The sequence below is a fragment of the Defluviicoccus vanus genome, assembly GCF_014672695.1.
Taxonomy (GTDB): Bacteria; Pseudomonadota; Alphaproteobacteria; order Rhodospirillales; family Defluviicoccaceae; genus Defluviicoccus; species Defluviicoccus vanus.
Map to the genome: position 1 here is coordinate 338,120 of NZ_CP053923.1, position 57,671 is coordinate 395,790.

The 57,671-nt window shown below is 62.4% G+C and carries 42 protein-coding genes, 1 tRNA gene and 2 pseudogenes (2 of these 45 running past the window's edge); 13 read left to right on the top strand and 32 right to left on the bottom strand.

All coding sequences use genetic code 11. The features are described from left to right. The 3 genes from HQ394_RS01580 to HQ394_RS19375 form a co-directional block, all read right to left on the bottom strand. On the bottom strand, positions 1-3,942 hold the 5' portion of the coding sequence (locus HQ394_RS01580; protein WP_190261738.1) for a beta strand repeat-containing protein. 1,179 nt of this gene lie to the left of the window's left edge; 3,942 of the gene's 5,121 nt are visible here — the first part of the coding sequence; the start codon lies at positions 3,940-3,942; its stop codon lies off the left edge, out of view. A gap of 130 nt (positions 3,943-4,072) precedes the next feature. Next, a complete protein-coding gene (locus tag HQ394_RS01585) occupies positions 4,073-4,816 on the bottom strand; it encodes an endo-1,3-alpha-glucanase family glycosylhydrolase (RefSeq protein WP_223292003.1) in 744 nt (247 codons plus the stop codon). Further along, positions 4,798-5,625 (bottom strand): glycoside hydrolase family 71/99 protein, encoded by an 828-nt coding sequence (locus HQ394_RS19375; RefSeq protein WP_223291774.1) that lies wholly within the window; start codon positions 5,623-5,625, stop codon positions 4,798-4,800. The genes HQ394_RS01585 and HQ394_RS19375 overlap by 19 nt, the downstream gene beginning before the upstream one ends. A gap of 655 nt (positions 5,626-6,280) precedes the next feature. On the opposite strand from HQ394_RS19375, the gene tnpA reads away from it, so the two are divergent. From tnpA to tnpC, 3 genes are all read left to right on the top strand, one after another. Then, positions 6,281-6,664: an IS66-like element accessory protein TnpA gene (tnpA, locus tag HQ394_RS01590; RefSeq protein ID WP_190260387.1), complete on the top strand. Its 384-nt coding sequence runs from the start codon at positions 6,281-6,283 to the stop codon at positions 6,662-6,664. Then, the gene (gene tnpB, locus HQ394_RS01595) at positions 6,661-7,014 is read left to right on the top strand and encodes an IS66 family insertion sequence element accessory protein TnpB (protein WP_190260124.1); all 354 of its coding nucleotides are present in this window, start codon (positions 6,661-6,663) and stop codon (positions 7,012-7,014) included. The genes tnpA and tnpB overlap by 4 nt, the downstream gene beginning before the upstream one ends. A gap of 72 nt (positions 7,015-7,086) precedes the next feature. Next, complete coding sequence (gene tnpC / locus HQ394_RS01600; protein WP_190261740.1) at positions 7,087-8,697, top strand: IS66 family transposase; 1,611 nt, start codon at positions 7,087-7,089, stop codon at positions 8,695-8,697. Between the two features lie 386 nt (positions 8,698-9,083). Here tnpC and HQ394_RS01605 read toward each other — a convergent pair whose 3' ends face one another. The 3 genes from HQ394_RS01605 to HQ394_RS01615 form a co-directional block, all read right to left on the bottom strand. Further along, the gene (locus HQ394_RS01605; protein WP_456151472.1) at positions 9,084-9,593 is read right to left on the bottom strand and encodes an RT0821/Lpp0805 family surface protein; all 510 of its coding nucleotides are present in this window, start codon (positions 9,591-9,593) and stop codon (positions 9,084-9,086) included. A 475-nt stretch (positions 9,594-10,068) separates the two neighbouring features. Beyond that, on the bottom strand, positions 10,069-11,124 hold the full coding sequence (locus HQ394_RS01610; protein WP_190261742.1) for a MaoC family dehydratase: 1,056 nt from the start codon (positions 11,122-11,124) through the stop codon (positions 10,069-10,071). A gap of 49 nt (positions 11,125-11,173) precedes the next feature. After that, entirely contained in the window at positions 11,174-12,169 is a 996-nt protein-coding gene (locus tag HQ394_RS01615; protein WP_456151515.1) for an HpcH/HpaI aldolase/citrate lyase family protein, read from the bottom strand. A 386-nt stretch (positions 12,170-12,555) separates the two neighbouring features. Here HQ394_RS01615 and HQ394_RS01620 point away from each other — a divergent pair, with 386 nt between their 5' ends. After that, a complete protein-coding gene (locus HQ394_RS01620) occupies positions 12,556-13,278 on the top strand; it encodes a DUF2270 domain-containing protein (protein WP_190261744.1) in 723 nt (240 codons plus the stop codon). Between the two features lie 91 nt (positions 13,279-13,369). Continuing rightward, positions 13,370-13,750 carry a hypothetical protein gene (locus HQ394_RS01625; RefSeq protein ID WP_190261745.1) on the top strand — a complete coding sequence of 127 codons (381 nt, stop codon included), beginning with the start codon at positions 13,370-13,372 and terminating at the stop codon, positions 13,748-13,750. A gap of 6 nt (positions 13,751-13,756) precedes the next feature. Here the strand turns inward: HQ394_RS01625 and HQ394_RS01630 are convergent, their stop codons facing one another. Beyond that, the gene (locus tag HQ394_RS01630) at positions 13,757-15,076 is read right to left on the bottom strand and encodes an MFS transporter (protein ID WP_190261746.1); all 1,320 of its coding nucleotides are present in this window, start codon (positions 15,074-15,076) and stop codon (positions 13,757-13,759) included. A 70-nt stretch (positions 15,077-15,146) separates the two neighbouring features. Then, positions 15,147-19,970 (bottom strand): NAD-glutamate dehydrogenase, encoded by a 4,824-nt coding sequence (locus HQ394_RS01635; RefSeq protein WP_223291776.1) that lies wholly within the window; start codon positions 19,968-19,970, stop codon positions 15,147-15,149. Positions 19,971-20,147: 177 nt separating this feature from the next. Here HQ394_RS01635 and HQ394_RS01640 point away from each other — a divergent pair, with 177 nt between their 5' ends. From HQ394_RS01640 to HQ394_RS01650, 3 genes are all read left to right on the top strand, one after another. Continuing rightward, positions 20,148-20,693 (top strand): D-glycero-alpha-D-manno-heptose-1,7-bisphosphate 7-phosphatase, encoded by a 546-nt coding sequence (locus HQ394_RS01640; RefSeq protein ID WP_190263430.1) that lies wholly within the window; start codon positions 20,148-20,150, stop codon positions 20,691-20,693. A gap of 162 nt (positions 20,694-20,855) precedes the next feature. Further along, positions 20,856-20,931 (top strand) — tRNA-Glu (locus tag HQ394_RS01645). A 201-nt stretch (positions 20,932-21,132) separates the two neighbouring features. Beyond that, entirely contained in the window at positions 21,133-21,408 is a 276-nt protein-coding gene (locus HQ394_RS01650; protein WP_190261747.1) for a hypothetical protein, read from the top strand. Between the two features lie 25 nt (positions 21,409-21,433). On the opposite strand, the gene HQ394_RS01655 is transcribed toward HQ394_RS01650, so the two are convergent. Beyond that, positions 21,434-22,264: a hypothetical protein gene (locus HQ394_RS01655; protein WP_223291777.1), complete on the bottom strand. Its 831-nt coding sequence runs from the start codon at positions 22,262-22,264 to the stop codon at positions 21,434-21,436. 887 nt (positions 22,265-23,151) lie between these two features. After that, positions 23,152-24,597 (bottom strand): DUF1254 domain-containing protein, encoded by a 1,446-nt coding sequence (locus tag HQ394_RS01660; protein ID WP_223291778.1) that lies wholly within the window; start codon positions 24,595-24,597, stop codon positions 23,152-23,154. A gap of 706 nt (positions 24,598-25,303) precedes the next feature. Here HQ394_RS01660 and ypfJ point away from each other — a divergent pair. Next, on the top strand, positions 25,304-26,224 hold the full coding sequence (gene ypfJ / locus HQ394_RS01665) for a KPN_02809 family neutral zinc metallopeptidase (RefSeq protein WP_190261749.1): 921 nt from the start codon (positions 25,304-25,306) through the stop codon (positions 26,222-26,224). Positions 26,225-26,232: 8 nt separating this feature from the next. Here ypfJ and hisD read toward each other — a convergent pair whose 3' ends face one another. The 8 genes and pseudogenes from hisD to HQ394_RS01700 all read right to left on the bottom strand — a co-directional run bounded on the left by hisD (position 26,233) and on the right by HQ394_RS01700 (position 31,772). Then, positions 26,233-27,528: a histidinol dehydrogenase gene (hisD, locus tag HQ394_RS01670; protein WP_223292004.1), complete on the bottom strand. Its 1,296-nt coding sequence runs from the start codon at positions 27,526-27,528 to the stop codon at positions 26,233-26,235. Beyond that, positions 27,512-28,122, bottom strand: a pseudogene (gene hisG, locus HQ394_RS19380) (ATP phosphoribosyltransferase). Before hisG ends, hisD begins: the two are co-directional and overlap by 17 nt. A 155-nt stretch (positions 28,123-28,277) precedes the next feature. Beyond that, positions 28,278-29,558, bottom strand: coding sequence for a UDP-N-acetylglucosamine 1-carboxyvinyltransferase (gene murA, locus HQ394_RS01675; protein ID WP_190261751.1), 1,281 nt, complete (start codon positions 29,556-29,558; stop codon positions 28,278-28,280). A gap of 150 nt (positions 29,559-29,708) precedes the next feature. Then, positions 29,709-29,915, bottom strand: a complete 207-nt coding sequence (locus HQ394_RS01680; RefSeq protein WP_223291779.1) for a hypothetical protein — start codon at positions 29,913-29,915, stop codon at positions 29,709-29,711. Positions 29,916-30,040: 125 nt separating this feature from the next. Continuing rightward, positions 30,041-30,361, bottom strand: a complete 321-nt coding sequence (locus HQ394_RS01685; RefSeq protein WP_190261752.1) for a hypothetical protein — start codon at positions 30,359-30,361, stop codon at positions 30,041-30,043. A 46-nt stretch (positions 30,362-30,407) separates the two neighbouring features. Beyond that, positions 30,408-30,977, bottom strand: coding sequence for a hypothetical protein (locus HQ394_RS01690; RefSeq protein ID WP_190261753.1), 570 nt, complete (start codon positions 30,975-30,977; stop codon positions 30,408-30,410). Continuing rightward, a complete protein-coding gene (locus tag HQ394_RS01695; RefSeq protein ID WP_190261754.1) occupies positions 30,974-31,360 on the bottom strand; it encodes a hypothetical protein in 387 nt (128 codons plus the stop codon). Before HQ394_RS01695 ends, HQ394_RS01690 begins: the two co-directional genes overlap by 4 nt. A 19-nt stretch (positions 31,361-31,379) precedes the next feature. Continuing rightward, entirely contained in the window at positions 31,380-31,772 is a 393-nt protein-coding gene (locus HQ394_RS01700; protein ID WP_223291780.1) for a hypothetical protein, read from the bottom strand. A 586-nt stretch (positions 31,773-32,358) separates the two neighbouring features. Between HQ394_RS01700 and HQ394_RS01705 the strand changes: the two are divergent. Further along, a pseudogene (locus HQ394_RS01705) lies at positions 32,359-33,774 on the top strand (alanine/glycine:cation symporter family protein). A 35-nt stretch (positions 33,775-33,809) separates the two neighbouring features. Here the strand turns inward: HQ394_RS01705 and HQ394_RS01710 are convergent. The 9 genes from HQ394_RS01710 to HQ394_RS01750 form a co-directional block, all read right to left on the bottom strand. After that, positions 33,810-35,006, bottom strand: a complete 1,197-nt coding sequence (locus HQ394_RS01710; RefSeq protein WP_456151516.1) for a glycosyltransferase — start codon at positions 35,004-35,006, stop codon at positions 33,810-33,812. 591 nt (positions 35,007-35,597) lie between these two features. After that, on the bottom strand, positions 35,598-35,825 hold the full coding sequence (locus HQ394_RS01715; protein WP_190261757.1) for a hypothetical protein: 228 nt from the start codon (positions 35,823-35,825) through the stop codon (positions 35,598-35,600). A gap of 89 nt (positions 35,826-35,914) precedes the next feature. Further along, on the bottom strand, positions 35,915-36,550 hold the full coding sequence (locus tag HQ394_RS01720) for a tetratricopeptide repeat protein (RefSeq protein ID WP_190261758.1): 636 nt from the start codon (positions 36,548-36,550) through the stop codon (positions 35,915-35,917). A 6-nt stretch (positions 36,551-36,556) separates the two neighbouring features. Further along, positions 36,557-37,228, bottom strand: coding sequence for a 3'-5' exonuclease (locus HQ394_RS01725; protein WP_190261759.1), 672 nt, complete (start codon positions 37,226-37,228; stop codon positions 36,557-36,559). A gap of 33 nt (positions 37,229-37,261) precedes the next feature. Further along, on the bottom strand, positions 37,262-38,620 hold the full coding sequence (locus tag HQ394_RS01730) for a PAS domain-containing protein (RefSeq protein ID WP_456151517.1): 1,359 nt from the start codon (positions 38,618-38,620) through the stop codon (positions 37,262-37,264). 189 nt (positions 38,621-38,809) lie between these two features. Continuing rightward, a complete protein-coding gene (locus HQ394_RS01735) occupies positions 38,810-40,675 on the bottom strand; it encodes a putative nucleotidyltransferase substrate binding domain-containing protein (protein WP_190261761.1) in 1,866 nt (621 codons plus the stop codon). Positions 40,676-40,930: 255 nt separating this feature from the next. Then, entirely contained in the window at positions 40,931-42,649 is a 1,719-nt protein-coding gene (locus HQ394_RS01740) for a sodium:solute symporter family transporter (protein ID WP_190261762.1), read from the bottom strand. Between the two features lie 2 nt (positions 42,650-42,651). Next, complete coding sequence (locus tag HQ394_RS01745; RefSeq protein ID WP_190261763.1) at positions 42,652-42,933, bottom strand: DUF485 domain-containing protein; 282 nt, start codon at positions 42,931-42,933, stop codon at positions 42,652-42,654. A gap of 350 nt (positions 42,934-43,283) precedes the next feature. Continuing rightward, positions 43,284-45,173, bottom strand: coding sequence for a sodium:solute symporter family protein (locus HQ394_RS01750; protein WP_456151518.1), 1,890 nt, complete (start codon positions 45,171-45,173; stop codon positions 43,284-43,286). Between the two features lie 689 nt (positions 45,174-45,862). On the opposite strand from HQ394_RS01750, the gene HQ394_RS01755 reads away from it, so the two are divergent. Beyond that, positions 45,863-47,356, top strand: a complete 1,494-nt coding sequence (locus HQ394_RS01755) for a putative nucleotidyltransferase substrate binding domain-containing protein (RefSeq protein WP_190261765.1) — start codon at positions 45,863-45,865, stop codon at positions 47,354-47,356. Between the two features lie 71 nt (positions 47,357-47,427). Here HQ394_RS01755 and HQ394_RS01760 read toward each other — a convergent pair whose 3' ends face one another. From HQ394_RS01760 to HQ394_RS20970, 3 genes are all read right to left on the bottom strand, one after another. Further along, positions 47,428-49,029, bottom strand: coding sequence for a DHA2 family efflux MFS transporter permease subunit (locus HQ394_RS01760; protein ID WP_190261766.1), 1,602 nt, complete (start codon positions 49,027-49,029; stop codon positions 47,428-47,430). Next, positions 49,026-49,586 (bottom strand): HlyD family secretion protein, encoded by a 561-nt coding sequence (locus HQ394_RS19385; protein ID WP_456151473.1) that lies wholly within the window; start codon positions 49,584-49,586, stop codon positions 49,026-49,028. The genes HQ394_RS01760 and HQ394_RS19385 overlap by 4 nt, the downstream gene beginning before the upstream one ends. A 159-nt stretch (positions 49,587-49,745) precedes the next feature. Next, a complete protein-coding gene (locus HQ394_RS20970) occupies positions 49,746-50,021 on the bottom strand; it encodes a biotin/lipoyl-binding protein (RefSeq protein ID WP_223292005.1) in 276 nt (91 codons plus the stop codon). Here HQ394_RS20970 and HQ394_RS19395 point away from each other — a divergent pair. Together HQ394_RS19395 and HQ394_RS01775 are read left to right on the top strand one after the other, a co-directional pair. Continuing rightward, positions 49,905-50,159, top strand: a complete 255-nt coding sequence (locus HQ394_RS19395; RefSeq protein WP_223292148.1) for a hypothetical protein — start codon at positions 49,905-49,907, stop codon at positions 50,157-50,159. The two genes, HQ394_RS20970 and HQ394_RS19395, sit on opposite strands and share 117 nt — an antisense overlap. Before the next feature lie 459 nt (positions 50,160-50,618). Then, positions 50,619-51,290, top strand: a complete 672-nt coding sequence (locus HQ394_RS01775) for a TetR/AcrR family transcriptional regulator (protein WP_190261768.1) — start codon at positions 50,619-50,621, stop codon at positions 51,288-51,290. Here HQ394_RS01775 and HQ394_RS01785 read toward each other — a convergent pair. Next, positions 51,287-56,071 carry an efflux RND transporter permease subunit gene (locus tag HQ394_RS01785; RefSeq protein ID WP_456151519.1) on the bottom strand — a complete coding sequence of 1,595 codons (4,785 nt, stop codon included), beginning with the start codon at positions 56,069-56,071 and terminating at the stop codon, positions 51,287-51,289. The two genes, HQ394_RS01775 and HQ394_RS01785, sit on opposite strands and share 4 nt — an antisense overlap. 56 nt (positions 56,072-56,127) lie before the next feature. Beyond that, positions 56,128-57,671, bottom strand: partial view of a multidrug efflux RND transporter permease subunit gene (locus HQ394_RS01790; RefSeq protein ID WP_456151520.1) — the 3' portion only. The gene runs 1,504 nt beyond the window's last position; only the last 1,544 of its 3,048 coding nucleotides appear in the window; the start codon falls outside the window, past its right edge; it ends in the stop codon at positions 56,128-56,130.

Consider the following 57,671-nt stretch of genomic DNA (forward strand, 5'->3'; position numbering starts at 1 on the left):
CTGCGCCAGCGACACGGTTACGCCGGCGGCCACACCGGCAAAGCTGAGCCGATCGTTGCCGCTGCCGCCGTCGAGGGTGTCGTTGCCGCCGGCGCCGTTGATGACGTCGTCGCCGTCGCCGCCCTGCAACAGGTTGGCGCCGTTACTGCCGGTCAGGGTGTCGGCAAAGGCGGAGCCCAGCAGATTCTCCACGTTGCTCAGCACATCGGTGCCGGCCCCCAGCGTGTTCTGCGCCCCACTCAGCAGCAGCGAGACGCGCACGGCCGCCCCCGCCGTGGCGTAGGAGACGATATCGTTGCCGCTGCCGCCATCAAGGGTGTCGCTACCCGTGCCGGCGATCAACGTATCGTTGCCGGCGCCGCCATCGATGCTGTTGGCGCCACTGCCGCCATCGATCACATTGGCGTTGGCGTCGCCCGTCAGCGTATCGGCGAAGCTCGAGCCGACGAGGTTGCGGAAGTTGGTCAGCGTGTCGGTGCCGGCCCCCAGCGTGTTCTGCGCCCCGCTCAGCAGCAGCGAGACGGCAACCCCCGCCGTTGCACTGGCGAAGCTTGCGGTATTGATACCGCTGCCGCCATCAAGGCTGTCGTTGCCGCCGCCGCCATCGAGAACATCATTGCCGCTGCCACCGACGAGGCTGTTGTCGCCCGCATCACCGCTCAGCGTGTCGTTAAACGCTGAGCCGATCAGGTTCTCGATGTTGAGCAGCGTGTCGATGCCGGTGCCGACGTTCTGGCCGCCGCTCACCGCCAGTGAGACGGCAACGCCGTTCGCCGCGCTGGCGAAGGTGACGGCATCAATGCCATCACCGCCGTCGATGGTGTCGTTGCCGAGACCGCCGTCGAGACTGTCGTTGCCGCCGCCAGCCTCAAGCCGGTTGCCGTTGTCGTCGCCGATCAGGGTGTCGGCATAGGCGGAGCCGATAAGGTTCTCGATGTTGAGCAGGGTGTCGATGCCCGCCCCTTGCGTGTTCTGAGACCCGGCAAGGGCGAGCGAGACGCGCACCGCGAGGTTGATATTGGCGTAGGAGGCGGTATCGACGCCGCTCCCACCGTCGAGGCTGTCGTTGCCTTTGCCACCGAGCAGCGTATCGTTGCCGCCAAGGCCAAACACCGTGTCGTCGCCCGAACTGGCGTCGAGCACGTTGGCCGCGGCGTTGCCGGTGATCACGTTGGCACTGGTGTTGCCGGTGCCGTCGACCGCCGCACTGCCGGTCAGGGTGAGGTTCTCCAGGTAGGTGGCGAGCGTCCAGCTGCGCGCCGTCAGCACCGTATCGGTGCCGGCATTGGCAACCTCGATCGTCAAGTCACCGGCGTCGTCGATCACGTAGGTGTCGTCGCCGGCGCCACCAACCATCCGGTCCGCGCCAGCGCCGCCATCCAGGCTGTCGTTACCGTCGCCGCCGTCCAGCGTGTCCGCCCCAGCGCCGCCAAGCAGGCTGTCGTCACCGGCAAGGCCGGTGATGATGTTGGCCTGCGTGTCACCACTGAGCGTGTCGCCGTAGTTCGATCCCGAAAGATTCTGGAAGTTGACCAGCGTATCGATGCCGGCGGCGCCGGTGTTCTGACCACCGGTTAGGGCCAGGGAGACTTGCACGCCAGCGGAGCCGCTGACGTAGCTTGCTACGTCAGCGGCTCCGCCACCGCCATCGAGACTGTCGTCGCCACCGCCACCATCGATCGTGTCGTTGCCGTTGCCGCCGAGCAGCGTATCCTGGCCGTATTTCCCGTCGAGAGAATCGTTGCCCCCGCTCCCATCCAACACGTTGTCGCCGGAACTCCCCGCGAAGGTGTCGCCGAAGCTGGAGCCGGTCAACGATTTGATCCCCGACAACAGGTCGATGCCTGCAGCACCGGTGTTCTGTCCTGTCGTAATCGCCAGAGAGACTGTGACGCCTGCTGTCGCGGTGGCATAGCTGACCAGATCGTTGCCGGCATCGCCAACGAGCGTGTCGTCGCCAGCGCCACCGATCAGCGTGTCGTCGCCGGCGCCGCCGGCCAGGCGATCGTTGCCGGTGCCGCCATCAAGGACATTATTTGTTGCGTCGCCGATAAGTGTGTCAGCGTACTGCGAGCCGACAAGATTCTCGATGTTGAGCAGTTGTTCGGTCCCCGCGCCACCGGTCACCTGATCGCCCGTCGTGGCCAACGAGACCTTCACCGCCGCGGCAGCCAAGGCGTAGTTCGCGGTATCTGTGCCGTCACCGCCGTCAAGCGTGTCGTCACCGCCACCACCGTCGAGCGTATCGTTACCGTCGCCACCGCCGAGGACATTGGCATTGCCATCACCGGTCAGTCGGTCGGCGAAATCCGAGCCGGACAGGTTCTCGATGCTCACCAGGGTGTCGACGCCGGCACCTTGCGTATTTTGCGAGGTGCTCAGTGCGAGCGAAACGACGACCGCGCTGCCGGCAGTGGCGTAGCTCGCTGTATCGTTGCCGCTGCCGCCGTCGAGGGTGTCGTTGCCGCCGGCGCCGTTGATGACGTCGTCGCCGTCGCCGCCCTGCAACAAGTTGGCGCCGTTACTGCCGGTCAGGGTGTCGGCATAGGCGGAGCCCAGCAGATTCTCCACGTTGCTCAGCACATCGGTGCCGGCCCCCAGCGTGTTCTGCGCCCCACTCAGCAGCAGCGAGACGCGCACTGCCGCCCCCGCCGTGGCGTAGGAGACGATATCGTTGCCGCTGCCGCCATCAAGGGTGTCGCTACCCGTGCCAGCGATCAGCGTATCGTTGCCGGCCCCGCCATCGATGCTGTCGGCACCGCTGCCGCTATCGATCACATTGGCATTGGCGTCACCCGTCAGCGTATCGGCGAAGCTCGAGCCGACGAGGTTGCGGAAGTTGGTCAGCGTGTCGGTGCCGGCCCCCAGCGTGTTCTGCGCCCCGCTCAGCAGCAACGAGACGGCAACCCCCGCCGTTGCACTGGCGAAGCTTGCGGTATCGATGCCGCTGCCGCCATCAAGACTGTCGTTGCCGCCGCCGCCATCGAGCACATCATTGCCGCTGCCGCCGACGAGGCTGTTGTCGCCCGCATCACCGCTCAACGTGTCGTTAAACGCTGAGCCGATCAGGTTCTCGATATTGAGCAGCGTGTCGATGCCGGTGCCGACGTTCTGGCCGCCGCTTACCGCCAGTGAGACGGCAACGCCGTTCGCCGCGCTGGCGAAGGTGACGGCATCAATGCCATCACCGCCGTCGATGGTGTCGTTGCCGAGACCGCCGTCGAGACTGTCGTTGCCGCCGCCAGCCTCAAGCCGGTTGCCGTTGGCGTCGCCGATCAGGGTGTCGGCATAGGCGGAGCCGATGAGGTTTTCAATGTTGAGCAGGACGTCGGAGCCCGCCCCTTGCGTGTTCTGTGACCCGGCAAGGGCGAGCGAGACGCGCACCGCGAGGTTGATATTGGCGTAGGAGGCGGTATCGACGCCGCTACCACCGTCGAGGCTGTCGTTGCCTTTGCCACCGAGAAGCGTATCGTTGCCGCCAAGGCCAAACACCGTGTCGTCGCCCGAACTGGCGTCGAGCACGTTGGCCGCGGCGTTGCCGGTGATCACGTTGGCACTGGTGTTGCCGGTGCCATCGACCGCCGCACTGCCGGTCAGGGTGAGGTTCTCCAGATAGGTGGCGAGCGTCCAACTGCGCGCCGTCAGCACCGTATCGGTGCCGGCATTTGCCACCTCAATCGTCAGGTCACCGGCGTCGTCGATCACGTAGGTGTCGTCGCCGGCGCCACCAACCATCCGGTCCACGCCAGCACCGCCATCCAGGCTGTCGTTGCCGTCGCCGCCGTCCAGCGTGTCCGCCCCAGCACCGCCAAGCAGGCTGTCGTCACCGGCAAGGCCACTGAGGCTGTCGTTGCCGTCACCCCCATCCAGGATATTGTCATTAGACGTGCCAATGAGTGTGTCGCTACCGTCGCTCAGAGCCACGAGAACGTTGCCGGCCATAGGACTACTCCCTCACTGCTATGGGCTGTGCGGTCCGCCCTTCGGGCGGGGCGTCAGGCGGTGTATGCTTGGGGCCTTATCGGCGGCTGCGCACCTCGCGCCGGATGCGCAGGGTGCCATCGGCTATCGGCTAAGGAACGACAACCGGCGGGTTTGCCACCATGTCGACGACCGGGCGGGTCGAACTGCCGCCGCGATAGAGTAAATCCTGCCAGTCAATCTGATCCCGGACTTTAAAGGCACTCGTCAGCTTGACGCGGGTGCTGCCGCTACGGATCAACGCGAACTTGGGATAGCCACTGGCGAGGTCGACGCTGAACGATGTCACGCCAGCCGGCGCGTTGCTCCGCGACGTGTTGGCGCTGGTAACGATCTGCAGCGTTCCGGGAGAACGCAGGAACGCGAGCAATTCGATCTGGTCCTGCGCCGGCGACTGCGAGGCAGAGCGCAATTCGAACGGAACCGGCTGTTTGGTTGGATCAGGCTGGCTTGTCGTCCACTCGATGCGGTGGAAATAATACAGCACATCCCGGCTTATCGTTGGTGCCTGCCCCGTCTTGTACCAGGTCAGGTAGTAGGCAGAGAGGTCATAGACTGCCCACTGAATGCCTGTTGACGGGCGAAACTCGGTTCCTTCTTCGCCATCATTCCAGGTGCAGAGGAAGAGCCATTCGGCGTTGCCATCAATCGCATTCTTGAATGACGCTCGCAGCGTGCCGCTGTTAGCTGCCTCGTAATAGGCAGAATTTCGCGGGCGATGATCCTGCATCCGTACCGGCGCCACATACTTCTTGCCAAGCTGCGCAAGACTGCTGACCCGGGACGCCGTTTGTTGCTCGCTAGCACTGGGCGTCGCTATTCCCCAACTGCCAATCGCCTCGGCGACAGGGGCGTAAGTGGCAACGCTCTGTTCATACGCGCGAGCACGATCAGCGTCAGATAGATATCGACACCGCGGTTCTGGAGTTCCTGCCGTAGCGATTGCCACCAGGCGGGAGTCTGCCCTTCTGGCAGGGTCGCAAAGAGGACGAGCCGACCATCGGGCATGCGCATCAACGCCGGCGCCGTGGCGAGTGAGGCGATAGCAGCGGCAATCTGCGCCGGCGTATAGCCGCCGCTTTTCAAGGATGTCACATCGAGCGTCGGGATGATCTTGAAGTCCGGGTCGATATTGTTTGCGGCTTCAAGCATATCCTCTACTTCACCCCAGCAACTGCCCTCGGTAAGGGTGCAGATACTGACCATCATCCCGTCGAGACCAATCTCGATGGCGCGCCTGAGTTCATCCTCCATGTCGCGCACTTGCCACGTGCCGGCGGGTTCACTGCGGATCGGCCGCGGCAGCGGTCGCTGCCGCATGCGCCCACCGACAGCATAGTACGCCCCGTTATTGCCGAGCGGCGCGAGTTCGTTACGTTGGTACCAGTCAACTGTGGGGTCGAGGTTATCGACCGAAACCGGCCACACATGCCAATAAGCAAATGCCTTTCGTGATGAGACGCGAAGATCACTGATCGGTGGCCGATTGAAAGGAAGAACCTGCTGGATTGGTGTATCTGCCTCCGCATCGACTGCGAAACTAATAAGCAGAGCGATCGATAAGATCAGTAGACTAGCACCCGCGCGGAATGTATTTAGGCCACAAACGCGTTTCCAGCACGTTTCATTGTTGGCACTAATCATCGCACCCACCATAAAAGAGATTATAGGGTCCTTAGCGGCTTTATGAATAGCGCATACCCTGTTTGTTTGCGCCATTTGCAAAATGTATATTACATAATCCCAACACATTTTGGAGTGAATTTTTCATGCCAACACAATTTTATGTAAATTCCATTAGCAACGATGCATGTTGTCTGGGGTTAAAATGTGTATACAGTAGCCTCTACACTCTCGAAATTACGACGTACACACACGTATCTGCCGCTGCTTCACAAAATGTGTTCATTAAGTGTACGTAAATTGATACATATTCTTCGCCATCCGGAATATACTTACATGTTTACTGAAAAGCCGTACATTTAATAGTGTTTTTTATGGCCCTTTTGGGGCATTTATTGCTTGGCGTGCGTTGACGGCCAGGGGTCAGGCAGGCAACCGCACGCGACCACCCTCTTTCCTCGCCCCATTCCCATCACCGGCATCGGCCGGCGGCGCGGCACGTCAACTCGCCGCCGCCTCAAGCGCAGGAGACGACGTCAACGTACAGTTCGCGGGAAACGGGCACCTTTTTGTAAAGGGTAAGCGGAGCTCTGACCCCACGTTGCGGCCGGTGATTGCTCGCGGATGATGGCGGCTCCCAGGACGGAGGCGCCGCGTGGATCGTTTGCCAAGTAAGGTGCCAATTAATTGGCAAAGCGCCCGTCAGGGCGAGGTACTGCCGTGGGGTGAGCGGCGGCGGCGGTGGAGCTGGGAGGAGAAGGCGCGGATCGTCGCCGAAAGTTTCGCCCCCGACGCCGTGGCGAGCGCGGTCGCCCGCCGGCACGGGCTGCACCGCAACCAGCTGTATGCCTGGCGGAAGGAGTTGCGCCAGGCGGCGGACGCGGCGACGGCGGACGCGGTACCGCTCGACTTCGTGCCGGTAGTGGTGAGCGAGGGGCGTTGTCCAGCCGGCAGTCCGGCGATCGAGATCGAGCTTGCCGGTGCTCGGGTGCGGGTGTCGCCGGGCGCCGATCCGGTGCTCCTGGCGGACGTGCTCCGGACGCTGAAGGCGCTCGGATGATCGTCCCGCCTTCAGGCGTCCGGGTGCTGGTGGCGACGCGGCCGGTCGACTTCCGCTGCGGCGCCGACCGACTCGCTTCGATCGTGCAGACGGCGCTGGGGCACGACCCCTTCTCCGGGACAATTTACGTCTTCCGTTGCAAACGATCGGACAGGCTGAAACTGCTCGTCTGGGACGGCAGCGGCTTGGTGATGGTGTGGAAACGGCTGGAGGCAGGCGTCTTTCGCTGGCCGCCGGTGACCGGGGGCGTGATGCGGCTGTCGGCGGCGCAGCTGGCGGCGCTGTTGGATGGCCTCGACTGGTCGCGGATGCACGCGCCGCGTCTCGGTCGACCGAAGAAGGCACAATAGGCTGTGCCGGCCTGCCGGGGAAGCCACAAGAACTCTGGTAAGCGTCTGGCATCGTGCTTAGAATCGCCGCTCATGACCGACCTCGACGCGATCCCCGACGATCCTTCCGCGCTGCGCGCCGCGCTGCTGGCGATGCGGGCCGAGCTCGCCGCCGAGCGGGCCCTGCGCCGCGGGCTGGAGGACCGGAACGAGCGGCTGCAGCACTTCATCCGCCAGCTGCAGCGGATGCAGTTCGGAAGGCGGTCGGAGGCGCTCGACCCCGACCAGCTGAACCTGGCGCTTGAAGACCTCGAGCAGGCGGTGGCGGAAGCCGACGCCGAGGCGGAGAAGGCCGATCCGCCGCGACGCGAGGCCCGCGCCCGCGAGCGGCGGCAGAACCGCGGCACCCTGCCCGGACATCTGCCGCGGATCGAGGTGGTGATCGAGCCGCCGACGACCATCTGCCCGTGCTGCTCCGGTGCGATGCACATCATCGGCGAGGACCGCTCCGAACGCCTCGACGTGATCCCGATGCGCTGGCAGGTGATCGTCACCCGCCGGCCGAAGTACGGCTGCCGCGCCTGCGGGAGTGCTGTGGTGCAGGCGCCGGCGCCGCCGCGGCTGATCGAGGGCGGCCTGCCCACCGAACGGCTGGTGGCGCACGTGCTGGTGGCGAAATATGCCGACCATGCGCCGCTCTACCGCCAGGCACAGATGCTCGCCCGGCAGGGTATCGCCCTCGACCGCTCGACGCTGGCCTCCTGGGTCGGCACCGCGGCGGCCGAGTTGAAGCCGCTGTGGCGGCTGCTGCGCGACGATCTGCTCGGCTCGGCGAAGCTGTTCGTCGACGAGACGCCGGCACCGGTGCTCGATCCCGGCCGCGGCCGGACGAAGACCAGCTGGTTCTGGGCGATCGCCCGCGACGACCGGCCGTGGGGCGGCGCCGATCCGCCGGCGGTGGTGTTCACCTACGCACCCGGCCGCGGCCACGCGCACGCGGCCACGCTGCTGAAGGACTTCCGCGGCATCCTGCAGACCGACGCCTATGCCGCCTACAAGGCGGTGGCCGGGGCTGCGGGCGACGAAGCGGCTGCCGGCTCCGCCGACGGCGGCGTCCTCCTCGCCCACTGCTGGGCACACTGCCGCCGGCGATTCTACGAGGTCGCACAGAAGCGGCCGGCGCCGATCGCCCATGAGGCGCTGCGGCGGATCGCCGCGCTGTACGAGATCGAGGCGGAGATTCGCGGCAGGCCCGCCTGCGAACGGCGAGCCGTCCGGCAGGCGCGGACGAAGCCGCTGCTGGACGCGATGCGGCCATGGCTCGAGCAATGCCGGGCGCAGCTGTCGAAGAAGTCGCCGCTGGGCGAGGCGATCGGCTACCCGCTGAACCAGTGGGAGGGGCTGACCCTCTTCCTCGACGACGGCCGGATCGAGATCGACTCGAACGTCATCGAGCGCTCAATGAGGCCGATTGCTCTCAATCGCAAGAACGCACTCTTCGCCGGCCATGACCTGGGAGCGGAAAACTGGGCGGTGCTGGCGTCATTGATCGAGACCTGCAAGTGGCACGCGGTCAACCCGGAAGCCTGGCTCGCCGACGTGCTCGCCCGCCTCGTCTCCGGCTGGCCGAACCGCCGCCTCGCCGAGCTCACCCCCTGGGCATGGAAGGCCGAGCAGGACGCCCTCCACCGCGCCGCCGCGTGACCCATTCCGCTGCGGCCGAGGTCAAGACCGAGCACTCTGGCAAGCGAAAAGCAGGTGCGGCCGGAGCTTCGCTTACTGTAAAGGGAGCGGACTGCAGACAGGTCGCGACGGACGTGGAAGACGAAGGAAGCTTCGCAATGGTGCAACTGGCCGCCCGCGGATCGAACTTTTGATACAAGCGTCGGTCGCGCGCGAACGCACCCCCGCGGGTAACGATTGCGGCCAGCCGGGCCGGCGGCCTTGGCCCTACCGGGGTATGAGCACGGACAGGAAGGGCGTTACGCCTGCGGCAAACGCTGACGCGCTGGCCACAGGCGCAACCACACCGCTGAACGAGACTCACTTAATGTATGTGACGTCAATTCGTGCTGGCCGTTGGCCGAAGCTTAGCCAACCACCCGCCAGGTTCCGTCCGGCTGACGGCATGCGGTGCCGAAGCCACGCTGACGCTCGCCGCCCACCGTCACCGTCTGCTCGAACTCGCGGCAATATCCACCCGAGGCGGCATCCTGATAGGTCCTGACCGGTGTCACCGTCCCGGAATTGCCGCTGTCCGGATTGTTCCAGGTGCTCGTCTGCCCCGTCGGTGCCGTTTCGAGCGCCCGCTCGGTGGTGAAGGAGGCGGTGCGCCGGTCCTGGTCGTCGAGGACACTGCCGATGGCGCCGCCGGCAAGCCCACCCAGCAGCACGCCCCCGGCGATTGCGGTTGCNNCTTGCCACCTGCCGCCGCGGCAATCNNAACCCTCCCCCGCCGCCCCCAATGCCGCGCCCGCGCCGGTCTTCGGTCCGAATTGCGGGCTGCTGAGTCCCTGTTGGCAACCACCCAGGACCAGCGCTGTCCACGCCACCACGGTTACCAGCAACCCAGCCTTCTGTATCGTCATCTGGCTCCTCATTGCCTGCAGGCGCCGCCGAGATCGGTCAGCGCGCTGTGTCAGCAAGAGGATTGGCAGCGACTATGGCCGCTCTGTGGAGGGAACTATGGCAGCAATGCCACATCTGAGTCGAAGCATTGCTCCGATCGCAGCAACGGCGTCCACAGCCATGTTGCAACGCAAAGAGTGTCACACACATCTGCTATGCGGGTGAACGTAGCTTACTCACCGGTCGCCTCGCTTTGGCGGCAACAGAACCGAAGGAGATGCGTGATGCAGCCTGAATTCGCCGCCCCGCAGAAGCAGATCCATGACCGTGCCGTGCGAATGGCAAGTGGCTGGCTGCTGACTTGGCTCGTCATTCTGGTGGCGTTGAGCTTCATCTGATGATCGCGATGCCGCCTGCAGCAACATTGCTGAAGAGCGACGCCGCGGCTGCGCCTTCACCGCGACCGGCGACGAAGGCGCACTCGCAACAAGGGATCGTCAGGCCGCGTTAGCGGCGCGGCATCAGCACGGTGTAATCGAAGTCGAGGGCAACAGACGGATCGTAATTGCCCTCGGCATCCTTGAAGGGGAAATCGGCACAAGCCTTGTCCTTGGTCGCCACCGTCCGCAGGCGAAGCGCGCCAACGTCGCTGCGGCCCGGGATCTCCATCTTGCCCAGCACCTCTGACCAGGCATAGATCGTGTGCCCGGCGAAGGTCGGCGACACGTGCCGACCGCCGTTGATCGCCACCACCTTGAAGGCGTTGGCCAGCCCGTTGAAGGACAGCGATCGGGCAAGGCTGATGATGTGGCCGCCGTAGATCAGGCGTCGGCCGAAGCGGCTCGCCTTCTGCATCATCGCGTCGAAGTGAACCTTCGCCGTGTTCTGATAGAGGCGGGTGGCGATCATGTGCTCCGCCTCTTCGATCGTCATCGCGTCCACATGGTCGATCTTCTCGCCAACCACGTAGTCGTCCCACAGGTACGGGCTGCCGGCGAGGGCCGTGTTGTAGCCGGCAACGTGAAGAGTATCGGGCACCTGCAGGTCACCTGCCGCCACCACACCCGGCAGGGTCGGCGTCACCGGCTCGGGGGCGGCTGCCGCCTCGTTCTGCTTGCGCACCATCACCCAGCGGCAATAGTCGAGCACCATCGCTCCCGTCTGGTTAACCCCGATAGAGCGCACGTAGACGACACCCGACTTGCCATCCTTGTTCTGCCGCAGGCCGATCACCGTCGATGTGGTCGAAACGGTATCGCCCGGATAGATCGGCACGCCGAAGCGGCCCTGGGCGTAGCCCAGGTTGGCGACCGCGTTCAGCGAAATGTCGGGCACCGTCTTGCCGAAAACGAAGTGAAAAGCCAGGAAGTCATCGAGCGGCGCCTCCGGCAGACCCATGCCACGAGCGAACTCCGCCGATGAGTTGATGGCAAAACGAACACCGAATAGGCCGGTGTAGAGAGCCACATCACCTGCCGTCACCGTGCGTGGCGTCGCATGAATCAGTTCCTGACCCATGCGGAAGTCTTCGAAGAAATTGCCGGGGTTGGTCTTAATCGTCATTATTCCCACCCTCACGCCCAATCGTTTCTTATGCTGACGCCCGTGCTGCCTAGAATTCGTAGGCGGCGGCCATCTCCGGATCCTTCTGCGCCACCAGGCGGGCGAGATCGACAATCACCTTCGCCTGCTTCCAGGTGGCGTCGTCCTGCATTTTGCCGTCGATCATGGCGACGCCGGAACCGTCGGGCATCGCCGCCAGGATCTTCTTGGCGAACAGCACTTCGCTCACTTCGGGGCTGAACACCCGCTTGGCGATGGCAATCTGGTTCGGCGCCAGCGACCAAGCCCCGGTGCAACCCATCAGGAAGGCGTTGCGGAACTGCGCCTCGCAGGCAGCTTCATCGCGGATATCGCCGAAGGGGCCGTAGAAGGCACGCAGCCCGTTGGACAGGCAGGCATCCACCATCTTGGCGACGGTGTAGTGCCAGAGGTCCTGCTGCGAAAAGGCGCGGGTCTCGATGCCCTCCACCGGATCGGCGAGTACGCCGTAGAAGGGATGGCCGCCGCCGACGCNGGTGGTCTTCATCCCGCGCGAGGCGGCGAGGTCTGCCGGCCCCAAGCTCATCCCGTGCATGCGCGGGCTGGCCGAGGCGATCTCCTCGACGTTCTTCACCCCTTGCGCCGTCTCAAGGATGGCGTGCAGCAGGATCGGCTTGGTGACGCCATATTTCGCTTCCAGCAGCGCCAGGTACTGATCGACAAAATGGATGTCCCAGGCACCTTCCACCTTCGGGATCATGATCACGTCGATCTTGTTGCCCACCTCGCGGACGATCTCCACCATGTCCTCGAGGAACCACGGGCTGTTCAGCGCATTCACCCGCGTCCACAGCGCCGTATCACCGAAGTCGGTCGCCTTCGCCACCTCGATGAAGCCGGCGCGCGCCGCCTCCTTGGCGTCGGCGGGAATGGCGTCCTCAAGGTTGCCGAGGAACACGTCCACCTGCTTCGCCATCTCCGACGCGCGGGCGCGGAGCTTTTCAATGTGCGGCGGAAAGAAATGGATCATCCGTTCCGGCCGCACCGGCAGTTCACGCAGCGGCATCGGCGCACCAGCGGCGAGCGGCTTGTAGAATTGGCTCGGCAGTTTCACCTTCGTTATCCTCCCCTCAGCGTTCGCATATGCACAATTTCGCGTATTCGAACTGCGTAGCACCGATGCGCGGCGCGGTCAAACGCGAGGGTGGAGATGGGTGCGAGAGAAGGGTCGGAGCCCCCGGGCGCGAGGTGAATGCCACGCACTTCGAATACATCGATGTCTTCTACAACCGGTAACGCCGCCATTCGGGCGTCGGATACCGAACACCAGCGCAGGCAAGGATCGACATGACCACGCCTAACGCCACATAAATTAGAGAACCGACCAGTCCGCCAATGCTCGGAGAATCCGTACATCGACAACCAAAAAAACAATCGACAGGGAGAAGACAGATGGCTGAGTTGCCGCAGGAAGTAGAAACGGCGATAAACTATAGCACAGCAGAAATAGGCGCACTAGCACATCTTTATCGTGGAGAAATGTATCAAAGCAAGATATGGCGGAACAGGCTAGATACAACAACCAACTGGGCTATAGTTATTACTGGCATTGCATTATCCGTTTCATTCAGCCATGAGGAAGCCTCACCGATACCCATACTGCTGGTTACACTTGTCACTGTTATTTTCCTCTACTTTGAGTCGCGACGATATCTCTACTATGATCTGTTTCGCGTGCGTGTTCGGGTGATGGAGATAAATTTTNNATATGGCCCAATGTTGCGCGGCCGTAGCATCGACACCCGCAACCGCTGGAACGAGCTCCTAGCAAGCGATTATGACGACCTGCGATTTCATATCTCGCTCATGGAGGCCCTGGGACGACGGATTCGCCGTACGTATGGCTGGATCTTTGGCGCGCTACTCGTCTGCTACGTTGCCAAGGTATTTGTTCACCCCACCCCACTGACGACGCTGGATCAATTGTGGGAGCGTGCCGCCATCGGGCCTATTCCGGGCCCGGTGGCGCTGGCCTGTGGTGTCGCATTTCACTGCACCTGGATTGCCATCGCTGTGGTAACACTGAAATCGCAGAAAGCGGTCGGTTTGCCCCAGTCGCGAACCGGGCCTGATGCGCTGATCGAGGTTGCCGGTGGCCGTATGGTGCAGCATTAATGCGGCAATGTTGCCGCAGACAACGCAACAGCCGTGATGCTACGCCATCCATCGACCCGATGCTGGTCTATACAGGTTTCGAATTCAGGCCATGACAATCGCTGCTTGTTTCCGGCGCGCCCTGCTCCCGCCGCTCGTCGTGCTCTCCATCCTCGCCGGCTGCGCGTCACCGGCGTCGCAGACACGAGAAGCGAAAGAGCCACCACTATCACCGCTGTCGCAATTTACCTGCCGCCGCACGGTTCAGGCGTTCCTGGCACCGGCGGGCTTGACCCTGGAGCAACTGCAGGACACGACCGTGCATAATGAAATGCTCGCCGGTGGTGATCAGGTCGCCTATTACCGGGTCACGACGCGTCCGCAAGGATGCAGCAGCGGCGCATTGAAGCTGGTGATTTTGGCCGACTGCTCGATCGACAGTTGGCAGACGACGCCACCCTGCCGATTGCCGGCGCTCGAATTGCCCCGCTGAACCTGCTCAGGGCAAATTTGCTGCACTGGCCTGACGGGGTTCCTTGACCACGAGGAGGATGAGACCACCTGCGGCAATAAATGCGAGGATGGTACTCATCCCCCAGCGTGGACTTCCCGTGGCACCGGTCACTGCACCATAGAGGGCCGGACCAATGAACGCCGTTGCCTTGCCAGACAGCGCAAACAGGCCGAAAAATTCCGCTACCAGGTGTTTCGGCGCGAGGCGGGCCATCAACGAGCGGCTGGCCGCCTGCGCCGGACCGAAGAAAAGACCAAGCGGGATCGCCAGCGACCACAGCATCGTTCGGGATTCTGCCAACACCAACCCCAGGCCGATCACGAACATCGATGCAAGCGCGATCAAGATGGTCCGCTTCGGGCCTATCCAATCGTCCACCCAGCCAAAGACGAAGGCTCCCGCCGCGGCAGCGACATTCATGCAGATGGCAAAGATCAGAATTTCGTCGAAGCCCATATTGAAAGTGACGGCGAGATAGAGCCCGCCCAGCGAAAACAGCGTGTTAAGCCCGTCGGTGTAGATCATGTGCGCGAAAAGATAGACTGCCACCTGGCGATAGCGACGCACCTGTCTCACCGTCGACCACAACGCCGTCAGCCCCTTGCGAATGGCGGCGAACGGCGCAACGCCAGTCGCCCTGGCATCCGGGACCCAGAGGAAGAACGGCAACGAAAACACGGCGAACCAGCCGGCGACCAGCACGGCGGTCGCCCGCACCGGTTCGTATACCGCCGGATCGAGCCCGAAAGGCGGCGGCGTTGGCATCACCAATACCAAGGCCAGCCCCAGGCAGGCGAGCCCGCCAAGGTAACCAACGCCCCACCCCCAGCCAGACAGGCGGCCGAGAAGGTGCGGCGGTGCCAGGCTCGGCAACATGGCATTGTAGTAGACGATCCCCATCTCAAAGGCGAAGTTGGCAATGGCGACCGTCGCCAGGGCAAATAGCTCCCGTCGCAGCCCCGGGACCACCCACCACAAGGCTGCCGATCCAACAACGCAAAGGACGGTAAACACACCGATCCAGGGTTTGCGCCGCCCGGTCTGATCGGCGATCGCGCCCAGTAACGGGCTCGCCAGCGCGATCGCCAACCCCGAGANGAGACTGAGCGCATAAGCCCACAATTCGGTCCCCGCGACCTCGTTCGCCGCCACCTTCTTGGCAAAGTAAGCGGAGAAGACGTAGGTAACGATGACCGTGGGAAAGCCGGAATTGGCCCAATCATAGAGGCACCAGGACCAAAGTGCCCGACGCTCCGCGCCACTGCCAGCCACCCCAGCATCACCTCTTGGCTCGGATTGGGCCATTCGCTTCCCTTATCGTTTTTCACTGCACCAATCAGGCCGCTGCGCACGCGTGCCGCCGATCCCTTGCGGCTCAGGATTGCGTCAGCGTCCGCAACTGGCGGATGGCGACGGAGATCATCGACAAATCAACCCCGCTTGCCGTCTGCATCTCACCGATCAGGACGCGCGCGCGGTCCGTCGCGTTGCGATGCAGATCGCACCACTGGTCGATCGCTACCGTATCGGTGCGGCCGGTCTGCACCATGATCCGCTCCACCAGTGCACGCTGATGCTGGGTCAGTTCTTCGACCGCAGCAGCGATTGCCAGGCGCTGCCAATAACCGCTGGCAACGATCCGCTCCGCCTCTTCCCGGAGCCAGCCGAAGCCGAAGGTTTCGCCAACGGCGAAATAGAGCACGACCACTGCCTCCAGGGATTCACCGCGCGCCGCCGCGAGACGGACCACATCGCCTGCCGCCGACATCACGGATAGCACTGCCAAGCGCCGCGCCAGTTGCGGCGGCACGCCCTGGGCAACGCGCTCGCTTGCCTGCACCTCGATTCCCTGGCGCAGGCTCTCCGGCAACGCCTGATCGAGGGCCACCGCAAGCGCCGGGATCGCCGTGTTGAATGCAGCGATATTGACTGAAATATCGAGTGGCACGCCGCCGTTGCGGAGGATCCACAGCGTCGCCCGCTCGATCAGCCGTTGCAGGTCGCGATGCATCGCCATCTGGACTGCAGCCGACACCCGGCCGTCGAGCGCCTCGATTTCCTCCCAGAGTCCGCGTAAGGCAAAGACGTCGCGGACGATGATATAGGCCCTAGCAAGATCAGCCGGCGTTGCCCCGGTCTTTTCGGCCATATCGATGAGGAAGGTGCCGCCAACGCGATTGATCAAGCTGTTGGTAATCGTCGTTGCGATCAACTCACTCCGCAACCGATGACGACCAATACGCGAAGCAAAGCGGGCCTCCAGCGCAGGCGGGAAGTACCGAGTCAGGTCTTCCGCCAAGTGCGGATCGTCCGGCAGGTTGCTGCGCAACAGCTCGTCATTCAGCCAGATCTTGCAATAGGAAAAGAGAATGGCGATTTCCGGTCGCGTCAATCCTTGCCGCGCCACCGCCCGCTCGGCCAGCACATCATCGTTAGGGAGGAACTCGACGGCGCGATTGAGCCGCGCATGGCGTTCAAGAAAACGGATCAACCGTATCTGATTTTCCAACGCCGCCGCCCCCTCCGCCTCGATGAGCGAGATGGCCTGTGTTTGCAGATAGTTATCCCGGAGTACGTGCGCACCGACGTCATCGGTCATTTCGGATAGCAGGGCGTTCCGCTGCTTGATCGTCAGGTCACCGTCGGCGACGACGGCGTCGGTCAGAATCTTGATGTTGACTTCATGATCGGAGCAATCGACGCCGGCGGAGTTGTCGATGAAGTCGGTGTTGATCCGTCCACCGCGGGCGGCAAAGGCGATCCGGGCGCGCTGAGTGATACCGAGGTTGGCCCCCTCGCCCACCACCTTGCAGCGCAACTTGTCGGCATCGACGCGCACGGCGTCATTGGCTCGGTCGCCCACTTGCGCATGCGACTCGTCGGCAGCCTTGATAAAGGTACCGATACCACCGAACCACAACAGGTCGACCTCTGCCCGCAAGAGCCAGTTGACCAACTCCGCCGGGGTCAACCGGTCGCGAGTAAGCCCGAACCGGGCGCGAATTTCCGGGGTCAGGGTGATTGTTTTCGCCTTGCGATCAAACACCCGTCCACCAGGCGACAGCAGGCTAGCATCGTAGTCGGCCCACGAGGACCTGGGCAACGCAAACAGTCGCGCCCGCTCGGTAAAGCTGGTCGCCGGGTCAGGTTCGGGATCGACAAACACGTGCCGGTGATCGAAGGCGGCGACAAGGCGGATCATCGGCGACAGCAGCATCCCATTGCCGAAGACGTCACCCGACATGTCACCCACGCCCACCACCGTGAAGGGCTCGGTTTGGACATCCCTGCCCAGTTCACGGAAGTGGCGCTTGACCCCCTCCCAGGCACCACGCGCGGTGATCCCCATCTTCTTGTGGTCGTAACCCTGGCTGCCTCCCGAGGCAAACGCATCGCCGAGCCAAAAGCCGTACTCGGCGGAAATGCCGTTGGCGATGTCGGAGAAGGTCGCGGTGCCCTTGTCGGCAGCGACCACCAGATAGGGATCGTCGCTGTCACGCCGCACCACGTTTTCCGGCGCACGGATACCCTGCTCCACCAGATTGTCGGTTAGATCGAGCAGACCGGCGATGAGCGTGCGATAGGCGGCGATGCCCGCGGCCAGCGTGGCCTCACGGTCGGCGGGGTCGGGCGCCTGCTTGACGACGAAACCACCTTTGGCCCCCACCGGCACGATGACCGCGTTCTTTACCATCTGCGCCTTCATCAGTCCGAGGACCTCGCTGCGGAAATCCTCGCGGCGATCCGACCAGCGGATGCCACCTCGCGCCACGCGACCACCGCGCAGGTGTATCCCCTCCATCCGCGGCGAATAGACGAAAATTTCGACCATCGGTCGTGGCAACGGCAAGTCTTCGACCTTGGCGCTGTCGAGCTTGATGGCCAGATAGGGCTTCACGTCGCCGCCTTCGGCGGGTTGGAAATAATTGGTCCGCAGTGTCGCCTCGACGAGATTGAGAAACCGGCGGAGGATGCGGTCGTCGTCGGCGCTCACAACCTGGTCGAGGAGGAGGCCGATGCGTGTTCGCTTTGCCTCGGCCTGGGAGTCGCGATCAGACCGTGCAGGATCGAACAGGGTCCGAAACAGCTCGACAATCAGACCGGCGAGTCCGGCATTACTGACGACGGCGTGCTCGATATAACGCTGCGAGAAGGGCATGCCGGCTTGGCGCAGGTATCTGGCATAGGTACGCAGGACCACGGCGTCGCGCCACGAGAGATCCGCATCGAGGATCAGTGCATTCAGCCGGTCGCTTTCCGCCAAGCCATACCAGACCGCAGCAAACGCCTCGATGAAGCGGCTGCGGAACACTTCCAGGTTGATCGTGCGGCCGCTTTCGCTTTCTACGCCGAAATCGTGGATGATCACATTTGGCGATCCGTCAGCGTGGAGCATCACCCGGTGCGGCACCTCGTCGATCACCTTCAGGCCCAGGTTTTCCAGCACCGGGAGCACTTGGGACAAGGGGATCGGCTCTTCCGGATGGAACAGCTTGAAGCGCATCTGGTGATCGTCGGCCGTCAACGGCCGGTAGAGGGTGATCCGCAGCCGGCCGCCGGCCAGGACGCCTTCGATTTCGCTGATGTCAGCAACCGCATGGCCAGCGGTGAATCGCTCGCGATAGCTGGGCGGAAATGCATCGGCGTAGCGCCCGAGCAACCGTCGCCCCTCCTCCTCACCGCGACCGACGGTCAGCGCCTGCAGCAACTGATCGGCCCAGGAGCGACAGGCGGCAACGATCTCCGCTTCCACATCGCCGATGTCGTGTTCGGGCACATCATCCGGGCTGGTGCGCAGGTAAACCTGCAACCGGGCGAGCGGCGCATCGGTGACTTGGTTGAAGTGCGCCGTGACCGTCCCGGCAAATGCGCGTTCAAGGATCGCCTGGATGGTCAGCCGCAATTCGGTGGTGAAACGATCGCGCGGTACGTAGACAAGGCATGAGACGAAGCGATCGAAGTCATCGCGGCGAACGAACAGCGCCACCCGTGGCCGCTGCTGCAAGTGCAGCACCCCAAGTGCCACCCGCAACAGGTAGTCTTCGGTCACTTGAAACAACTCGTCGCGCGGAAACGTCTCGAGAATATTGATCAGCGCTCTGGCATCGTGGCTACGCGGGGCGAAGCCGGCCAAGTCCAGGACGTGCTCGATCTTGCGCCGCAGGAGCGGAACCTCCCGCGCGCTGACCGTATAGGCCGCCGAGCCAAACAGGCCGACGATCAGGTGCACACCGGTGACCTTGCCGCCGTCCAAGCGCTTGATGACGATGGTGTCCATGTGCGTCGGCCGGTGCACGGTCGAGTGACGGCTGGCTTTGCTGACAGCGAGCAGTTCCGGCCGCTCGAGGAAAACACGTGCCGCGGGCGGCACCGGCTGTCCTGGTCGAATATCGTCGAACACGACCGTGGCCGGATCGCGTAAAACGCCCAAGCCGGAGCCAGGCTCAACCACGACCATATCGACGTCGCCCTGCCGCTCGACGACGTAGACGGTGTAGCCGAGGAAGGTGAAATGCGTCTTGTACAGCCAGGTCAGGAAGGCATGCACCTCCGCGACATCGTCAGCCGACTGCCCCGGCAAGGACGTCGGCAGCGTATCGATGATCGCCTGCAGGCGCTGGCGGGCCGGCTGCAGATCGGTAACCGCATCCTTGACGTCGGCGAGGACCGTCGCGACGCCATCGGCAATCGCTGCCAGCCTTGTCGTGGCCTGGCGGCCCACTTCCACATGGATGAATGATTCGGCAATTGCCTGGGCGTCATTCTCGCCTGCCAACTCGAGAAGATCGCCCGCTTCGGTTCGGCGAACGCGCACCACCGGGTGGATCACCAGCAGGACGTCCAGGCCTTGCCGGCGAAGTTCGGCGGTCACCGACGCGAGGAGAAACGGCATGTCATCGGTGACCACCTCGACGACGGTATGCTCGCTCGTCCATCCGTCAACCTCAAGGCTCGGGTTGTAGACCCTGATCCGCGCCAAGCCGGAGGGACGCTGCTGCGCCAGACGCCAATGAGCAAGAGCGGCGGCAACAAGGGTGTCGGACGCGCTACCCCTTAGCTCATCCAGCGGGACGTGAGCATAAAAGGTGGCGAAGAATGGTACCAGGGAACGTGCGGCGTCCTCGCCCAGCCGCCGAGCCGCGGTCTCGGCTATATGATCGAGCAATTCGTCGCGTTGGAAATCGGCGATACGGTTCACTTTTTTGCCCTCTGCGATAGATCGCGCACATTGTCGTATCGGTGCGCACGAGAATGCGCCGACACGAATGCGTCCCTTTTCCCGAGGCGTCCCCGCCAGCTCTGCGCCAGCCTGGATTACGTCGGTCGTCCGTCTTATACGCCAATTGGAGCTAAGCGGAGAGGAGGCAAGAGCGTGGTGAGTGTGGATACCTCCGGAGCACAACAACGGGCCGTAAGCATCCGCCGCCCTGCAGCCTTCTTCGACCGCGATGGTGTGCTCAACGTCGATACCGGCTACACCCATCGCTGCGATGATCTGCAGCTGCAAGATGGCGCGGCAGCAGCGATCCGTCTGTTCAATGACGCCGGTTGGCGGGTTTTCGTCGTCACCAACCAGTCGGGGGTTGCCCGTGGCTACTACGATGAAGCGGCGGTGGACGCCTTCAACGCGGCACTCCGGGAAGCGCTCGCACACGAAGGTGCCCACATCGATGCGTTCTACTATTGCCCGCACCATCCCGAGGGGACAGTTGCCGCCTACGCCCGCGTGTGCGATTGCCGCAAGCCACAGCCGGGGATGATCCGACGGGCGATCGCTCAGTGGCCCACGGATTTGGCCCACAGTATCCTGATCGGCGATCGTTCATCGGACATGCAAGCCGCCGCCGCGGCTGGTTTGCGCGGCCTGCTCTTCCAGGGCGGCAACCTTGCCGCGTTCTGCCAACGAATGCGGGTGCCGTAGGCTTGATGCCGTGCCGCCGCGCCATACCGCGAAAACGCTGATGCGAGGTAAGCCGTCGCCACGAGCGGCGGCGATCCGACGCAATAGGCTTCGTTGATGCGGAAGCGCACTTGATCCGGCCCCTGCGTTTCCTATACATATGCCACGCGCCGAAGCGAGAACGTCCCCTTCGTCTAGAGGCCTAGGACACCGCCCTCTCACGGCGGCAACAGGGGTTCGAATCCCCTAGGGGACGCCAGCCGCTGGCTAAACGCTTGAAGCGGCACAATCCTTTGAATTCGCAACGCTTTCTTCACCCTTCGGTGATACCAGAGGGTGATACAAGTGGCGGCGATGAGCAACCTCCAGACGCATCCGCAATCCGGCGTCCATCGCTTCCGCAGGACAATTCCGCCCGACCTGCGTGCCGTGTTCGGCAAAACGGAGCAGTTGCAGGACGATGCCCGCGGCGCGTCTGGCGATGCCGGTCTTCACCGGCACCGTCACCGCCAGCATCGAATTGTTCAATCGTCAGGCGGCGCTGGAACACCGCGTGCGCGAGATGAAGATAGCCCAGGATCGGCGCGATTACCGTTCGGTCGAACCGATCGCCTCGTCGCTGCTTGCGGGCATCGATCGACGTCGTTCAAGCGCAGATCAACCGGATGATGGGCAACTGGGCGGAAACGAAACCGACATCGGCGGCACCGACTCGCCTTCGAAGGCCGGTGGCTAGTCAGTCGCCAGAGGCCACGCCGATGCTATTTCGGGAACAGGAAGGTCAGCTGCAGGCGCAATGACGACTGCGGGGCGTAATCCGGCCGGACCGCGTTGTAGAACCCCTGGACCTGGGTGTTGATGGCTTGGCCGCCAACGGCGAAGACTCGGCCCACGCCGCCACCGACGGGGACGAACGCCGCGTTGCCTCGGCTGGCCTGCCAGTTGACGGTGATGATCGGCGCCGTCACCAAGTACCAGCCGTCTGGCAGGTTATAGTTGATGAACGGTTGCACGAGGGTTTGGTTGACGTCCTCGCGGTTGTTGTCGCCGGCGAACGACCAAAGCTGGCGCACGAGGGTGCCGGCAACCCAGGGTTTCGCCGTCACCAGCGCCACCACCGTCGGCCCGGCGCTCCACTTCTGCGTGCCGAGACGGCCGCTGGTCGCGGTCCGCATGGCGAGTGACGGGCCGATGCCCCAGGTGAAGATGCCTTTCGAGGCAGGCGATAAGAAGGCCGACATGTTGATATCGCCGAGACCGAAATCGTCGCCTCGGCCAGCGGCGTTCGGGGTTTCGGGCAGCGAGTTGGTCAGCGTCGGCATGTAGATAAGTGGGACGATCGTCCGGGTGATGACGTTCCAGTCCTCGCCAAGGCTGAAGGGAATGACCGGCTGGATGTTGAGCACATTGACTGTGTCGTTGTCGGGACCGGTGCGGAAGAAGGTGTTGTTCTGTAACGGCAGGCTGATCATGGCGGCGATGGGGTTCTGCGCCGCCTCCGCCAGAGTGCCCTGCGCTTCGCTACTGTCTGACCCCGTAGTGTCTCCTGCCAGGGCATGACCTGGGCAATTGACGAGGACAGCAATTGCCACGGCCGCCGCTGACGCAGCAATGCATTTTCGGCGCGGATTACTAAGAAAAAAGCGCATAATCATGTTTTATTATGGATTTTCTATCAAGTGTCAACTTATACCAGCGAACGGATCAACTGATGAAGTGGAGCCCTTTGGTGGGACCACTGGAGCATCGTTGCTGATTGGAAGGCTGGCCGGCCCGACCCTCCTTGATCACGCCACTCGAGGGGTCTGCTGCTGCTGTTGTCGCGGTGGGCATGTGGGCGACGCGGCAGGGGCAGGCTGCCATCGGTCTGCGGCTGGCTGGATCGCGATTGTTCGGGCTTCGTTTCTTCGCCGCCGGTGTGTGCATACTTGGTACATGCTCCGCCGTGGCGGAGTGCGACATGCGGCGGATCACGATCCGCCCTATGCGCGCTGATGAAGTGGACCCCTTTGGTGGGACCACTGGAGCATCGCTTCTGATTGGAAGGCTGGCCGGCTCCGACCTCCTTGATCACACCACTCGAGGGGTCTGCTGCTGTTGTTGTCGCGGTGGGCATGTGGGCGACGCGGCAGGGGCAGGCTGCCATCGGTCTGCGGCTGGCTGGATCGCGATTGTTCGGGCTTCGTTTCTTCGCCGCCGGTGTGTGCATACTTGGTACATGCTCCGCCGTGGCGGAGTGCGACATGCGGCGGATCACGATCCGCCCTATGCGCGCTGCATTGTAAAAGCGGATCCCGGCGGCGGCCAGCCCGCCTGAGCGTGGTCGCTATACATTCAAGAGCGTCGAGGGCGAGGAAATCGTTAACCCGACGCGAATTAGCCGATAGCGGGCACATATCATCCGCCACAAGACGCGCCCCCCGGGGTATTGCCGGGGGTTTCGTTGCGCTGTCAGCACACCAAGGCCTTCAACAGAGAATTACTGGACCTTTTCGACGTCCGGCAGCCTCCAGGACTTGTCGAACAGCGGCTTCTCCGGTCCATAAAGGCGGAAGATCAGGAAGAAAGGTTTGCCCGCCGTGGACACCCAGTTCTTCTCGAAGCCGGAGGGTGCCTTCGGGCCGAAATACACGTCGACCGAACCATCGCTGTTCAGCTTCATCGCCTGTTTGTCGAGAGAGGAGACACCGACCACAAAATTGTCTGCAGTGTCACACGGTCCGACGCAGGCGAATGCCTTGGTCTCCGCGCTGTAGACGATGGCCGACCAAAATTGCTTGGCAGGCACATTTGCAGGGACGCGCAGCCTGTAGGTCGAACTGCCTTCGAACAACTGGCCGCCCGAGTCACGAAGGCCCATCAGGTAGAAACTGCCGCCACCCAGCTTCTTCGGTGCGAATGTCGCCCAATAAAAGAGTCCGCCGGCGCGGGCATCAAGCCAGAGTGCGTCATCGGTTTCGAACGTGAAGCCGTTGGCGATGTGCATCACCGCTGGCGAGAAGGCCGTCCATTGGCTGTCCGGCCACCACGGGGTGAGTGCGCGACCAGGCGTTTGGAAGTACTGCTCCATCATCCGGCGCGCGTCGACAAGAGCCGCGTCGAGTGCCTTCTGCAGTTTGGCATCAGGCTCGAACGTCTTGCCGCGCTCGATGCCGATCGAGGTCAGCATCCCCATCATCACCTTGTCGCGTTCGCGGACGGGCTCATCGTTCACCATCGCCGCCAGTTCACCGAACCAGCTCGCGTCATAAACGGGCAAGGAGTGGTAGGGCTTTGCGTATCCGTCGACAAATCGATTTGGTTTCGGCGCCGCTGCATCCTTGAGCGGATAGACTTTCATCTGCTGCGCGTAGGCATGAGCCTCTTCGGCAGTGCCACCGTCTGCAGGCACTGGACGCAATCCACCGGCGACCGCATAGCCTTGCATCCTCACGACGAGATAGCCGTCGGGGATCGGGTCGGTATAGCCGGGCGGCACAAAGAGGTATTTGCCCCCACGTCCCTGGTCTTCACCTTCCGGGCCGACGTCGACAATCGGCGCCTGCCAGTTGTCCACAAAGCTTCCGAACAACAACGCCTTGGCGCCGGCTGGCGGTATTTCTACAACCACCGGGCCCTGCCGCAGGTTGAGAAATGTCAACATGTACGGCACCTGATTGTTCGCCGTCAGCAGCTCCTGCCGGGGCGTCGCCGGCTTGCTGAACAACACGATGTCGTTCCAGGTGATCCCGTAATCCTTGAACGCAGACTGTTGAAATTCCCGGATGCTGATCGCCGGCATGGACCATATCACCGCCTCGATCCCTCGCTGATAGGCGAGTTGATAGTCCAGATCGCTCTGCGTCTGCGCGCGTGCGTCCGAACCCGATCCAATGTTCAGCGCGACACAGACGCTCACCATCCCAACGTACCGGCAAAACGACATGGTTTCCTCCCCGTGTTGGCATCTGCGGCAACGGTTGGACCACAAATCCGTGTCACGTGCTATGCAAATCAGCGGTTACAGATGAGCAGGCTGCAAAGACCATCCATGCCGATCATATGACCGTTTTGGGTTAGTAGCGGCGATTAAAGGCCGCACCGCCCACAACCGCTCTCGCCTTCAACAGCGGCCAAAACTGCGATCAACCTCAATTGAAGTGGACCCCGGGGTGAGGAGCAGTTGAAAGTCGTTGTTGATAGGCAGGCTGGCCGGCTCCGACATCCTTGCTCACGCCCACGCAAGTGGTCTGCGGTGGTTGTGGTTGTTGTCGCTGTGGGCAACGCGGCAGCGTCGTCTAAGCGAAGCGTCATGCCCACGGCGTTACCGGCCAGCGCGCCGATGACGCCGTCGCGGCACACCGCCATGGGTGTCCGGTCGCCCAGCGCCTGGCGCGGCCGTCCTGCGTTGCAAAAGCGGATCCCGGCGGCGGGTAGCCGACCGCCGACAGCCAAGCTTGAAACTCCTTCCGTTCCACCACGCAAATCCTCCAACACGTCCGCGGCCCGGGTCGCCCTTTGACCACCGGCGGCACTGGAAACCTTTCGCTACCATAGCTCGTTAGCATCGAGCCGCGTATAATCCGCCATCGTGAGGCGTGCGCGCGGGTGAGCGAGGCCGCGGGGACATACGACAGGGAAGGCGATATGGGATGCGATGGCGCGGCGAACGACAAAGCGACAATATTGACGATCAGCGTGGCGCGGGCGGCTTTTCGGCGGCGGCTCTCCCGGGCGGATGGGAATGGGCATCAAGGCCGGTGGCGTCNGGCGGCTTCGGGCTGATCATCCTTGTTATTCTTGCCATCGTCTTCGGCGTCGACCCGACGACGCTGCTGCAGATGGCCCCGAGTGGTCAAGGGCCATCCGGTGGCCAAGCGCCATCCGGCTACAGCGATGGCGGCCCCTCCTCCGCCCCCGCACCGCACAACGATGAAATGAAGCAGTTCGTCGCCGCCGTGCTGGGGAATACGGAGGATGTCTGGAACAACATGTTCCAGAAGATGGGCGCCACCTACGAAGAGCCGCAACTGGTGATGTTCAGCGGCTTGGTTCGCTCCGCCTGCGGCATGGCGCAAAGTGCCTCCGGGCCCTTCTACTGTCCGCTCGACCATAAGCTTTATCTCGATACCAGCTTCTTCGACGAGTTGGACCGCCGCTTCGGTGCCCCGGGAGACTTCGCCCAGGCGTATGTTATCGCCCACGAAGTGGGTCACCATGTGCAGAACCTGCTCGGCATCCTGCCCAAGGTGGAACAGCTGAAACAGCAGGTGGGCCGGTCCGAGGCCAACGCGCTGTCGGTGCGGGTGGAGTTGCAGGCCGATTGCTTTGCCGGCGTCTGGGCCAATCAGGCGCAGCAGCTGCGCCAGATCCTCGAAGCCGGTGACATCGAGGAAGGTATTCGTGCCGCCGGTGCCGTCGGCGACGACCGCATCCAGAAGCAGACCCAAGGCTACGTGGTGCCCGATGGCTTCACCCACGGATCATCGGCGCAGCGCGCCGCATGGTTCCGCAAGGGGTTGCAAAGTGGCGATCTGCGTGCCTGCGACACGTTCAATACGGCGCAGTTATAAACGCCGCGTCAGCGATTGAGGCGGATGGTGATCGAGCGGGCGTGCGCGCCCAATCCCTCGGCGTCGGCGAAGGCGGCAGCGATCGGTCCGAGGACGCCAAGCGCCTCGGCATCGCAGCCGAGAAAGGTCGAACGCTTCATGAAATCGCTGACCCCGAGGCCGGAGGAGAAGCGCGCACTGCGTCCGGTGGGCAGAACATGGTTCGGGCCGGCAACATAGTCGCCCAACGCTTCGGGGGTGTACCGGCCAAGGAAGATCGACCCGGCATTGCGGACGCCACGCAGCATGGCGTCGGTGTCGTCGATCGCCAACTGCAGGTGTTCCGGAGCAACACGATCGATCAGCGGAACCGCAGCGCTGAACGCATCGACGATGATGATCGCGCCATGGCGGTTCCAGCTTTGCCGGGCGATATCCTGGCGCGGCAGCATCATCAGCTGCACCTCAACCGAGGCTGCTACGGCGTCGGCAAAATCCAGATGGTCGGTAATCAGGATCGATTGCGCCGCCGCATCGTGTTCTGCCTGGGCGAGCAGATCGGCGGCAATCCACGACGGATCGTTGGCCGCATCGGCAACGATGAGCACCTCCGACGGTCCGGCGATCATGTCGATGCCGACCTGACCGAACACCCGGCGTTTTGCCGCCGCCACGTAGGCATTACCGGGACCGACGATCTTGTCCACCGCCGGGATGGTCGACGTTCCATAGGCCAGCGCCGCCACCGCCTGGGCACCGCCGATGCGGTAAATCTCATCAACGCCAGCCAGGTTCGCCGCCGCCAGGACCAAGGGGTTGATNNCTCCCCGTGGTGCCGGGACGACCATCGCCAACCGTTCAACCCCGGCCACCTTGGCCGGAATGGCGTTCATCAACACCGACGACGGATAGGCGGCGGTCCCGCCCGGCACGTAGAGTCCGACGGCACCGATCGGCGTCCAGCGGTAGCCGAGGCGGACGCCATTGGCGTCAACGTAATCGAGATCGTCCGGCTTTTGCCGTTGGTGGAACAGGGCGATGCGTTCGGCAGCAAAGGCAAGCGCGGTCAGGATATCCGTATCGCACAGCCCTTCGGCCGTGACGATCTCGTCGGCACCAACCCGAAGCCCCGCTGGGTCATCCGGTGCCTCACCGTCGAAACGGCGGGTGTAATCGAGGACTGCGGCATCGCCGCGCTCGCGCACGTCGTCGATGATCTGGGCGACGGTTGCATCCACATCGGCCGCACTCTCGCGCTTGGTCGCCAACAGGGCGGCAAACGCGTCGGCAAAATCCTCCGATCGGGCATCAAGCCGCAACGGCATCGACGACCTNNCGCGAAAGCGATCGATCCAGCGCCCGATCTCGTCGGGACGAGTTTTCAACGCCGTGCGATTGACCGCAAGGCGCGACGTCACGTCGGCAATCCGCTCCACCTCAGCCAAGCCGTTGGCACGTAACGTCGCTCCCGAAGAGACCAGATCGACGATGCGCTGACACAGTCCCAGCGCCGGCGCCAGTTCCATCGCGCCGTTCAAATGCACACACTCGGCATGCACCCCGCGCGCGGCAAAGTGCCGGGTGGTGATATTCGGATACTTGGTGGCAATGCGGATGTGGCTCCAACTCCGCGGATCATCGGCCTCCGACAACCCCTTCGGTTCACAGACGGATATGCGGCAGGGACCGATACCGAGATCGAGCGGTGCATAGATCTCGCCGTAGTCGAATTCCATCAGCACGTCGTTGCCGGCAATACCCAACTGCGCCGCGCCGAAGGCGACGAAGGTCGCCACGTCGAAGGAGCGGACGCGGATCATGTCAATTTCCGGCCGATTGGTGGCAAAGCGCAACTGTCGGGAGTCCTCGTCGGCAAAGGCCGGCTCCGGCTCGATGCCGACGGCGCGAATCAACGGCATGGCCTCTTTGAGAATGCGCCCCTTTGGCACCGCCAGGATCAGCTTTTCAGTTGCCACCGGACCGCCTTTCGCCCTTTGCACCGGGATCGCTTAAGGCCATCGGGCACCAGAGTAAAGCGCGATCGCACCTGCAGGCGCGGCCAGCCGACGCCGCGTCATCGCACGTTGACCCGCTCCACTTCCGCACCGCAAGCGGCCAGCTTCGCTTCCAGCCGCTCATAGCCGCGATCCAGATGATAAACGCGATTGATCTCCGTTTCGCCCTCGGCGGCGAGGCCGGCAAGCACGAGGGAGACGGACGCGCGAAGGTCCGTCGCCATCACCGGAGCGCCGGAGAGCCCCGCCACGCCGCGGATGATCGCCGAGGCACCGTGAACATTGATATTGGCGCCCATGCGGCACAATTCGGGAACGTGCATGAAGCGGTTCTCGAACACCGTTTCGGTGATCATCGCAGCACCGCCGGCAACGGTCATCAGTGCCATCACCTGTGCCTGCATGTCGGTGGGGAAACCGGGGAACGGCTCGGTCATGATGTCGACGCCGGCGAGCCGGCCGTTCTCGCGCGCAACGCGGATCCCGTTCGCCGTTGGTGTCAGTTCGACCCCGGATGCGACCAGCACGTCGGCCACGGACTTGATCAGCTCGATGCTGGTCCCGGTCAGCTCCAGATCGCCGCCGGTGATCGCCGCGGCGACGGCATAGGTCCCGGTTTCGATTCGGTCCGGCAGCACCCGGTGGGTGGTGCCGGACAGCCGGTCCCGCCCCTGGATGCGGATGGTATCGGTGCCGATGCCTTCGATCTCGGCACCCATCTTGACCAGACAGTTGGCCAAGTCGGCCACCTCCGGCTCACGCGCGGCGTTGTGCAGCACCGTTTCGCCGCGCGCCAGCGCCGCCGCCATCATCGCGTTCTCCGTTCCGGTAACGGTGACGGCAGGAAAGGTAATATCGGCGCCAACCAGACCACCTGCGGGGGCACGCGCCTCCACATAGCCACCGGCAAGTTCGATCTCGGCGCCCAGCTGCGCCAGCGCCTTGAGATGGAAGTCGATCGGTCGAGTACCGATGGCGCACCCGCCTGGCAGCGAGACGCGGGCATGGCCGCAGCGGGCGACAAGCGGCCCCAGAACCACGACCGAAGCACGCATTTTCCGCACCAGATCGTAAGGCGCGGTAATATCCTTCACGTCGCGGGCGGCAAGAGTGATCGTCTGGCCGACTTCCTCACCATTGGCGATCGAAACGTCTACGCCCAGTTCGCCAAGCAGTCCGGCCATGCTGGCAATGTCGACCACGTCAGGGACGTTTTCGAGCACCAGCGGGCCTTCGCTGAGCAGGCTCGCGGCGAGGAGTGGCAAGGCGGCATTCTTGGCGCCGCTGATGGGAATTCGGCCGCGAAGCGCGCGGCCACCGCGGATCAGGATGCGATCCATGCTGTCGTGTTCACCATCGGTTAGGTGGGCCGGGGAACTGCAAAAACAAAAGCGGGCCGGGCGCACCCCTCTGCGCCGCCCCGTTTGTCCGTGAAATCCCGCATCATCGCTGTGCTTCTACGTCAGCGATGGCCTCGGCCGCAAGCTCGCTCAGGTGGGAACCTTGTCCCCATCCACCGGGCCAAGAACGTCGTCGATGGCCTCGCTGACCTCGTCGACGGCGTTGTGCACCCGTACGCGCGCCTGTGCCTTGCGTTTGCGAAGATTGTCACGGAGCGCGGCGGCCAGTCGTTCGCGGCGGCTGTCAAGCACGCCCCGATTAATTCGCCCCGCCTTGCCTGCAGATGACATTTTCATTGCAGGCGCACAATGCCGAGCTTGGCAGAATCGGTCAAGGGGTGCCGTTTTCGCAGACGCAAAAAAGCTGTGGATTCGCAGCTTATGGCGGCGGAAGCGGCAACGTCGCTCCCGCCGCCTCCACCTCAACGATAGACGAGGACATTGGCCTCCTTACCGCCGAGGAAGCAGTGACCGACGCAGACGAGCGTTTTGCCATCCGGCACCTTCGGCGGTGCCGGCGTGTGATATTCAATCACGTCCACCGGCGCGTCCGGGGCGGCGTCCGCCTGAACGATGGTGACCAGCGTTCGCGGATGAACTGGGGCAAACTCGGCGTCGTCGTCCGTTGCGCTGATTGCGACAATTCGAAAGGACAGCGCTTCCCGATTGCGAAGAAATGTCTGCAGCTGACTGCAGCTGTACGCCTTATTGGTAAATCGAACCTCGGTATAGGGTGTAGGCATGGCTATAATCCAGGGCAATTCTGTTTGAGACTCTCGGCAAAGGCGATCATCTGCTCCGGCGACATCCGGTCGATCTTAGCCTTGATATCTTCCGCTGATGCTTTCTCGGGCGGTAATTTGAGATAACCGGAGACGTATGCAATTCTATCTGCGGGTAGTTTTTTTTTACGCACTCGACAGCCGTTATTTTTTTGTTGAGCAGCGCAGGATTCTCTAGACCAAGATCGATATTCAGGATTTGCGCCACCGCTTGCGGATTTGATGTAAGCGCGCGCGCTGCTTTTCCCGAGGCGAACTTGGTGTTGATCACAAAGGGATCGATGATCGTCGCGGCGTTGCCGTCGTCGCTGTGAAGATTGAAGCTAGAAAAGGCGCTGACGGCATCGCCTTTGGCGGCCGGCTCGGCGGCAGAGGCTTGTAGTGGCGGCGCCTTGGTCGCGATGGTTCGGCGGAATCCCACGTTCAGCCGCAGTGGCTCGGAGGTATTATCGTTCACCTGTACGGATGCCACGTGGAGCGAGTTGCGTTCGCCATAAACAAGTGCCGGGCTGCAACCGGCGCCTGCCAGCGTCATCAACGCCAGAACGATCTGCGGCATGAGGGAGCGGTTGATCATGATGCCCCATCCTCGTGCTTGTAGCAGGGGAAGTAGAGGGGATTGTTCTCTAGTTTTTTGGCGAAGTCTTCGGCCGCCTTGCCGATGGCGAGCGATTCCTGAAACTTCTGCAGATTGAGATTGCCGATCTTCACCTCGGTGCAGCCGATGACCGACATTGCTTCCCGCCCGCTCCCCGCGGCATCCGTTACCGGAACCGACTGCGGGATCCAGGTCACGAAATGGCGGTCATAGCCGATGTCGACGCGAGCGGCTTCGCGCGCCGTGTTGTAGCCGACGGCGATGCCGAGAACGGTGTCACTGCCGACGTAGAGCTGCTCGGCACATCCGCCAAGCCAGAAGGCCGGCACGGCCGCCAGCAAGGCTCCCCCTAATCTTCGCATGACTAACCTCTTCACTCGGTTACGGACGCTCGTTGCCAGCGGTGTTGTCGCCGCGGCGCATGTCCAGGCGCGTTGCGCCGGGATTGGTGCTGTCGAAGAAAAGTCGAAAACTGAGGCTGCTGTCGGCGGGGGCGTGGACGAGCACCGTTGACGCTCGCCAGCCAAACACCGCCCCCAGCTCGAGCGAGGAGGTCCGCAGGTCGAGGCCGAGGGAGCAGACATCCCAGGCGAGCGGCGGTTCGGCCGGTAGCGATATGGCGAAGAGGTACGCCCCGGGCTGCGGCAGGCCCGGTGTCCCATCGGGATAAATGTAGAGGCGCCGCCCCCAGCCGAGGGTCACACCGGCATCTGCCTTAACGGTACGCATGTCAGCGCCCAGGGTATCGACCGCGACCAGCCGAGCCCCTTCCACTTGCTGTACATCCGCCCGTAGCAATCCATACTGCCCGGCGGAGCAGGCATTCAAGGCGAGCAAGGCCGTGATTCCGACGCGCAACATGCATCGATAGACCCCATTCGGGGCTATATTATTTACCATAGCAGATAACGTTACTATAATGCTATGCTAACAGAAGACTATCTAACTGGTACATTTCATTATTTTACGTTAATTAATAGCTGTCAATTGCATATTTTGGCACCACTTACTTTGTTTGATGAGAGAGTAATGTGCAATTTTAAGCCATGCAGCCATGACGGGCTGCGTTATTTACCAGCAGCGATTTTTGCAACGCATCTGCGGAATAGTTTCCTCGCACCCACCCCCATCTTGCGGTTGCGGCGGCTGGACATGGATGATTCCTGTTCGGAAGGCTGTATTGGCAGGCTGATACTATGTCGCCGTCACCCTATTCCGAGGAACATGATCCCTCGCTCTCTACGTTTTGGGGTGTTAGGATTGGAGGGTTTAGCTACCAGCGATTTATTCACCGCGCCTTGACTGCTCGGAAGGCGCGTCTTTGCCAGCCGCATGTATAGGCCACAAAGAGGGAAGAACCATGGACGCGGTCATCGGCCACGTNAATGATGTCTTGTGGGGCTATGTTCTTATTTACGGGCTGCTTGCTGTCGGCGTTTACTTCACCATCCGCCTGCGACTGCAACAGATCATTCACTTCGGTGAACTGTTTCGCGTCATTCGCGGTTCGCGCAGTGCGGATCGGGCGGGCATTTCGCCCTTCCAGGCGTTGACCGTCAGCCTCGCGTCTCGTGTTGGCACCGGCAATATCGCCGGTGTTGCCGTGGCGCTGTATCTGGGCGGCACCGGCGCCATCTTCTGGATGTGGATGGTCGCCCTCGTCGGGATGGCTACCGCCTATGCAGAAAGCACTCTCGCCCAGCTCTACTAAGTTACCGACGATAATGGCCAGTACCGCGGCGGTCCGGCGTTCTATATCTCCAAAGGCCTTAAGCTGCCATGGCTCGGCGCGGTTTTTGCCGTCTGCCTTATTCTATCCTTCGGCCTTGTCTTCAATGCGGTGCAGGCAAATTCCATCGCCGAAGCGCTGGACGGGGCGTTCGGAATACCGAAGCTGATTTCCGGTCTGGTTATTGCCACCCTTGCCGGCATCATCATCTTTGGTGGACTTCGCAAGATAGCCACAGTCGCCGAGTTTGTCGTGCCGTTCATGGCTGGCGCCTATCTGCTCATGGCCGCCTATGTTCTCGTCACTCACCTCACCCTGGTCCCCGGTGTCATTGCCTCCATCTTCCTCAACGCTTTCGGCTTGCATGAGGCCGCCGGCGGCGTGGCNGGTGGCGTCGCCGCGGCAATGTTGAACGGCGTCAAGCGTGGCCTGTTTTCCAACGAAGCCGGCATGGGCTCCGCCCCCAACATCGCCGCCTGCGCGACACCAGACCCGCACCATCCCTCATCGCAGGGCTTCGTTCAGTCGCTGGGGGTGTTTATCGACACCATTCTCGTCTGTTCGGCGACGGCTGTGGTCATTCTGCTTTCAGGTGTACTTGAACCCGGTTCCGGTTTGACCGGTACCCAACTCACCCAGGCAGCGCTCAACACGCATTTCGGCATCGTCGGCAAATACTTTGTCGCGATTGCCATCTTCTTCTTCGCGTTCACATCGATCATCGGCAATTACTCGTATGCCGAGAATGCGGTCATTTACCTCGGGCACCGGCATTTGAGCGGAATCACCGCGCTACGCGTTGTTGCATTGGGCATGGTGGTGTGNGGGGCCGTCCAGAGTGTCAAAACGGTGTTCGACACCGCCGACGCGTCAATGGGGATGATGGCGACCATCAACCTGATCGCTATCGTTATCCTCTCGCCGACGGTGGTGAAACTAACTCGGAATTACTTCGCACAGCGGCGAGCCGGCGTTGAACCAGTTTTTCATGCCAAGGACTTTCCAGAGTTAGGCGACGGGGTGGACCATAGCATCTGGTCCCGCTGAGGGATGCGGCACTACGCTCGCGCGCAACTGCAGGGTTAGCGCGCGAGTTCGTCCCAGATGTTCGCGGTGACGTCATCCCAGGTGCGTAGGTTTGCGGTACTAATGGTCGACGCGAGAGCCTCCCGATAGGGGGCATCGAAGATCAGGCGGCTAAGCTTGGCTTCAATATCGACGCTGTCGGTGGGGTCCGCATAGACGACAAGATTCCCACCGACCTCCGGCAACGAACTGCTGGTTGACGCCAGCACCGGCCGACCGAACCACAGGCTTTCGCCGATCGGCAGCCCCCAGCCCTCGTAGTAACTGATACAGACCGAGAACAGGCAGTTGGCGTAAAGAAAGGCGACCTCGCCATCGGTGGGCCGCTCGATCACCCGAACTCGCCCACCCACATGACCGGTCGCCTGCAGAAAGCCGTCAATGCCGTCGATGAAGACCCCGAGTTTGCCGGCCAATACGAGCAGCGGGATAGCTGGCCCGTGCTGCAGCCATAGATGGTGCCAAACCATCAGCAGGCGATAGATGTTCTTGCGCGATTCGATCGTGCCGACCACGAGAGCGTAGGGTTCGTGTGCCTCGTTAAGGACGCGGAAGGTGGCGTGGTCGGCAAGTCGCCAGTTACGATCATTGAACATGCGGATATGCCGGCGTGCATCCGGCAACGGTGGCGGAAGTTCGAACTCGTGTGCCAATGGCACCGTCCGCACGTCCGGCACGCGAGTATCGGTTAAGTCACCGAAGCGGCGAATATCGTTGCCCGTTGCTTCCGAATTGACAAGAATCACGTCAGCGATATCGAGAACGCCACGAAACCATTCCTCGAAGCGACCAGGCAAGCCCGGGCCAAGATATTCCGGGACCACCAGGGGGATCAGATCGTGGACATATTGGTAAACGCTAAAGCCAATCTCCTGCTTCAGGCGGCAGACCACCTCATTGTAACGGGGAAACTCCCAACTCGCGCCAGGAATGAACAGGCGATCTTCGCGCGTAAACTCCGCCGGCTGCCATTGTGCTGGCGGCCTCTGGCTGGAGACGGCTTCGTTCTTCTTGATAATACCGCGACGCTGGAAATCGCGACCATGGGAGAAGAAATTCCGCAGATGCAGCCGCATCCAATGCCAGCCGAAGGCAATAGTGCCTCGATACTTATCATTGAGATACGCGGTCAGCGTTCGGTCGCCAGAACTGGCGCGAGGATTAGCAATACCAAAATGATGGCAAAACTCCATTTGCTCATAACGAATAAAATCAACAAAAATCGCCGCATCTGTCCGGANCAAATTCTTCTTTTTCTTTACAAACGCGACAAGATCGACGCTGTGAGCGCCATACTTCTTTACGATACGTTGCAGCGTATTTATGGAAACGCGCTGTATACCAGTCACCTCGTTATTTCTCTGAGCAAATACCAAAAGGTCAGTAATATCGTAGCAGATACGTCGCCGCCTATCGGCGCCTCTACTTTCTGCCGCGCTTAATTCTGGTTTCACGTGATGATCCTCGGCATTGCGCAACAAAGCCAGCGTGACCAAGCCGTTTTCAAACGGTCGCTTGCTTCTTAGGTTGAAGTTATACTTTGGACGATTCGAACTATCTGTGCTTTAGCATACAGCACTCGAACTATCCACGCACACATGCACCCGCCTTCTTGTACCCATGAGATAAGAACCCCTCGCAATCATGGTGGCAAGCCATGGTTTCGGCCGTGCCTACGCAGGCAACATCACGCAGTGATGAATAGCAACTATGGGATAGGGACGGTCAATCAATCCGGCTGTCAATGTCTTCGAAGCCGCCGCTCTCCACCTTGACCGGCCCGCCTACTGGCAGTCATAGGCACGCACCGGGGATGAATACGCATTGCCTCTGAGCAATTCACCGGCATAGACGGCGTGCAGGCCATATTGCGCACAGTGTTTGTCCGCCACCTCCTGCTCGCTCCAGCCGCCGATAAACGGTTCATTGAACCAGATACCACTCATGTTCTTGCCGGCAACCGACGCGCCGCAGCCGGCCAACCCCAGCGACGCTGCAATCACGACGATCACGCCCCCTGCTCCTGGCCTCCATAGCCGCATCTCTTCCGTCCTTCAGCAAAATGCCCGAACCAGACCGATCCCCTTAAGGCTCGGGCATCCTAAGGCTTATACATCCGCTGGCGCTGATCTAGCTCCGGCAGCTGCAAACGTCGCTCCGCCTTCGGCAGCCGCAATTGCCCTTCCAGATAAACCGCACGCTTTGCCACCGTGGACGGTTGCGGATCGCCATGCAACACCCGGTCAATCATCCCCGGCCCTGCCACCACCTGCGGATCAATTCGCAGCGACTGGCGGTAGTCAGCCAGCGCCTCGGCAGAGCGACCACTGCGGTCGCGCAGGATACCGCGATTGGCATAGGCGGCAGCCAGCGCGCCCTGGCCGGTGCGATCATCTGCCGCCGTTGTCGTCGCCAGTTGCTCGATCAACTGGTCAAAGGCGGCCTCGGCGTCCGCCTCGTGGCCCGTTTGCATCAAGACGATCGCCCGCCCCATCAATGCGCCGCGATGGCCAGGTGTTTTCGCCAGTGCCGTCTCGAAGTGCCGCATTGCGGCAGCAAAGTCACCCCCACTCAACGCGATGTCCCCCTGTCGGGTCTCATAATCACCGGGCGGCCCATCCCGCAACATCGGCCGGATGATGAACGCAAAGCCGAAGACGACGAGCAGCGCCAGGACGAGCATCGTCCCCGAGCGCAACTGCGCAGCTCCCAGCCGATTCCAGGCGCTTCCGTTCATCGGCCTTTAGTAGCGAATTTCGGCGTAGCGACTCTTGGCACACAGCGCGCCCGCATCATCGACGGTGCAAATGCCGCGCTCCACCAGTTGCGGCAGCAACGCGAGGAACACTTCCGCGGTCGTCAGGGCGTCGCCTAAAGCGGTGTGGCGACCGGTCACATTGATTCCCAACCGGCTGGCGATGCCCTCCAGACTCTTATCCTCCAGGCTTGGATTAAGGAGACATTCGAGGATCAGCGTGTCAAGCGTCGGATGAGCGAATGCGATGCCAAGCGGCTTACCCTGGATCTCCAGGAACCGCATGTCGAAGGCGACATTGTGGCCAACGATCACCGTGTCTTCGACGAAGCGCTGGAAGCGGGGCAGCACCTGATCGATTGTCGGTTTGCCGCGGAGCATGTCGGGCGTAATCCCATGGATCTCCAGCGAGGAGGCAGAAATCGGCCGGTTCGGACGGACGAAACTGTCGAAGATTTCGCGGTGCAGGATACGGCCGTTGACGATGCGGACGGCAGCAATGGCAATGATTTCATCACCATCGGTTGGGTTGAGACCGGTGGTCTCGGTATCGATGACGGTGTAGGCCAGCTTCGCCAGCGACCGCACCGGTGCGCCCTCGCTCCGCGACGGTTGTTCAAAAAGATGGAAATCGAAATCNNATGCCCCCCGGACCGTCATTCGCCGCTGCGTCGATGGGGCCGCCGGTGTCGCTCACCGGCAGAACAAGCCGCAGGCACGACCGCCCCGTGTCGANNGCCGATCCGTCCACAGCGCACCACCATGGCGCTCGATGGCTTCGAACAGCCCAACCGGCGCCCCACCCGGATCGGTGGCGACATTGCGGAGCGACCAGGTTCGAAGTGCCTCCATGTGCAGGGGTGCTCCGTTCCACTCCAACTGCAGCGCCGCGAGGGACCGCCGCTGCTCCAAGGTCAACCGCAGATCCACCGCCCGGCACATTTGCAGCAATTGATCGACGAGAAAAGTCAGGCACTGACTGAGGGCGTAGCTGTCAATGCGCAGCCACACCGGCTCCACCGGGGCAATGACCTCCAGGTGCAGGTTGCGGGCGTCGAGGATGTGGCGCTCCAGCGTCGCGAGAAAGTCACTGCCGAGGGTGTCCTCAAGTGGCCAGCGAAACTTCAGTTCGTCGGCGTAGTCCTGCTCGATCTGATCGAGATGCTGGCTCATCCTCAGCGCCTCGTCGCGAATGACTTCGAGAAACTGCGTCCGCCCCGCGTCGTCGAGGTCGGGAAAACTGAAGATGGTTTCGATCGCCGCCCGGATACCGGCGATCGGCGACCGCTGGCCTTCGGTGAGCGTCTGCAGCAACGTACCGCGTCGACTTTCGCTGCCTATGCGCCGAGTCACGTCCTCAAGGGTGAGAATGTAGCCGCGCAGGCCGCCTTCCGCATCGGTAATTGGCACCAGATGCGTACTTAACATCTGTCCGCCCGGCCGTGGAACGATAAAGGGGACCAGTAGCCCCTGCTCCTTCTTCTTTTCCCGCAGTTGATGCTGGACATTGTCGAGCGCGTGGCGGATCAGACTTGCCTCGATGACGCCGAATACGGAACGGCCGAGACCGATCCAGTCGCCCCCGCCGGTTGCCCGTGCCTGCCCCTCGAGCAGAATGAGGGCGCGCTGATTGTAGAGGAGGATCCGGCCGTCCGGATTGCAGACAAGAACTCCCTGGGTCAATTTCGCCATCAACGCCGCAAGCGTATTCTTCTCCTCCTCGATCACCGCATTGGCCTCGCGAACACGCGCCTCCACCTCCTCGCCCAGCCCCTGGTAGCGCTCGGCGAGCAGGTTGAAGCTGCCGACCAGGGATGCGCCGGCAGATCCGGAACTGGAGAGACGGTGTTTCGGATTGCTGGTGGCGATAATCTTGACCTGTTCCGCAATTCCCTGCAGCGGCGCCACGTAGGTGGCGAAGAAGAAGCGGATGCCAAGCGCAAGCGCGGCGAGAAGAGCTAGCGCGCCCAGTGTTAGCAGCGTCCATGTCTGCGTCCCAAGCAGCAGCGGCAGGGTTTCCCGCTGCGCCACAGGCATTGCCGACCAGATCATGAAACCGACACCCGCCAGAATGCCAAGCTGGACGGTGGCCGCACAAAGAAACAACAGCCAAGCGCTGCGACTCAATGAATAGCCTCCCGGATCGTATGGTTTTTTTTGAAATGTAGTGCACTGCGAGGAATCAGCAAGCAATCAATAGCACCTGCCCCACCTTCGCTGCCTCACCGCGAAAGATAGTTCTCAGATCAGCATCTGCAGACGAAAATGTTCGACGATATAGGTCTTCAATTCGCGAACCACCTTAAAGGAGTCGCGCAACGTTTGCCGCTCGAATTTGCTCAGTCGCTCCAGTTCGATGTAATTGTCATAGGACTCACCGCGGTCAAGGCAAGAAAATTGCTCGCGCAGCCGAAGCATCGACAAGAAATCAAAGGCTTCGATCAGATCAGCGGTAAACTCCTCACTGAAGGGACCTCGGCCGCTCAAGGCTTCGATACGCGCGATCGTCCCGGTCTCGTTCAGGCTGTACTCAAGCGCTAAACTGCGAACGCCGTGCACAATCGGGAAGATGCCCCCTTTTTTGATGTCGATCGCGCCCTTATGGGGACCGTCGCGTTCACCAATCAACCGACCGAGCCAATTAAGCGGGGTAGGAAAACTCAGCACCGCTTTGGCGAAATGACCGATGAATGCTTCCTCATGACTCGCCAAGCGGTACATGTGCATCTTCAGTTCGCCCAGCAGCGTCTGGTCGCCGGCGATAGCGGAGGCATCAAGGAGGATCGCCAGCTTCAGCAGCGAGTCTCCATCAACGACGACCACCCAGCGTCCCAGATCCGTGCGGAAGTGCGAAACCGAGCGCGCCCACTCGGGATTGGTGATCATGACGTTACCCGGGCAGGGAGGGAAGCCAAGCTCACTCAACACCGCGGTAAATCGGCCAGCAAACTCGGCGATCCCCTCCGCCGGCACATCGTTGGCGAGGATCAGGCCATTGTCCTGATCGGTGCGAAGTAACTGCTCGCCGCGGCCTTCGCTCCCCATGACGGTCAGGCAAACTTTGTCCTGCCATTCCACGGGCATCAGTTGCTCGAAAAGACGACGGAAGACCTTACGATTGAGATCGGTGACAATGCGCGCAATGTAGCGCGGCTTTACTCCCCGAGTATGCAGGGATCGCACCAGTTGCGGGACGGCGTTACCGGCTTCCTGCAGTTCCTCGACGGTAACTGCCGCCTCGACTTTGCCAGCGATGATATAAGATGAGTTGGCGAGGTGACTCAGCAGGTCAGCCTGCTCAAAAACGCCAACGATTTCCTCGCCGCGAGTGACCACCAAGTGACGAATGGTGTACTTGGTCATGGCCATCAGCGCGTTGAACAGCAGGTCCTCTTGATCGATGCAACGCAGGGTGTAACTGGCCAGTTCACCCACCATCGTTGACAGGGGACGGCCGATCAGCATGTGCTGCTCACGCAAATCCCGCTCGGTAAAAATACCTACTGCGTCGCCGCGACGAACGAGCACGGCACTGGTATCGTTCTCATGCATCAAGCGCGCTGCTTCGCTCATCGGCGCATCGGCGGCAACGAATACCGGGGCATGCAGTTGCCCGTCGGCCAAGCGTCCCATCAGAAATGAAGCCGCCTCGCGCTGCTGTTGGACGGCGACGATGGCATCGAAGTGACGGGAGAGTTCGGCGTAGAAATGTTCCCGGAACTCAGGATGACTGCGCGCGAGTGCCATGAACATTTGCCACGGCAGCAGATAGCAGCTTATGTGAGTGCGGGCGATAAAGCGGTTCTCGCTGCGCCCCTGGATCAGCGCCCGGACGTCGAAGGTGCTCCCCGCCGAATGTTGCGCCACCGGCCCAACGCCATCCACCTCGTCGACAACGCCGGCGGCGACGAGGTAAAGCCATTCCGGCGCCTGCAGATTACGCAGGATGAACTCACCGGGGCCAAAGTGCGCCAGGGTCAGTGACTCAGCGACACGAGAAAGCACATCGGCGTCCAGCGCATCGAAGGGAGCGGTGTGCGCGAGAAAATGATGAATGTCGGCTAAGTTGCTGACGGGCGCATTCGCTGAGACCACGCCTTGCCACATCCTCCCCTGATGCAGCCCGCGTCCGCCCACAAAACTACGGCGCAGGCTTATTATCCTATCACACCGCGAGATCAAAGGCAACAAAGGACTCATGGCCTATCGTTGCCACGTCGATGTATTTGCCGCATGCGGCCGCCATCTGGACGCAACGATTGACCGATTTTCACCCAAACGGCAAGGGCCGGAGGTTGCCCTCCGGCCCTTTCGACCCGCCGCCAGCAGCGAGGCGATACGAACATGTGTGTCCGGTTTTGGTTACTCGGCTGCAGCCCCTCTCGGTTCGCCCAGCACCGCACGCCGCTCCACCTCGCTAAAGCCCTCGAAGGCCGAGCGCTCCGGCGCCAGCAACGAAACAATGATACCGACAAGAAAAGCGCCGGTCATCGTAAAGAGGCACGGATTCTTCAGCGGGAAAAACCACCACTGCGACTTGATGTAGGCCTGATAGGCGCTGGTCAATTCGGCCGTGATCTTACTGCCCAGGGTAATGGATTCCATACCAGGAACAGCCCTGTAGGCATCCACCATCGCCTGGGTGATGTCGGTGCCCACCTTCGGAAACAACAGGTCAAACTGGATCGTCGGGCCGCAGTAGATCAGGATCAAGGTCGCGAAGGTGCCGAACAGGATACTGCAGACCGCGCCCCAGGTAGTGAACTTGCGCCAGAACACCGACATGACCAGCGCCGGGAAGTTGGCCGACGCCGCAATCGAGAACGTGAGGCCCACCATGTAGGCGACGTTCTGTCCCTCGAAGACGATGCCGAGCAGCACCGCGCAGACGCCGAGAATGACCGACGAGACGCGCGCCGCCACCATCTGCTCGTGCTGCGGCGCATGGCCGCCGCGGATGACGTTGACCCAGAGATCGTGCGACAGGGCGCCGGCACCGGCCAAGGTCAGGCCGGCGACCACCGCGAGGATCGTCGCGAACGCAACCGCGCAGATGAAGCCGAAGAACATGTCGCCGGCGATCACCTTGGCGAGCAGGGGCGCGGCCATGTTGCCGCCGCCGCCGACGTCGAGGATGCCTTTCTGCCCCACCAACACCATGGCGCCGAAGCCGAGAATGAAGGTGATGAGGTAGAAGCCGCCAATCCAGATGGTCGCCCACATCACCGACACCCGCGCCGCCTTGGCGTTCGGCACGGTGTAGAAGCGCATCAGGATATGCGGCAGGCCTGCCGTTCCGAACATCAGCGCCATGCCGAGGGAGACGGCATCCCAGGCGCCGGTCACCACCTTGGTGCCCGGGGCGAGGACCTTCGCACCGTAACAGAACATCCCGTTGCACGTATTCGGCGCGTTCGGGTCGGTGCTCACCGCTGCCGCCTGGGCGAACAGGTTGGTCGGGTTGAAGCCGAACTTGGAAAGCACCAGGAGGGCCATGAAGGTGGCGCCGCCCAGCAGCAGGCAGGCCTTGATGATCTGCACCCAAGTGGTGGCGATCATGCCGCCGAACAACACGTAGGTCATCATCACGCAGCCGACGATGATCACCGAAAGCGTGTAGTCGAGGCCGAACAACAGTTTGATCAGCGTGCCGGATCCCACCATCTGCGCGATCAGGTAGGTGAGGACCACCGCCATCGTGCCGATCGCCGAAGCGAGACGGACCGGCTTCTGCTGCAGCCGGTACGCGACCACGTCGGTGAAGGTGTACTTACCCAGGTTGCGTAGCGGCTCGGCGATCAGGAACAGGATGATCGGCCAGCCGACCAGCCAGCCGGTAGAATAGATGAGGCCGTCAAAGCCATTGAGGGCAACGAGACCGGCGATGCCAAGGAAGCTCGCCGCACTCATGTAGTCACCGGCGAGGGCCAGTCCGTTCTGAAAGCCGGTAATCGAGCGACCCGCGGCATAAAAGTGCTCGGTGGTCTTCGTCTTCTTCGCCGCCCAGTAGGTGACACCCAACGTTAGGGAGACGAATACAAAGAAGAAGATGATCGAGATATAATTTGTTCCGCTGCCCATGGCTACCTCGCGAGATGGCTGAGTTCAGCGATTTCGCTGTCATAGACGTTGTTCGCCCAGAGCGTGTAAAATATGGTCAACACCCACGCGAATACGATGACAAGTGCGCCAAGGAGAATGCCAAGCGAGAGTCCGTTGCTTAGCAATGTCGCCAGCAACTCTTTGTCAAACGCCACCAACAGGATGAAGCCATAGTACGCGGCTAACATAATTGCGCTCAGAATGAAGGCGATACGCCATCGGTGAGCGGCAATTGCGTGAAGTCGATGTTCATGCTCGTGCATTTTTTTCCTCCCAGAAATTAGCCGATCCCAGTTAGCCCTTATGTTGTTATCTATACGCACACCTCAACTAAGACGTCAACACGACTGGCCGTTGAAGTCGCATCGGTTCACCACCATAAGGGCCAAAATGATCGGTTAGCCTCCCCAAACGCGGGTACACCTTGCTTTTTCCCTCCCCGTCCGCGGCAACAGCACACCCATCGCCCCCGTTGTCTCGGGCTGTCAACGGGTGCAAACCAACCGCTCGCTTGCTACGGGTCGCACTGCCCCACCGCTCGCGCAGTGATTTGGCAGCGACAGCCTCTTTCCCGTTATCCGGGTTTTTAGTGTTATGGAAGTTGCGTCGGCTGTCAAATGCCGGGCTTCGGCACTGACGAATCGCCGATGTCTTCAACCAGTGCCCGTACTTCTTTCTTCGGTACTGTCGCCATCTCCAGCCCATAAGCGAGGAACCAGAGCAGCGCGATGCCCAGCAGCCAGAAAATGATCTGCCATGCCCAGATCGACGGGATACCGAACATCCAGCCGGCTGGCCCATGGTCGGGAGCACCGAAGATGTCATTGCCAATGACGCAGCCGGGGCCAATGGCGAAAAAGAACCAGCCGATCACCGCCACCCAGGCGATCGGCACCAGCCAGCGCTTGCTGGCCGGCAGCGTGGCATGTTCGCGAAGGAAGGTGTGGAATTTCATCCGGTGGATACGTTCGCGCTCATTCTGGGTGAAGGCGGACACCACCAGACAGACGACGACATTGCTGAAGATGCCCCAACCCGCCGAGTAGATGGTCCACGGCCAGCGCCCCCACGGCAGCAGATTGCCGAATACCGATTGACCGACGCCATCGGTGAGGAATACGCCGAGCAGACCCGCCGCCAACCCCCAGGTGGCGCCGGCGCNGGTGATGCCGGGGAAATAGCAGATTGCCGCCAGCGGCACCCACATCTGCAGCCCGAAGGCGACCGCCAAGCCGCCCAGGAGGACCAATGCCTCGTTCGAATAGATGGCAACGATCAGCGCCAGAACGACGATCAGCGCCACGCCGAGCCGCCCGAACAGTTTCTGTGTTGTATGGGTAGCACCGGGGTTGAGGTAGCGCTTGTAGAGATCGCGGGTCAGGATGCCACCGCCCGTTGACATGTAGGCGGCTCCCGTCGACTGCATCGCCGCCAGTGCGCAGACCGCCAGCAGCCCCACCAGCCACGGCGCCGTATCGGCAAGAAGATTGAAATAGTAAGGCACGAGCGTGTCGGGATCGCTGGCGATCACGCTCGGCAGTATCGTCGGGTCAACGGCCAGCCCCGCCTCGTTGACCAGCGGATTGGCGCCGAGGAACTGCGCCGCCATGCCCTGAAAGGTGGTGAAAAACACCAGTGTTCCACCAATCCATAGCGCCGACGCCCACACGGCCTGCGGCGCAAAGGGCGCCGGATTGGTATTGGAGAATGCCCACATGGTGAAGGCGGGCGCCGCCTGGATGCCCATCAGCGCGAACAGGTAGGTAAGGATCATGCTCGCCGTCCACGGCCCGCCAATGGCCGCGTCTCGTCCGAGGCCGGCGGTAAACTGAATGACCCCGGGCACTGCGAAGTAGGCGTTGTAGTCCCCCGGATCCGGCGANNCACCGTGCGTGGTACCGTTGACACCGACGGAGGACGCACCCAGCCGCGCCATGGCGGCCATCAGTGCATCCCAGCCGCCGATGAAGCTGATAGCAATGATCCCGACGACGACGATGCCGAGCCAGAGCAAGACGCACTGCACCGTATCAACGTAGGCGACGGCGCGCAGTCCTCCCGAGGCAACGTACAGCATCACCACAATCGACAGGATGATCGCACCGAAGGCGGTGTCCAGTTGCCCATCGGTCAGGACGTTGAACAGGTAGCCGGACGCCGCCAGTTGTACGCCGAGGTATGGCACCGAAAAGACAAGCGCGACGACGACAGTGAGGATCCGGATCAGGTCTCCCTGGAAATAGTCGGACATCATCTCGCCCGGCGTGACGTAGCCGAAACGCTTGCCCAACATCCATTGCCGTTTCAGGAAAATGATGCCGGTCAGCGGGATGACGATGGCGTAGAACGAGGCATAGGCATAGGGAAAGCCGTCGCGATAGACCAACCCCGGATGCCCCATGAACGTCCAGCCGGAGTAGGATGTGGCCGTCGCCGCCAGCACAAAGACCCAAAGCGACAGCTTCCGCCCAGCGATAAAGTAGTCGCTCGCGGTGCGCGCCATCCGGGCGCCACGGACCCNCCAAAACAGGCAGTAGGCCCAGTAGAGGACTACGAAGACCAGGAGCCAGACGACCTTAGATTCCACTTTCACACTCCCCGCTTCGTCCACCGCCACGCAAATGAATCATCCGCTGGTACTTTGCCCTGCGACCGCGCCAAAGAAAGTCCGCCCTGTTAGCCTGGCGCAGGTGAAGGACGGCTAGGCGATCGTTCCGAAGGAGCGTCCCGCTGTCTGCAGCGTCTCGTTCCTTCGTTCCACCCTGTCCCACGCCTCCGCCGCCAAGCCTCACTCGCGATCCATAATGCGGCGTCGCCATTGCTAGGGCAGGCATCCTGCGTCGCCGCGGAGGCCTCTGTGGCACCCCATCGTTGCGACTTGCTTAGGCTGGATTCCGCCCCTGACCGGGGGATATCCTCCCGCATTGCCTAGAAACACGTTGAGGAGCAATAGCATGTTCCCAGAGGCGCCACAACATCGTATCCCTTTGATGCGATTGCTTCTCACGCGGCACAGAGGACACGCAAAGATCGCGTGCGCGGCATACTGCCGTCGGCGTTGCCAAGCCGTCGCGATCGACGCCTGAGCTCGGTTCCGGCCGGAGACACGCTCTTGCAGGAGCACGCGGGGGAGTCCACACCGGGATTGGCCGGCGATCGTCGCGCCGGATCAGGTAGGGAGTATCGCAAGCGGTGAGCGTTCCACCTCAGGGCGAGCAGACGACGTCGCGGACGGCAGTCTTCAGCATGCTGGTGCGGGATTTCATGCGCCCTCGCAAGGAAGTGCTGGCGATCCGGGCTGGAACCCGTTGCGCCGACATGGTCGGCCAACTCACGGCGGAGAACGCCTCATGCGCCGTCGTCGTCGACGCCAATGCTCGACCGATCGGCGTGATCACCCTGCAGGATATTGCCCGACGAATCACCTTCCAGGTGGACGCCAGCACGCCGGTGGATGTCGTGATGACGACACCGGTCATGACCATCGGACGGCATGATTACCTCTACCATGCCATCGCTCAGATGCGCCGGCACGATCTCCGCCACATGCTGGTGGTCAATCGTCAAGGTGAACTGGTGGGCATGATCGACTTGCACGACGCCCTTGCCGTCGCCGCCGGCCGGCTGATGCGGCAAATCGATCGCCTGACCCATGACACGACGATTGAAGGGATGAAAGAGGTCAAGGCGGCGCAGGTAGAACTGGCGGAGCAACTGTTTGCCGAGAACCTTCCGGCGCCGGAGGTGCAACAACTCATCAGCCATATCAACAACGATGTCTATCGGCGCATTGCGGCAGCGGTGCTGAAAGACATGACCGCCGAAGGCTGGGGCGAACCACCGGTAAGCTCCGTCGCCATCGTCATGGGCTCGGGCGGCCGCGGTGAGAACTATCTTTTTCCCGATCAGGACAATGGCTTTATTCTCGGCAATTATGCCGACGCGGAGCATGGCCGGATCGATGCTTATTTTCTCGAAGCCGCCGAACGCCTATGCCGTGATCTGAACGAAGTCGGCATCCCCTACTGCAACGGCTACTGCATGGCGGTCAACCCGTTGTGGCGGAAGTCGCTATCGCAATGGATCGAGCAGATCCGGCTGTGGGGCAAGAAGAGCAACTTCGTCGCCATCCGGCTCGCGGACATTTTCTTCGATTTCCAGCCGGTCGTTGGCGATGCGGAACTGGCGCGAACACTGCGCCACGAAGTCACCCGCCTCGTGCGCAATAATCACGCATTCCTCCGCCAGATGTTTCAGGACAAGACCGAGCATAACGTCGCCCTGGGTTTCTTCGGCCGCTTCATCACCGAGAAGGAGAATCCCGACTACCGTGGCCAGCTGAACCTGAAGTACGCCGGGTTGATTCCCCTGGTGGGAGCCATTCGACTGATTGCGCTGCGTGAAGGCGTGGAAGTGTCGCCTACTCTCGCCCGTATTCGTACCCTCTACGAAGACAGCGTGCTTTCCGTGCGCGAGCGCGATGATCTCAGCCGGGCGTTCACCGTCATCACCGATACGCTGCTACGCCAGCAGATCCACGATTACAACCTCGGCCAGCCGGTGACCTACTTCGTCGATCCGGAAGCCTTCAGCAAACGCCAGCGCGCCGACCTGATCGAGGCGTTGAAGGCCATCGATGCCATCCGCAAGCGGGTGCACATGGAATTCACCGGCCAGGTGTTCTGAACCCGGCCAACCTGAACGGGGCAAACCTCAACCAGATCAACCTTGCTGGCAGCCGCCGCTGCGTGATCGCCTTAGTGGTCGAGGTGAACCTCCGGGCGAGGCGCCCGGCGCATCAGCAGCAGCAAAGGGATGAGACAGCAGAACAGCAGCGCCAGCGCGCGGAAATTGTCGCCGAAGGCCAGTAACCCCGCCTGCTGCTGCACTTGCTCGGCAATCATCGCCTGCGCCTTATGCAGCGCCTCTGCCGCCGAGCCGCCGTGCGCGAGAAGCTCTGCCTGCAGCATCGCCACCTTGGCCCGGTACATTTCCCNCGCTTGGCTCACGTGCTCTACCAGCGTATTGCGGTGTTCCTGCGTGGCGCGCTCAAGCCGTGTCGTCAACAGGGCGATGCCGACGCTGCCGCCAAGATTGCGCGAAAGATTGATCAGCGCCGCGGCGGTGTTGTTGTTCTCCCGCGCCAGCCCAACGTAAGCGCCGCTGGTGATCGGCACGAAGAGGAATGCAAGCCCCGCAGTCTGGATCATCCGGTCGTTCGCTACCGTCCAGAAGTCCACCGAAAGGGTGAACATGGACATCCGGTAGAGACCAACAGCACAGACCGCGAGGCCGAAGGCAATCATCCAACGCACGTCGATCATCCCCGCCAGCCGGCCAACCAGCGGCATCAGCACGACGATCACCAGACCACCCGGCGACAGCACCTGTCCCGCCTGCAGGGCGGTGTACCCCAGCATCGTCTGGGTGAATGCCGGAAGCAGTTGCGTACTGCCGAGGAGCACGAAGCCAAGTAGAAACATCAACACGTTGGAGATGGCAAAATTTCTGCTGCGAAAAAGTGACAGATCCACGATGGGATCGCGATGCTGCCATTCCCAGACGACAAAGGTAACGAGCGCTACGGAGGAGACGACGGCCCCGGCAACGATCAGCGGTGAGGAAAGCCAGTCCTCCTCCTGCCCCTTGTCGAGGACCACCTGCAACAGGCCGAGGCCGAGCGCAAGAAGGACGAAACCGATACCGTCGATGCGAATCCCGGCACGCCGGCGGCGTTCGCGCTCGGCAACCTGGTACGCGGGATCACTGATCATCCAGTTGATGAGAAAGAACAAGACGACACTGACCGGCACGTTGATCAGAAAGATCCAGTGCCAGCTGTAGTTGTCGGTGATCCAGCCTCCCAGGGTCGGGCCGATCGCCGGTGCAAACACCACCGCCATACCGTAGATGGCGAACGCCATGCTGCGCTGCCGTGGTGGAAAGGTATCAGAGAGGATCGCTTGGGAACCTGGCTGCAAACCGCCGCCGGTAAGGCCCTGCAAGGTCCGAAACAGGATCAGGCATTCCAGATTGGGCGCGAGGCCGCACAACAGCGACGTGACACCGAACCCGGCAATGCAGCCAAGGTAGAACCGCTTGCGCCCGAAGGTTGTCGACATCCAGCCGCTGATCGGCAGCACGATGGCGTTGGTCACCAGATAGGAGGTCAGAACCCAGGTCGCCTGGTTCGGGCTTGCCCCCAAGCTGCCGGCAATGTGGGTNNGGAGCGAGACGTTGGCGATGGCGATGTCGAGGATTTCCATGAACGCGGCGATCGCCACCAAGGGGGCGATGATCCAGCGTCGCAACCCGTCGGGAATGGCGCCATCGCCGCCCGCAGTCGACCCCGCGGTCATTGGCCGGTGGCCGCGACCGTCGATTGAGGTGTTGCGTCATCGCCGACGCGGACGGTGGGAACCACCGACATGCCGGGACCAAGGACATAGGCCGGATCAGGCTCGGGGGCGAAGAGGATTTTCACCGGCACCCGCTGCACCACCTTAACAAAATTGCCGGTGGCATTCTCCGGCGGCAGCAGGCTGAACCGCGCCCCAGTCCCCCGCTGCAGGCTGTCCACTCGTCCTGAGAACTCTACTCCCGGATAGGCATCGATGCGGATGCTGACCGGCTGGCCCGGACGCATTGCCGCCAGTTGCGTTTCCTTGAAGTTCGCCGTCACCCAGGGCGTACCGAAGACCACCCACGCCAGAACCTGGTTATTCTGGATGACGTCGCCTGGCTGGACTGCCTTGCGGGTGACGTGACCTGCGTGCGGCGNCATAGACCCTGGTGTACGACAGGTCGAGACGCGCCTGCTCCAGCGCCGCTCGTGCCTGCTCCACTTTGGCCTCGGCGGCGCCGACGAGGGCGTGCTGGACGGCAATCTGCTGTGGTGCGGTTTCCGCCTGCGCATGCCGACCTTGTGACTCAGCGATCCGAGCCTCAGCCATGNTGCACGGCCTGCTGCGTGGCGAGCCAGCGGGCTTCCCCGGCACGGGCAGCGGCAATCGCCTGCTCGTAGCGCTGCCGCGACGCATATCCTTCGGCAACCAGCTGTTCATAGCGCGCCGAATCATTCTTCGCGCGCAGCATCTCCGCTTCGCTGACCGTCACCTCCGCCTTCGCTTCTGCCAACGCCGAGCGCGCGGCGGCCAGCGCGCTTGCCGTTTCCTGCAGTGTTGCCTCGGTCGTCCGCTGCAGCAGCTGCAGACTGGCCTCGGCCTGGGGTGCGTTGCGCAACCGCCGACGCCAGCGTCGCCGTCGCATTGTCCAGGGCGGCCTGCTGATCACGGGGATCGAGTTGGATCAGCAGATCGCCTTCGGCCACCTGCTGGTTGTCGGTGATCAATACGGTCTCGACGGTGCCGCTGATGCGGGCACTGAGGGGCACGATGTTGCCATCGACAAACGCATCGTCCGTCGATTGAAGATTTCGCGTCAACCACCACCAAGTGCCGCCGATGCCGACGAGAGCCAGCGCCAGTAACACCACCACCACCAGGCGGCGGCGCTTCGGTGGTGTCTTCGCCGCTTCCTTGCGCGTGACAGCACCTTCGGGCGGGACGTGCGGCATATCCGCCCTGGCCAGTTTCGGGACAGCAGGCCCCTGCCGATCACTGGCGGGCAATATGGTCGCGTCCAGTCGCTCGCGTCTGCCTAGCCTGGCGTCGTCCATCGGCCGCGTCTCCGCAAAAACGTCCCTTGGAGGCCCCCGTCTCCGGGCGCAATTGCCCCATATTAGTTAACCACGCCTCGCTTGTCGCGCTCTAGATTGACGAAAATAACCCGAATAGGCTCCACCGCACCTGAGCCGCAGACCGTCCGACAAACTGAACTCTCCAGTTTACTTTTATAGAATTGGACTGCCGCTTCCATCTGGTCAACATTAGATTAGACTCACCGGTTCACTTTCTGGCGCGCCGGCACTGACGTACTGGACGTAGCCATGACCGATCGCATAACCGAAGCGGACGACAGCGACGCTCAACCCCGAGCGGCACGCGGCAGCGTCAAGACGACGCAAATTCTCGATGCGGCGCGCCAGATGTTCACCGCCAACGGTTTCGGCGCCACCTCGATGGATGCGGTGGCACGTCTGGCCGGGGTTTCGAAGGCCACCGTCTACGCGCACTTCCACAGCAAGGAGAACCTGTTCGTCGCCATCGTCCAGCATGAATGCCGACGGTTGGAGCGAGCGTTACCGGGATCGGAGGACATTGACACCCCCGTGGCCGTAACGCTGCGGCGCCTCGGTCACCGCTATCTGGCGTTTCTCATGTCGGCAGAGGTCCTGGCGATCCACCGGGTCATCGTCGCCGAGGCGGCACGCCTGCCGGCGCTCGGTCGCAGCCTGTTCCAAGCCGGGCCGGCCACGATGCGGACGCGTATCGAGGCCTATCTTGCGCGGGTGAACGCCCGCGGCCAGCTGGTTATGGAGGACCCGGCATTGGCGACGCAGCAGCTGCTTGCCCTCTTCCGTGGCGATATGCAGCTTCGCTGTCTGCTCGACCCCGAATGGCGGCCGCCGCCAGGCGATGTCCGGCGGCAGACCGACGCCGCCGTCGCCATGTTCCTGAAGATCTATGCGCCGCCCGCGCCGCCGGACAACAGCCGCTAAAAGGGTCGGGGGATGGGAGAACCGATCTCCTGCGGCAATTCAGCGCTGCTCCAGCCGCCGCCAAGAGCGCGGATCAGTTCCACGGTGGCGACGAAGCGATTCTGCTGAATCGTCAACGCCGTCTGCTGGTTCGTCAGAGAAGCCTGCTGCGCGGTCACCACGTTGGTATAAGCCACCGTTCCTGCCTTGTACTGGCTGAGCTGCAAGCGCTCAGAGTCTTGCGCGGCAGCAACCGCTCGCTGCTGCACCACCGCCTGCTGCTGCAGAATGCGCAGGGCCGCCAGTTGGTCCTCCACCTCCTGCAGGCTGGTGAGTACGGTCTGCCGATAGGTGGCGACCGTCTGATCGTAGGCAGCGCGCGATTGCTCCACCTGGGCACGGCGCGCGCCGGCGTCCAGCACCGTCTGGGCAAGGGCGATGCCCACCGACCACGCCTCGTTGGCGGCGGTAAACAGCGAACCGATGCCGGTGGCGGCAAACCCCCAGGACGCGGAAATGGTGATGTCGGGGAAGTAGGCTGCCTCGGCGACGCCGATCAGCGCGTTGGCTGAGGCCATGCGCCGTTCCGCCGCCGCCACATCCGGGCGTCGTTCCAGCAGCGCCGAGGGTAGCCCCGCCGGCAATGGCGGTGGCGGTGCGCCGAGTGGGGTCGGCGCCAGTGCGAAGGAGGCGGGCGGCTCACCCACCAGTACGGCAATGGCGTGCTCGAACTGGGCACGCTGCACGCCGACGGCGATGGCATCCGAGCGTGTGGTCTCCAGTTGCGTCTGCGCCTGGGCAACATCGCCGCGGGTCGCGATCCCCCAGTTGTACTGACTCTGGGCAATCTGCAGTGATCGCTCGTAGGCTGCAACGGATGTGTCGAGCAACTGCTTCTGTTCATCCAGCACCCGCAGCTGGAAATAGTCGCTGGCGAGATCAGCCTGCGCCGAGAGGGTCGCCGCAGCGAGGTCGGCGGCACTTGCCTGCGCACTCGCCACGTCGCTTTCCACCGTGCGCCGGATCTTGCCCCAGACATCCAGATCCCACGCGGCGCCAAGCGACGCGCGATAGGTGGTCTGATCGCCGCCGGAGCCACTGGAGGAAAAGGTGGTGGTGCTGCCGGTACTCCCGGAACTCCCGGAACTGTTAATGGTGCCGGTGCTGCTGCCGCCGGAGCTAGAACTGGAGCTGCCGCCACCGCTGCGGCGAACCGATCCATCAAGGCTGATGGTGGGAAACAGCCCCGATCGCGCTGCATCGACAATGGCCCGCGCCTGGCGGACCGCTGCCTCCGACGCCTTCAGCGACTGGTTGGAAACCACGACCTGACGCATCAAGGCGTCGAGGAGCGGATCATCGAACACTGCCCACCAGCTGCCGCGATCCACGCTGTCGCTGGGCTCGGCCAGCTTCCAGCCCGCCTGTTCCTTGAATTCCGCCGAGAGAGGAGCCGCCGGTCGTTCGTAGTCGGGACCGAGCATGCAGCCGCCGAGAACGAAGGCGATCAAACCTGGCCCCAGGCCAATTCGCCACCGCATCATCGCCACCCCCTTAGCCTTCGCCAAAGGAGGGTGCCGCGCCTGTCCTGGTGCNNGGCGAGCCAGGCGGTTTCGGCGCCGCAGCCGATCCAGACAAAGGTAAACCACCGGTGTGGTGTAGAGAGTCAGCGCCTGACTGACGAGCAAGCCGCCGACGATGGCGATGCCGAGCGGCTGGCGGAACTCCGCCCCCTCGCCCGCTTCGACTGCCAGCGGAATGGCGCCCAACAACGCCGCCATCGTCGTCATCATGATCGGCCGGAAGCGCAGCAGGCAGGCCTCGCGGATGGCCGCCGCCGGCGTGAGACCACGTTGCCGTTCAGCGTCGACGGCGAAGTCCACCATCATGATCGCGTTCTTTTTGACGATGCCGATCAGGAGGATGACGCCGACGAGGGCGATCAGGCTGAACTCGGTGCCGCAGATAAGCAGCGCGAGCAGCGCCCCTGCCCCGGCCGACGGCAGCGTCGAGAGGATCGTGAAGGGATGGATGTAGCTCTCATAGAGGATGCCAAGGACAATATAGACAGACAGCAAGGCCGCCAGGATCAGCAATGGCTGATTGGCTAGCGACTCCTGGAAGATTTTCGCCGTCCCCTGGAAGCTACCCTGAATCGTCGCCGGCATGCCGATCTCGAGCATCTTCTCCTTGATCGCGTCCACCGCATCCCCGAGCGCGCCGCCGGGCGGCAGGTTGAACGACAGCGTCGTCGCCACGAAATGGCCCTGGTGGTTGACTGCCAGGGNGGCATTGCGGGTGGAGAAGTGACTGACGGCGGAGAGGGGCACCATGGTAGAAGCGTTGGTGCTGACCGCGGCTGCGGTCGAGACCCCACTGCGGCCGGCGTTGCCCAGCTGGTTCGCCCGCTGATTGCGCGCCGCGTCGCTGCTGACGGTGCTCGTCGCTGCTGTGGAGGCGCTGTCCTCCTCCCCGGTTGTCGTCTCCGTCACCGTAACTGTCCCCGACACGGCATTGGTGGCCTGGGTACCGCGTACGGCACCGCCGGCATTGCTGATGTAAATCCCCTCCAGGGCCGCCGGTGACTGGCGGTATTCCGGCGCCACTTCCATCACCACGTGATACTGGTTGAGCGGCGTGTAGATGGTAGAAACCTGCCGTTGCCCGAAGGCGTCGTAGAGGGTGTTGTCGATCTGACCCAGCGTCAGCCCCAGCCGCGCCGCGGTCGCCCGGTCAACCTCCAGATAGGTTTCGAGCCCGCTGTCCTGCTGGTCGGAGTCCACATCCGTCAACTGCGATGAGGTGCGCAGCGCCTCCACCAGTTTCGGCGTCCAGGTCCGCACCTCCTCCAGCGTATCGCCGATCAAGGTGTATTGGAACTGACCCGCCGCCGGCCGGCCGCCGGCGCGCACATCCTGCAGCGGTTGCAGAAACAAGGACGAACCCGCAACCCGCGCCAAGTCCTTACGCAGGCGGCTGATCACCTCGTCGGAGCTGGCGGTGCGTTCGCTGAAAGGCTTGAGAGTGGAAAAGACGATGCCGGTGTTGGTCTGACTGCCGCCGGTAAAACCGACAACACTGGCCACCGCCGGGTCGGCGCCGATGATCTTTACATAGCTCGCCAGCTTCTCCTGCATTGCCTGAAACGAGACGTTCTGATCGGCGCGAATGGTCCCGAAGATCCGTCCCGTGTCCTGCTGCGGAAAGAACCCTTTGGGGATAACCGTAAACAGATAGACGTTGAGCCCGATCACCGCCACGAGCGAGAGCAGCACCAGGCGCGGATGGGCAAGCGCCCAACCGAGGGAGCGCGCATACGCCGCAGTCATTGCATCGACGGTACGTCCACAGACGCGTGCCAGTCGCCATTCCTTTGCTTCGTTCGGCCCCCGCAACAGCCGCGAGCACATCATCGGCACCACAGTCAGCGACAGCACCAGCGACACCAGGACGGCGACCGAGATGGTCACCGCAAATTCACGGAAGAGCCGGCCGACGATGCCGCCCATCATCAGGATCGGCAGGAACACGGCCACCAGCGACAGGCTCATGGAAACGACGGTGAAGCCCACCTCGCGTGCGCCGACGAGCGCCGCCTGCCGCCGCGACATGCCCGCCTCGCGGTGACGGGTGATGTTCTCGAGCACGACGACGGCATCGTCGACGACGAAGCCGGTGGAGATCGTCAAAGCCATCAGCGAAAAGGTGTTCAGGCTGTAGCCGAGCAAATACATGACACCAAAGGTGCCGATCAGCGAACCAGGCACCGCCACCGCGGGAATCAACGCCGCGCGCGGATCACGCAGGAACAGCAGCACGACGAGAATGACGAGGACGACGGCAATGACGAGGGTAGCCTCAACGGCGTTGAGCGAGGCGCGGATGCCGCTGGTGCGATCGCTGGTGACCCGCACGTCGATGTCACGCGGCATTTCCTGTTGCACTTGCGGCATCACCGCCTTCACCCGCGCCACCGTTTCAATGATGTTGGCGCCGGGCTGGCGGTAGATGAGGACGATCACCGCCGGTCGGCCGTTGGCAATTCCCTGATTGCGGGTGTCCTCGACGGACTCGACCACGTTGGCCACGTCATCAAGGTGCACCGGAGCGCCGTTCCGGTAAGCGATCACCAGCGGGCGATAGTCTTCGGCGGTGGTCGCTTGGTCGTTGGTGTAGAGCTGATAGCGGCGGTCGCCCGCCTCGATCACGCCCTTCGGCATGTTGGCATTGGCCGACGCTAGCGCCGCCCGGACATTCTCGAGACTGATCTTATAGGCAAACAGCGCATTCGGATTGACCTCGACCCGGACCGCTGGCAGCGAGCCGCCACCCAGGGTTACCTGTCCCACCCCCTCCACCTGGGACAGCTTCTGCACCATCACCGAAGCGGCCGCGTCGTAAATCTGGCCGACGGTGCGGTTCTCCGAGGTCAGCGCGTAAACAAGGATCGGCGCATCCGCCGGGTTGGCTTTGCGATAGGTCGGGTTGTTGCGTAGGCTTGCCGGCAGATCGGCGCGCGCCGCGTTGATCGCCGCCTGGATGTCGCGGGCGGCGCCGTCAATGTCGCGGTCGAGACCAAACTGGAGAATTATTCGCCCTGCGCCAAGCGTACTGGTGGAGGACATTTCGGTGACGTCGGCGATCTGGCCGAGGCGACGTTCCAGCGGCGTCGCCACGCTCGTTGCCACCGTTTCCGGGCTGGCGCCGGGCAAATTCGCTTGCACGAAGATGGTGGGAAAATCCACCTGCGGCAACGGTGCCACCGGCAGCAGGAAGAAAGCCGCTATCCCCGCCAGCAACATGCCCAGAGTCACCAGCGTTGTCGCCACCGGCCGTCGAATGCACAGCGACGACGGGTTCACGCTCGGCCTCCCGCCTCGGCGATCCGTGGGCGGCGGCGCAGCCGCGTCGCCAGCCGATCGAAGACAAGATAGATGACCGGTGTCGTAAACAGGGTGAGCACCTGGCTGACCAGGAGACCACCAAAGATGGTGATCCCGAGCGGGTGGCGCAGTTCCGAACCACTCCCCGTTCCCAGCATCAGCGGCAAGGCCGCCAGCAGCGCCGTCATCGTCGTCATCAGGATCGGCCGCAACCGCAGCAGGCATGCTTCGCGGATGGCGTCGCGCGGCGCAGCCCCCCGCTCCCGCTCGGCCTCCAGCGCGAAATCCACCATCATGATCGCGTTTTTCTTGACGATGCCGATGAGGAGGATGATGCCGATTATGGCGATGATGCCGAGTTCATTGCCGGTCAGCAGCAGCGCCAGCAAAGCGCCGATACCGGCTGAGGGCAGCGTCGAGAGGATCGTCACCGGGTGGACGAAGCTCTCATAAAGGACACCAAGAACAATGTACATGGTGACCACCGCCGCGAGGATCAGCAGCACCTGATTGGTCAGCGAGGATTGAAACGCCAGCGCCGCGCCCTGAAACCGGGTGACGATGCTGCCTGGCAGGTCGCTGGCGAGGATCGCGCCGTCGATCGCCCTCACTGCCGCCCCCAGCGACGAGCCCGGCGCCACATCGAAGGAGATGGTCAGCGCCGGAAACTGACCGAAGTGGCTGATGTGCAGCGGAACGGTCCGTTCGCTGATCGTCGCGATCGCCGACAGCGGCACCTGGCCGCTGCTCTTGGTCGATGACGGCAGGTAGAAGTTGTGCAGCGAGGCGAGGGACGCCTGGAATTCGGGTTCGGCTTCGAGGATCACCCGATACTGGTTGGACTGGGTGTAGATGGTGGAAACGATCCGCTGGCCGAAGGCGTCGTAGAGGGCGTTATCGACCGTAGCCGGGCTGATGCCGAAGCGAGCCGCGGTGCTGCGGTCGATGTTGATGAAGACGGCGAGTCCCCCTTGTGCCGCGTTGTCGGAGACGTTCTCCAACTCGGGCAGTTGGGCGAGACGGGCGGTCAGCTTCGGCGTCCATTCGGCGAGCGTGTCCGGGTTGGCGTCCTCCAGCACCAGTTGATACTGCGTCTTGCCCACGTCGGAGGTGATCGTCAGATCCTGCACCGGCTGCATGTGCAGGGTAATCCCGGAGAGCTTTGCTGTCGCTGCCTGCAGCCGACGAGCGATCTCGCTGGCCCGGGCGGTGCGTTCGGCAAACGGCTTGAGGTTGATCAAGAAGCGGCCCGTATTCGCGGTCTGGTTGGTTCCATCAACGCCGATCGACGACGACAGGCTAACCACATCTGGATCGTGCAGGATCACCGCAGCCGCCGACTGCTGCCGTTCCGCCATCGCGGCGAAGGAAACGCTCTCGGGCGCTTCCGAGACGGCGGTGATCAGACCGGTGTCCTGCACCGGGAAGAAGCCTTNTGGAACAACAACATAAAGTGCAACGGTGAGGACCAGTGTGGCGATGGCCACCATCAGTGTCAGTGGCTGCCGATCGAGCACCC

What these genes read in the sequence shown, in the direction of transcription:
- HQ394_RS19375 (WP_223291774.1), bottom strand. Translation starts at nt 5,625, where the DNA reads ATGATTAGTGCCAACAATGAAACGTGCTGGAAACGCGTTTGTGGCCTA.
- tnpB (WP_190260124.1), top strand. Translation starts at nt 6,661, where the DNA reads ATGATCGTCCCGCCTTCAGGCGTCCGGGTGCTGGTGGCGACGCGGCCG.
- tnpC (WP_190261740.1), top strand. Translation starts at nt 7,087, where the DNA reads ATGACCGACCTCGACGCGATCCCCGACGATCCTTCCGCGCTGCGCGCC.
- HQ394_RS01610 (WP_190261742.1), bottom strand. Translation starts at nt 11,124, where the DNA reads ATGACGATTAAGACCAACCCCGGCAATTTCTTCGAAGACTTCCGCATG.
- HQ394_RS01625 (WP_190261745.1), top strand. Translation starts at nt 13,370, where the DNA reads ATGACAATCGCTGCTTGTTTCCGGCGCGCCCTGCTCCCGCCGCTCGTC.
- HQ394_RS01650 (WP_190261747.1), top strand. Translation starts at nt 21,133, where the DNA reads ATGCCCGCGGCGCGTCTGGCGATGCCGGTCTTCACCGGCACCGTCACC.
- HQ394_RS01660 (WP_223291778.1), bottom strand. Translation starts at nt 24,597, where the DNA reads ATGTCGTTTTGCCGGTACGTTGGGATGGTGAGCGTCTGTGTCGCGCTG.
- murA (WP_190261751.1), bottom strand. Translation starts at nt 29,558, where the DNA reads ATGGATCGCATCCTGATCCGCGGTGGCCGCGCGCTTCGCGGCCGAATT.
- HQ394_RS01680 (WP_223291779.1), bottom strand. Translation starts at nt 29,915, where the DNA reads ATGAAAATGTCATCTGCAGGCAAGGCGGGGCGAATTAATCGGGGCGTG.
- HQ394_RS01685 (WP_190261752.1), bottom strand. Translation starts at nt 30,361, where the DNA reads ATGCCTACACCCTATACCGAGGTTCGATTTACCAATAAGGCGTACAGC.
- HQ394_RS01690 (WP_190261753.1), bottom strand. Translation starts at nt 30,977, where the DNA reads ATGATCAACCGCTCCCTCATGCCGCAGATCGTTCTGGCGTTGATGACG.
- HQ394_RS01695 (WP_190261754.1), bottom strand. Translation starts at nt 31,360, where the DNA reads ATGCGAAGATTAGGGGGAGCCTTGCTGGCGGCCGTGCCGGCCTTCTGG.
- HQ394_RS01710 (WP_456151516.1), bottom strand. Translation starts at nt 35,006, where the DNA reads ATGGAGTTTTGCCATCATTTTGGTATTGCTAATCCTCGCGCCAGTTCT.
- HQ394_RS01720 (WP_190261758.1), bottom strand. Translation starts at nt 36,550, where the DNA reads ATGAACGGAAGCGCCTGGAATCGGCTGGGAGCTGCGCAGTTGCGCTCG.
- HQ394_RS01735 (WP_190261761.1), bottom strand. Translation starts at nt 40,675, where the DNA reads ATGTGGCAAGGCGTGGTCTCAGCGAATGCGCCCGTCAGCAACTTAGCC.
- HQ394_RS01740 (WP_190261762.1), bottom strand. Translation starts at nt 42,649, where the DNA reads ATGGGCAGCGGAACAAATTATATCTCGATCATCTTCTTCTTTGTATTC.
- HQ394_RS01745 (WP_190261763.1), bottom strand. Translation starts at nt 42,933, where the DNA reads ATGCACGAGCATGAACATCGACTTCACGCAATTGCCGCTCACCGATGG.
- HQ394_RS01775 (WP_190261768.1), top strand. Translation starts at nt 50,619, where the DNA reads ATGACCGATCGCATAACCGAAGCGGACGACAGCGACGCTCAACCCCGA.